This is a genomic window from Streptomyces sp. NPDC047108 (genome assembly GCF_040643575.1).
Classification (GTDB): Bacteria; Actinomycetota; Actinomycetes; order Streptomycetales; family Streptomycetaceae; genus Streptomyces.
On record NZ_JBEYUP010000001.1, the window covers coordinates 910,354 to 968,024 of the forward strand.

Annotated in this window: 43 protein-coding genes and 1 riboswitch (2 of these 44 only partly in view); of the genes, 23 read left to right on the forward strand and 20 right to left on the reverse strand. The window is 71.1% G+C overall.

Annotated features, from left to right (window positions below; translation table 11 throughout):
* On the forward strand, positions 1–809 hold the 3' portion of the coding sequence (locus tag ABZ822_RS04040; RefSeq protein WP_360847036.1) for a cation:dicarboxylase symporter family transporter. Its footprint begins 574 nt before the window's first position; 809 of the gene's 1,383 nt are visible here — the last part of the coding sequence; its start codon lies beyond the left edge, outside the window; its stop codon occupies positions 807–809.
* A 133-nt stretch (positions 810–942) separates the two neighbouring features.
* The gene (locus tag ABZ822_RS04045) at positions 943–3,285 is read left to right on the forward strand and encodes an ATP-dependent DNA helicase (RefSeq protein ID WP_360846463.1); all 2,343 of its coding nucleotides are present in this window, start codon (positions 943–945) and stop codon (positions 3,283–3,285) included.
* 80 nt (positions 3,286–3,365) lie between these two features.
* On the opposite strand, the gene glgB is transcribed toward ABZ822_RS04045, so the two are convergent.
* From glgB to ABZ822_RS04070, 5 genes are all read right to left on the reverse strand, one after another.
* The gene (gene glgB / locus ABZ822_RS04050) at positions 3,366–5,762 is read right to left on the reverse strand and encodes a 1,4-alpha-glucan branching enzyme (RefSeq protein ID WP_360847039.1); all 2,397 of its coding nucleotides are present in this window, start codon (positions 5,760–5,762) and stop codon (positions 3,366–3,368) included.
* 249 nt (positions 5,763–6,011) lie between these two features.
* Positions 6,012–7,556, reverse strand: a complete 1,545-nt coding sequence (locus ABZ822_RS04055) for a phosphotransferase (protein ID WP_360847042.1) — start codon at positions 7,554–7,556, stop codon at positions 6,012–6,014.
* Positions 7,557–7,883: 327 nt separating this feature from the next.
* Positions 7,884–9,677, reverse strand: coding sequence for a maltose alpha-D-glucosyltransferase (gene treS / locus ABZ822_RS04060; protein WP_360846465.1), 1,794 nt, complete (start codon positions 9,675–9,677; stop codon positions 7,884–7,886).
* Positions 9,674–11,662 carry an alpha-1,4-glucan--maltose-1-phosphate maltosyltransferase gene (locus ABZ822_RS04065; RefSeq protein WP_360846467.1) on the reverse strand — a complete coding sequence of 663 codons (1,989 nt, stop codon included), beginning with the start codon at positions 11,660–11,662 and terminating at the stop codon, positions 9,674–9,676. The genes treS and ABZ822_RS04065 overlap by 4 nt, the downstream gene beginning before the upstream one ends.
* A 311-nt stretch (positions 11,663–11,973) precedes the next feature.
* Positions 11,974–13,185 (reverse strand): S8 family peptidase, encoded by a 1,212-nt coding sequence (locus ABZ822_RS04070; RefSeq protein ID WP_360846469.1) that lies wholly within the window; start codon positions 13,183–13,185, stop codon positions 11,974–11,976.
* Positions 13,186–13,369: 184 nt separating this feature from the next.
* On the opposite strand from ABZ822_RS04070, the gene glgP reads away from it, so the two are divergent.
* Positions 13,370–15,997 (forward strand): alpha-glucan family phosphorylase, encoded by a 2,628-nt coding sequence (gene glgP / locus ABZ822_RS04075; RefSeq protein ID WP_360846471.1) that lies wholly within the window; start codon positions 13,370–13,372, stop codon positions 15,995–15,997.
* Positions 15,998–16,175: 178 nt separating this feature from the next.
* Here glgP and ABZ822_RS04080 read toward each other — a convergent pair whose 3' ends face one another.
* The 5 genes from ABZ822_RS04080 to glgX form a co-directional block, all read right to left on the reverse strand.
* Positions 16,176–17,738: a M4 family metallopeptidase gene (locus tag ABZ822_RS04080; protein WP_360847044.1), complete on the reverse strand. Its 1,563-nt coding sequence runs from the start codon at positions 17,736–17,738 to the stop codon at positions 16,176–16,178.
* 291 nt (positions 17,739–18,029) lie between these two features.
* Positions 18,030–20,312: a M4 family metallopeptidase gene (locus ABZ822_RS04085; protein ID WP_360846473.1), complete on the reverse strand. Its 2,283-nt coding sequence runs from the start codon at positions 20,310–20,312 to the stop codon at positions 18,030–18,032.
* A 330-nt stretch (positions 20,313–20,642) separates the two neighbouring features.
* Positions 20,643–22,544: an ABC transporter ATP-binding protein gene (locus tag ABZ822_RS04090; protein WP_360846475.1), complete on the reverse strand. Its 1,902-nt coding sequence runs from the start codon at positions 22,542–22,544 to the stop codon at positions 20,643–20,645.
* Positions 22,541–24,754, reverse strand: coding sequence for an ABC transporter ATP-binding protein (locus tag ABZ822_RS04095; RefSeq protein ID WP_360846477.1), 2,214 nt, complete (start codon positions 24,752–24,754; stop codon positions 22,541–22,543). The genes ABZ822_RS04090 and ABZ822_RS04095 overlap by 4 nt, the downstream gene beginning before the upstream one ends.
* A 113-nt stretch (positions 24,755–24,867) precedes the next feature.
* Positions 24,868–27,195: a glycogen debranching protein GlgX gene (gene glgX, locus ABZ822_RS04100; protein ID WP_360846479.1), complete on the reverse strand. Its 2,328-nt coding sequence runs from the start codon at positions 27,193–27,195 to the stop codon at positions 24,868–24,870.
* Between the two features lie 168 nt (positions 27,196–27,363).
* Here glgX and ABZ822_RS04105 point away from each other — a divergent pair, with 168 nt between their 5' ends.
* From ABZ822_RS04105 to ABZ822_RS04125, 5 genes are all read left to right on the forward strand, one after another.
* The gene (locus tag ABZ822_RS04105) at positions 27,364–28,554 is read left to right on the forward strand and encodes an Ig-like domain-containing protein (RefSeq protein WP_360846481.1); all 1,191 of its coding nucleotides are present in this window, start codon (positions 27,364–27,366) and stop codon (positions 28,552–28,554) included.
* 245 nt (positions 28,555–28,799) lie between these two features.
* A complete protein-coding gene (locus ABZ822_RS04110) occupies positions 28,800–30,038 on the forward strand; it encodes an Ig-like domain-containing protein (RefSeq protein ID WP_360846483.1) in 1,239 nt (412 codons plus the stop codon).
* Positions 30,039–30,200: 162 nt separating this feature from the next.
* Positions 30,201–30,968, forward strand: a complete 768-nt coding sequence (locus ABZ822_RS04115) for an enoyl-CoA hydratase-related protein (RefSeq protein ID WP_360846485.1) — start codon at positions 30,201–30,203, stop codon at positions 30,966–30,968.
* A gap of 266 nt (positions 30,969–31,234) precedes the next feature.
* Positions 31,235–31,738 (forward strand): ATP-binding protein, encoded by a 504-nt coding sequence (locus ABZ822_RS04120; RefSeq protein WP_360846487.1) that lies wholly within the window; start codon positions 31,235–31,237, stop codon positions 31,736–31,738.
* Between the two features lie 94 nt (positions 31,739–31,832).
* Positions 31,833–33,023, forward strand: coding sequence for a YncE family protein (locus tag ABZ822_RS04125; protein ID WP_360846489.1), 1,191 nt, complete (start codon positions 31,833–31,835; stop codon positions 33,021–33,023).
* A gap of 244 nt (positions 33,024–33,267) precedes the next feature.
* Here ABZ822_RS04125 and ABZ822_RS04130 read toward each other — a convergent pair whose 3' ends face one another.
* The gene (locus tag ABZ822_RS04130) at positions 33,268–33,909 is read right to left on the reverse strand and encodes a GNAT family N-acetyltransferase (RefSeq protein WP_360846491.1); all 642 of its coding nucleotides are present in this window, start codon (positions 33,907–33,909) and stop codon (positions 33,268–33,270) included.
* A 105-nt stretch (positions 33,910–34,014) separates the two neighbouring features.
* On the opposite strand from ABZ822_RS04130, the gene ABZ822_RS04135 reads away from it, so the two are divergent.
* The gene (locus ABZ822_RS04135; RefSeq protein ID WP_360846493.1) at positions 34,015–34,227 is read left to right on the forward strand and encodes an EF-hand domain-containing protein; all 213 of its coding nucleotides are present in this window, start codon (positions 34,015–34,017) and stop codon (positions 34,225–34,227) included.
* Between the two features lie 30 nt (positions 34,228–34,257).
* On the opposite strand, the gene ABZ822_RS04140 is transcribed toward ABZ822_RS04135, so the two are convergent.
* Complete coding sequence (locus ABZ822_RS04140; RefSeq protein WP_360846495.1) at positions 34,258–34,566, reverse strand: hypothetical protein; 309 nt, start codon at positions 34,564–34,566, stop codon at positions 34,258–34,260.
* Positions 34,567–34,798: 232 nt separating this feature from the next.
* Here ABZ822_RS04140 and ABZ822_RS04145 point away from each other — a divergent pair, with 232 nt between their 5' ends.
* A complete protein-coding gene (locus ABZ822_RS04145) occupies positions 34,799–35,977 on the forward strand; it encodes a hypothetical protein (RefSeq protein ID WP_360846497.1) in 1,179 nt (392 codons plus the stop codon).
* Positions 35,978–36,029: 52 nt separating this feature from the next.
* Here the strand turns inward: ABZ822_RS04145 and ABZ822_RS04150 are convergent, their stop codons facing one another.
* Together ABZ822_RS04150 and ABZ822_RS04155 are read right to left on the reverse strand one after the other, a co-directional pair.
* Entirely contained in the window at positions 36,030–36,527 is a 498-nt protein-coding gene (locus ABZ822_RS04150; protein WP_360846499.1) for an SRPBCC family protein, read from the reverse strand.
* Positions 36,528–36,732: 205 nt separating this feature from the next.
* The gene (locus ABZ822_RS04155) at positions 36,733–37,515 is read right to left on the reverse strand and encodes a class I SAM-dependent methyltransferase (protein WP_360846501.1); all 783 of its coding nucleotides are present in this window, start codon (positions 37,513–37,515) and stop codon (positions 36,733–36,735) included.
* Between the two features lie 208 nt (positions 37,516–37,723).
* Here ABZ822_RS04155 and ABZ822_RS04160 point away from each other — a divergent pair, with 208 nt between their 5' ends.
* From ABZ822_RS04160 to ABZ822_RS04175, 4 genes are all read left to right on the forward strand, one after another.
* On the forward strand, positions 37,724–38,092 hold the full coding sequence (locus ABZ822_RS04160) for a YciI family protein (RefSeq protein ID WP_360846503.1): 369 nt from the start codon (positions 37,724–37,726) through the stop codon (positions 38,090–38,092).
* A gap of 83 nt (positions 38,093–38,175) precedes the next feature.
* Positions 38,176–39,462, forward strand: a complete 1,287-nt coding sequence (locus ABZ822_RS04165; protein ID WP_360846505.1) for an RNA polymerase sigma factor — start codon at positions 38,176–38,178, stop codon at positions 39,460–39,462.
* 159 nt (positions 39,463–39,621) lie between these two features.
* On the forward strand, positions 39,622–40,047 hold the full coding sequence (locus tag ABZ822_RS04170; protein WP_360846506.1) for a hypothetical protein: 426 nt from the start codon (positions 39,622–39,624) through the stop codon (positions 40,045–40,047).
* A 353-nt stretch (positions 40,048–40,400) separates the two neighbouring features.
* Entirely contained in the window at positions 40,401–41,177 is a 777-nt protein-coding gene (locus ABZ822_RS04175; protein WP_360846508.1) for a GNAT family N-acetyltransferase, read from the forward strand.
* Positions 41,178–41,331: 154 nt separating this feature from the next.
* Here ABZ822_RS04175 and ABZ822_RS04180 read toward each other — a convergent pair whose 3' ends face one another.
* The 4 genes from ABZ822_RS04180 to gcvT form a co-directional block, all read right to left on the reverse strand.
* Positions 41,332–42,729 (reverse strand): L-serine ammonia-lyase, encoded by a 1,398-nt coding sequence (locus ABZ822_RS04180; RefSeq protein ID WP_360846510.1) that lies wholly within the window; start codon positions 42,727–42,729, stop codon positions 41,332–41,334.
* 148 nt (positions 42,730–42,877) lie between these two features.
* Positions 42,878–44,143 carry a serine hydroxymethyltransferase gene (glyA, locus tag ABZ822_RS04185; protein WP_360847047.1) on the reverse strand — a complete coding sequence of 422 codons (1,266 nt, stop codon included), beginning with the start codon at positions 44,141–44,143 and terminating at the stop codon, positions 42,878–42,880.
* A 33-nt stretch (positions 44,144–44,176) separates the two neighbouring features.
* The gene (gcvH, locus tag ABZ822_RS04190; protein WP_360846512.1) at positions 44,177–44,557 is read right to left on the reverse strand and encodes a glycine cleavage system protein GcvH; all 381 of its coding nucleotides are present in this window, start codon (positions 44,555–44,557) and stop codon (positions 44,177–44,179) included.
* A gap of 103 nt (positions 44,558–44,660) precedes the next feature.
* Positions 44,661–45,782, reverse strand: coding sequence for a glycine cleavage system aminomethyltransferase GcvT (gene gcvT / locus ABZ822_RS04195; protein ID WP_360846514.1), 1,122 nt, complete (start codon positions 45,780–45,782; stop codon positions 44,661–44,663).
* Between the two features lie 165 nt (positions 45,783–45,947).
* Positions 45,948–46,054, reverse strand: a riboswitch (glycine riboswitch).
* Positions 46,055–46,382: 328 nt separating this feature from the next.
* Here gcvT and ABZ822_RS04200 point away from each other — a divergent pair.
* Positions 46,383–46,988, forward strand: a complete 606-nt coding sequence (locus tag ABZ822_RS04200; RefSeq protein WP_360847050.1) for an AAA family ATPase — start codon at positions 46,383–46,385, stop codon at positions 46,986–46,988.
* Positions 46,989–47,067: 79 nt separating this feature from the next.
* Here ABZ822_RS04200 and ABZ822_RS04205 read toward each other — a convergent pair whose 3' ends face one another.
* Positions 47,068–47,847 carry a hypothetical protein gene (locus tag ABZ822_RS04205; protein ID WP_360846516.1) on the reverse strand — a complete coding sequence of 260 codons (780 nt, stop codon included), beginning with the start codon at positions 47,845–47,847 and terminating at the stop codon, positions 47,068–47,070.
* Positions 47,848–48,175: 328 nt separating this feature from the next.
* Between ABZ822_RS04205 and ABZ822_RS04210 the strand changes: the two genes are divergently transcribed.
* The 7 genes from ABZ822_RS04210 (at position 48,176) to ABZ822_RS04240 (ending at position 56,497) form a co-directional block, all read left to right on the forward strand.
* The gene (locus tag ABZ822_RS04210) at positions 48,176–48,922 is read left to right on the forward strand and encodes an enhanced serine sensitivity protein SseB (RefSeq protein ID WP_360847053.1); all 747 of its coding nucleotides are present in this window, start codon (positions 48,176–48,178) and stop codon (positions 48,920–48,922) included.
* Positions 48,923–49,053: 131 nt separating this feature from the next.
* Positions 49,054–49,866: an enhanced serine sensitivity protein SseB C-terminal domain-containing protein gene (locus tag ABZ822_RS04215; RefSeq protein ID WP_360847056.1), complete on the forward strand. Its 813-nt coding sequence runs from the start codon at positions 49,054–49,056 to the stop codon at positions 49,864–49,866.
* A 400-nt stretch (positions 49,867–50,266) separates the two neighbouring features.
* Entirely contained in the window at positions 50,267–51,265 is a 999-nt protein-coding gene (locus ABZ822_RS04220; RefSeq protein WP_360846518.1) for an ABC transporter permease, read from the forward strand.
* 114 nt (positions 51,266–51,379) lie between these two features.
* On the forward strand, positions 51,380–53,107 hold the full coding sequence (locus ABZ822_RS04225; RefSeq protein WP_360846520.1) for an ABC transporter substrate-binding protein: 1,728 nt from the start codon (positions 51,380–51,382) through the stop codon (positions 53,105–53,107).
* Positions 53,108–53,226: 119 nt separating this feature from the next.
* Positions 53,227–54,225 carry an ABC transporter permease gene (locus ABZ822_RS04230; RefSeq protein ID WP_360846522.1) on the forward strand — a complete coding sequence of 333 codons (999 nt, stop codon included), beginning with the start codon at positions 53,227–53,229 and terminating at the stop codon, positions 54,223–54,225.
* Positions 54,222–55,355 carry an ABC transporter ATP-binding protein gene (locus ABZ822_RS04235; RefSeq protein ID WP_360846524.1) on the forward strand — a complete coding sequence of 378 codons (1,134 nt, stop codon included), beginning with the start codon at positions 54,222–54,224 and terminating at the stop codon, positions 55,353–55,355. Before ABZ822_RS04230 ends, ABZ822_RS04235 begins: the two co-directional genes overlap by 4 nt.
* Before the next feature lie 14 nt (positions 55,356–55,369).
* Positions 55,370–56,497: a dipeptide ABC transporter ATP-binding protein gene (locus ABZ822_RS04240; protein ID WP_360846526.1), complete on the forward strand. Its 1,128-nt coding sequence runs from the start codon at positions 55,370–55,372 to the stop codon at positions 56,495–56,497.
* A gap of 74 nt (positions 56,498–56,571) precedes the next feature.
* Here ABZ822_RS04240 and ABZ822_RS04245 read toward each other — a convergent pair whose 3' ends face one another.
* Positions 56,572–57,198: a trimeric intracellular cation channel family protein gene (locus ABZ822_RS04245; protein WP_360846528.1), complete on the reverse strand. Its 627-nt coding sequence runs from the start codon at positions 57,196–57,198 to the stop codon at positions 56,572–56,574.
* A 109-nt stretch (positions 57,199–57,307) separates the two neighbouring features.
* On the opposite strand from ABZ822_RS04245, the gene ABZ822_RS04250 reads away from it, so the two are divergent.
* A protein-coding gene (locus ABZ822_RS04250; protein WP_360846530.1) for a thioesterase family protein crosses the window boundary here: on the forward strand, positions 57,308–57,671 show its beginning. Its footprint extends 494 nt past the window's final position; the window shows 364 of its 858 coding nt (coding positions 1–364); it begins with the start codon at positions 57,308–57,310; its stop codon lies off the right edge, out of view.

The following is a 57,671-nucleotide window of genomic DNA, read 5'->3' on the forward strand; positions in this document are numbered from 1 at the left end:
TGGCGATGATCATGTGGGCCGCCCCGGTGGGCGCGTTCGGCGCCATCGCGGCCGTGGTCGGCGAGACCGGTCTCGACGCCCTCAAGTCGCTGGCCGTCATCATGATCGGGTTCTACGTCACCTGTCTGCTGTTCGTCTTCGTGGTGCTGGGCCTGCTGCTGCGTGTGGTCGCCGGGATCAACATCCTGACGCTGCTGAAGTACCTGGCCCGAGAGTTCCTGCTGATCCTGTCCACCTCCTCGTCCGAGTCGGCACTGCCCCGGCTCATCGCGAAGATGGAGCACCTGGGTGTCAGCAAGCCGGTGGTCGGCATCACGGTGCCCACCGGCTACTCCTTCAACCTCGACGGCACCGCGATCTACCTCACCATGGCCTCGCTCTTCGTCGCCGAGGCGATGGGGGACCCGCTGTCGCTCGGGCAGCAGATCTCGCTGCTGGTCTTCATGATCATCGCCTCCAAGGGTGCCGCGGGTGTCACCGGCGCGGGCCTGGCCACGCTCGCCGGAGGTCTGCAGTCGCACCGTCCCGAACTCCTCGACGGCGTCGGCCTGATCGTGGGCATCGACCGCTTCATGAGTGAGGCCCGGGCGCTGACGAACTTCGCGGGCAACGCGGTGGCCACCGTCCTCGTCGGCACCTGGACCAAGGAGATCGACAAGGACCGGGTGAACGAGGTGCTCGCGGGGCGGGTCCCGTTCGACGAGCGCACGCTCGTCGACGACGGGCACTCCGGCGGCGGCGACCGGGACGTACCGGCCGGCGTGCCGGGACAGCCCGAGGGCGGCGTCAAGGAGAAGGCCCCGGTGTAAAGCGGCCGCATCCGCCCAAAAGAAATCCCCCGGCGAATTGACAGCCGGGGGATTTCTTTGCGTATATTGAATCTTTCGCGACTTCATGAAGCGGGTCGCGTAAAAATGCTGAGCACAGCATATCCGGGTGGGAGTGGAATTGTCAAACGCAGAATCACCGGACGAGGAATTGCAGGACGAGCAGAAATTCATCGACCACATCTACGAACGGGTCGACGCCCTGCGCAAAGAGGCCGAGGCGTCGGTCGCCGAGGCGATGACGCCCGTGGGCAACGGGCAGCAGGCGCTCGTCGAACGGGACGTCGTGGTCGCCGAACGGTCCGGGCTGCTCGCCGCCCTGAATGCGGTCGACGGTTCTCTCTGCTTCGGGCGTATCGATCTCACCGCGGCTCCCGACGTACCGGCATCCGGCGTCGGCACCGGGTCCGGTGAGCGGGAAAGCGGCGCCGCTCAGGAAAACGAAGGTGCCGCGGAAGGCGCCTCGTACCACATCGGCCGGATCGGGATCCGCGAGGACGACACCGATCGCACCCCGATCCTGATCGACTGGCGCGCCCCGGTCGCGCGCCCCTTCTACCTCGCCACCGGCCATACGCCGATGGGCCTGCGCCGGCGCAGACACATCACCACCCAGGGCCGTACCGTCACCGCCCTGCACGACGAGATCCTCGACCTCACCGACACCACCCGCACCGGGTACGAGGACCCCTCCGGCGACACCGTCCTCCTCGCCGCGCTGAACTCCGCACGCACCGGCCGCATGAGCGACATCGTGCAGACCATCCAGGCCGAGCAGGACCGCATCATCCGCGCCCCGCACCGCGGCGTCCTCGTCGTCGAGGGCGGCCCCGGCACCGGCAAGACCGCGGTGGCACTGCACCGCGCCGCCTTCCTCCTCTACGAACACCGGGAACTGCTCGCCCGGCGGGCCGTCCTGATCGTCGGGCCGAACCCCGCCTTCCTCGGCTACATCGGCGAGGTGCTGCCCTCCCTCGGCGAGACCGGGGTCCTGCTGTCAACGCTCGGCGAGCTGTACCCCGGCGTCCACGCCACGGGCACGGACACCCCGCACGCCGCCGCCGTCAAGGGCCGCGCGGAGATGGCCGACGTCCTCGCGGCCGTCCTCGCCGACCGCCAGGCGCTGCCCGACCCCGTCGTCGCCGTCATCCAGGACCGCGAGGCGCTGCTGCTGGACGCCGACCTCGTCCGGGTCTGCCGCGACCGCGCCCGCGCCACGAAGCTTCCGCACAACCTGGCCCGCGAGCACTTCGAGGGCTTCCTGCTGAACGAGTTGACCGACATGCTCGCCGAGCGCATCGGCACCGACCCCTACGACGGCGCCAACCTCCTCGACCCCAGCGACATCGCGCAGTTGCGGGAGGAGCTGGACGCCAACCCGGACTTCCACGCCGCCGTCGACCAGCTCTGGCCGCTCCTCACCCCGCAGAGCCTGGTCGCCGACTTCCTCGCGGACCCCACCCACCTGCCCGCCGAGGACGCCGACGCCATCCGCCGTCGCCGCGGCCGCTGGACCCCGGCCGACGTCCCGCTCCTGGACGAGGCCGCCGAACTCCTCGGCCAGGACGACCGGGCCGCCCGCGCCGCGGCCGAGCAGGAGCGCAGGGAGCAGATCGCCTACGCCCAGGGCGTGCTGGACGTCGCGTACGCCTCCCGGACGTACGAGTTCGAGGACCGGGAGGACGAGGACTCCGAGGTCCTCGGCGCGCACGACCTCATCGACGCCGAGCGCATGGCCGAGCGCCAGGAGGAGGCCGACCACCGCAGCGCGGCCGAGCGGGCCGCGGCCGACCGGACCTGGGCGTTCGGCCACATCATCGTCGACGAGGCGCAGGAACTCTCCCCGATGGCGTGGCGGTTGCTGATGAGGCGCTGCCCCACCCGCTCGATGACACTCGTCGGCGACCCGGCGCAGACCGCGGAGGAGGCGGGCGCCGGATCGTGGAGCCGGATCCTCGGGCCGTACGTGGACGACCGCTGGGAGCACACCCGGCTGGCGGTCAACTACCGCACACCGTCGGAGGTCATGGACGTCGCGGCGGCCGTGCTGCGCGCCGAGCACCCGGACTTCGCGCCGCCCAGCTCGGTGCGCTCCACCGGTACGCGCCCCTGGTCGCGCGCGACCGAGCCCGCGGGCCTCGGCCGTACCGTCGCCGAGCAGGTCGCGGAAGCCGCGGGTGACGAGGGACGGACCGCCGTGATCGCCCCGCAGGAGCTGCACGCCGAACTGGCCGCGCATCTGCCGGAGGTGACGGCCGGGGACGAGCCCGACCTGACCCGGCCCGTGGTGCTCCTCGCTCCCCGGCAGGCGAAGGGGCTGGAGTTCGACACGGTGATCGTGGTCGAACCGTCCCGCTTCACGACCAGTGATCTGTACGTCGCCCTGACCCGCGCCACGCAGGTCCTGGGCATCGTGCACGCGGAGGAGCTGCCGAAGGCGCTGGAAGCGGCGGTCTGATCCGACCGCCCCGGAAGCGGTCGAGGGGTGGTTCGCGGACGGCACCGTCCGCGAACCCCTCGACCGCTGTGCGCGGGCCGTCAGGCCGGCCGCAGCCAGACCGTCGCCAGCGGCGGCAGCACGGGTGTGATGCTGTTGCGGCGCCCCTGCCACGGCACCGGCTCGGACTTGAGCAGATCGGGGTTGGTGACGTCCCCGCCGCCGTAGCGCGCCGCGTCGGTGTTGAGGATCTCCAGCCAGCCCTGGTGCGGTCCCGGAACGCCGAGGCGGTAGTCGTGCCGGACCACCGGGGAGAAGTTGCTGACGCACAGCACCGGGTTGCCGAACGCGTCGTGCCGGGTGAAGGCGAAGACGTTGTCGTCCGCGGCCCCGCCCTCGACCCAGCTGAAGCCCGAGGGTTCGGTGTCGCGCTCCCACAGGGCGGGCTGGTCCCGGTAGGTCCGGTTCAGGTCCCGCACCAGATCGCGGACGCCGCGGTGGTCGCCGGCCGAGTGGTAGGTGTCGTCCAGCAGCCACCACTCCGGCCCGTGCGCCTCCGACCACTCCGCGCCCTGCGCGAACTCCTGCCCCATGAAGAGGAGTTGCTTGCCCGGGTGCGCCCACATGAAGCCCAGGTACGCCCGGTGGTCGGCGCGCCTCTGCCACCAGTCGCCGGGCATCTTCGTCACCAGCGCCTGCTTGCCGTGCACCACCTCGTCGTGCGAGATGGGCAGGACGTAGTTCTCGCTGTACGCGTACACCATCGAGAACGTCATCTCGTCGTGGTGGTGCTTGCGGTGGACCGGCTCCTTCGCCATGTAGCCGAGGGAGTCGTGCATCCACCCCATGTTCCACTTCAGGCCGAAGCCCAGGCCGCCGACTCCGCCGGGCCCGGCGTGGTGGGTGGCGCGGGTGACGCCGTCCCAGGCCGTGGACTCCTCGGCGATGGTGACGACGCCGGGGCAGCGGCGGTAGACGGTCGCGTTCATCTCCTGGAGGAACCGGACGGCGTCGAGGTTCTCCCGGCCGCCGTGCTCGTTGGGGGACCACTGTCCGCCCTCGCGCGAGTAGTCGAGGTAGAGCATCGAGGCGACGGCGTCGACCCGCAGGCCGTCGATGTGGAACTCCTGGCACCAGTACACGGCGTTGGCGACCAGGAAGTTGCGCACCTCGCGGCGGCCGTAGTCGAACTCGAGCGTGCCCCAGTCGGGATGCTCGGCCCGCAGGGGGTCGGCCGGTTCGTACAGCGGCGTCCCGTCGAACCGGGCCAGCGCCCAGTCGTCCTTCGGGAAGTGCGCGGGCACCCAGTCGACGATGACGCCGATCCCGGCCCGGTGCAGCGCGTCCACCAGGAACTTGAAGTCGTCGGGCGTGCCGAGGCGGGCGGTCGGGGCGTAGTACGAGGTGACCTGGTAGCCCCACGACCCGCCGAAGGGGTGCTCGGCCACCGGCATCAGCTCGACATGGGTGAACCCCAAGTCGTTGAGATAGGCGGGAAGTTGCTCGGCGAGCTGCCGGTACGTCAGCCCGGGCCGCCAGGACGCCAGGTGCACCTCGTAGACCGAGAACGGCGCCTCGTGCACACGGCGGTCGGCGCGGTGGGCCATCCACTCCTCGTCGCCCCACTCATGACGGGACGTGGCGACGACCGAGGCGGTCTCGGGCGGGCACTGGGTGCGCCGGGCCATCGGGTCGGCGCGCAGGGAGTGGGAGCCGTCGACGGCGGCGACGTCGAACTTGTAGAGCGTGCCCTCGCCGACACCCGGCAGGAACAGCTCCCAGATGCCGCACGCCCCCAGCGAGCGCATCGGGAAGCCCGTGCCGTCCCAGAAGTTGAAGTCCCCGGCGACGCGTACGCCGCGGGCGTTCGGCGCCCACACCGTGAACCGGGTTCCCTCGACGCCCTGATGGGTCATCGGATGCGCGCCGAGCGCCCGCCACAGCTCCTCGTGCCGGCCCTCGGCGATGAGGTACAGGTCGAGATCGCCGACGGACGGCAGGAAGTGGTACGGGTCGTCGACCGTGAGCGTGACCTCGTCGTACACCACCTCGAGCCGGTAGTCCGGGATCTCGCTGAGCGGCAGCACCCCCGCGAAGACCCCGCTCTCCTCGTCCATCAACTCCGCGCGCAGCCCGCCGGCGACGACGGTGACGGAGCGGGCGAACGGGCGCAGCGCGCGGAAGACGACGCCACCCGGGGAGGGGTGCGCGCCGAGCAGCGCATGCGGATCGTGATGCTCGCCCGCGAGCAGCCGCGCCCGCTCCCCGGGATCCAGCGGCGGCGCCGGCCGGACCCCCGGGCGGGCGGAGCCGGGGCGTACGGTGCCCCGCCCCCGCGCCCGGCCGGCGGCGGGTCCCGCGGACGCAGGTGACGTGGCGTCAGGGGCCGCGGGACGCACGGGCGCCGGGTCAGCCGCCTCTCCGGACGTCGACGGTTCACCGGGCGGCGCCGGCGTCACCCCCGCCGGGGCCGATCGGGTTTCCCTCACCGGGGGCACGGGAGTTGCGTCGGACGAGCGGTTCTCGGGCGAGGGACGGCGGGTCACGGGGTGAGTCCTCCTCGGACGGGCGGGCGTCGGGTGTCCGCCGTACGGTGGCGGGCCGGCGTCCCGGGGAACGGGATCCGGAGCGGGCTGCACCGGCCCCGGGCCACCCGCCCCGCCAGGGAACGGGCAACCCGGAGCCGGCGGGTCATGCGGAGATCGCCCGGAGGCGCCGGTACGGCAGGGTGCGCGGGCGCCAACGGGTCATGCGGACGGCGGTCGGGGCGAGGCGTCCGGCGCGGTCCGTGCGCCGGTGTCGGACCGGCCGGGCTCGGTGCTTCCGGCGCCCGGTGCCGCGGACCCTCCCCCCGGCCCCGGTCTGCCCTCGGAGGCCGGACGCGCCTTCGGGGCACGGCCCTTGGAGGGAGCCGGCGCACCCGACGCGTGCTGGGGGCGGGCCAGCCGCTCGATGGCGGCCATCGGCACCGGCAGCCAGTCCGGCCGGTGCCGGGCCTCGTACAGCACTTCGTAGACCGCCTTGTCCGTCTCGTAGGCGCGCATCAGCTCCGGTTCCCGGCGCGGGTCGGTGCCGGCCGCCTCCGCGTAACCGTCGCAGTACGCCACCCGGTTGCGCTTCGCCCACTCCAGCGCCCAGGCGGACGAGTCGGGCCCGGGGCGGCAGGCGCGGGCCGCGTAGTCGAAGGACCGCAGCATCCCCGCGATGTCGCGGGCCACGGGCTGGACGCGGCGGCGCTCGGCGATGGGCCGGGCGGGTTCGCCCTCGAAGTCGATCAGGGCCCAGCGGCCGTCGCGCGCGCCGCGCAGCGTCTGGCCCAGATGCAGATCACCGTGTATCCGCTGGGCCGGCCAGGTGCGGCCGCTCCTGCCCAGTTCGGCCAGGTCGTCGAAGGCGGCGCGGAGCGGGTCGCGGTACGGGCGCAGTGCGGGGACGGAGGCGGCCGCCGCCTCCAGACGCGCCGTCATGCCCGCGGCCAGCAGCTCGATCTGCCGCCGGCGCAGGACCGTGGTGGGCAGCACGTCCGCCAGCGCGGTGTGCACCTCCGCGGTGGCCCGGCCGAGCGCGCGCGCCGAGCCGGTGAAGTCGGCGCCGACGGCCAGGGAGTTCAGGGCGAGCTGCCAGCCGTCGGCGGAACCGCGCAGATACGGCTGGAGGATGCCGAGCGTCATCGGTTCGCCCGACGGGCTCTCGAACCACGCGGTGGGGTGCGGCACCCGTTCGCATCCCGCGCGGGCGAGCGCCAGCGGGAGTTCGAGGTCCGGGTTGGTGCCCGCGGCGACCCTGCGGAAGACCTTCAGGATGTACGCATCGCCGTACACCACCGAGGAGTTGGACTGCTCGGCGGTGACAGGCCGCGGGATCAGCCCGGACGGGATGGCCGTGGAGGGAGCACGGGTGAAGCGCAGCGCGCCGAGCGGCCCCGGCACCCGCAGCCGCTCCAGCAGCAGCCCGGCGAGCCGCGGGTCGTAGAGCGCCTCGTAGACCGTACGGCCGTGCAGCGGGCCGCCCGTGGGCCGCCCGATCAGGGTGTGGGCGAGCTGCGGCGGCAGCACCGACCGGATGCCGAGCAGCAGCTGGTAGCAGTCCCCGCCACCGGTCTGCGTCGGCGACGGCGCCGGCTGCTGCGCGGTGACGAGGAGGTGGAGCAGGCCCGGCGACGCACCGCCCGCCCCGCAGGGCAGCAACTCGGTGGCCGAGACCAGGGTGAAGCCGGTGATCGGCGTGCCCTTGCCCGCGAACCACCGCTGACGGGGCAGCCATTCACGCAGCAGCGGTACGAGGGAGGGCATCAGTCCCCGGTCGGATCCCGTACCGGTGCAGGGAGCACGGGACACAGGGGCAGGGGTGGCCGCGCGGGTCGGGTTGGCGCGGGTCGAGCCTTCCGACATGGCGTCGCGTCCTTTCCCCGGGCACACCACAGATGGGCAGAGTGTCCCGGATTGCGGCAAAGCTGTCCGGCGGTGCGGGACGTGTCGGGAGAGGATCGTCCGTACAGGTAGAGCGATTGGACTACTCGCTGTACGCCGCTGCTTCCGCAGCGTGGTGCATGAAGAAGAGAGTGCCCATGGCGGGACGGCGGAAACCGCGGGGGCGCCATCCCGCCATGGCGCGGGACATCAGCGCCCGGTGCCCACGGGCCGCGCGGGATCGGGGGCGGTGAGGACCTCGTCGACGGCCGCCGCCACGGCCGCGCTCGCCGTCCCCGCGGGGGTCGTTCCGGGCGGGCGCAGCCGGAACCAGTAGAAGCCGTGGCCCGCGAGCGTGAGCAGATACGGCAGCTCGCCGATGGCCGGGAAGCGCACACCGCCGATCAGCTCCACCGGGTGGCACCCGTTGAACGTCTGCAGGTCCAGCTCGGTGGGCTGGGCGAACCGCGAGAAGTTGTTCACGCAGAGGACGAGGTCGTCCTTGTACTCGCGCAGGAAGGCGAGCACCGCCGGGTTGCTGGAGGGCAGTTCGGTGTACGAGCCGAGCCCGAACGCCGGGTTCTGCTTGCGGATCTCGATCATCCGGCGCGTCCAGTGCAGCAGCGACGACGGCGACGACATGGACGCCTCGACGTTGGTGACCTGGTAGCCGTAGACCGGGTCCATGATGGTCGGCAGATAGAGCCGCCCCGGATCGCAGGAGGAGAAGCCCGCGTTGCGGTCGGGCGTCCACTGCATCGGGGTGCGCACCGCGTCCCGGTCGCCGAGCCAGATGTTGTCGCCCATGCCGATCTCGTCGCCGTAGTAGAGGATCGGCGAGCCGGGGAGGGAGAGCAGCAGGGCGGTGAACAGCTCGATCTGGTTGCGGTCGTTGTCGAGCAGGGGCGCGAGCCGCCGGCGGATCCCGATGTTGGCGCGCATCCGCGGGTCCTTGGCGTACTCCGCGTACATGTAGTCGCGCTCTTCGTCCGTGACCATCTCGAGCGTCAGCTCGTCGTGGTTGCGAAGGAAGATGCCCCACTGGCAGCCGGACGGGATGGCGGGGGTCTTGGTCAGGATCTCCGAGACCGGGTAGCGCGACTCGCGCCGCACCGCCATGAAGATGCGCGGCATGACGGGGAAGTGGAACGCCATGTGGCACTCGTCGCCGCCCTTGGCGTAGTCCCCGAAGTAGTCGACGACGTCCTCGGGCCACTGGTTGGCCTCGGCGAGCAGCACGGTGTCGGGGTAGTTGGCGTCGATCTCGGCCCGTACGCGCTTGAGCAGGTCGTGCGAGCGCGGCAGGTTCTCGCAGTTGGTGCCCTCCTCGGCGAACAGGTAGGGCACGGCGTCCAGCCGGAAGCCGTCGATGCCGAGGTCGAGCCAGAAGCGCAGCGCGGAGATGATCTCCTCCTGCACGGCCGGGTTCTCGAAGTTGAGGTCCGGCTGGTGGGAGAAGAAGCGGTGCCAGTAGTACTGCTTGCGTACCGGGTCGAAGGTCCAGTTGGACGCCTCGGTGTCGACGAAGATGATGCGCGCGTCCTGGTACTGCTTGTCGTCGTCGGCCCAGACGTAGTAGTCCCCGTACGGGCCGTCGGGGTCGGTGCGCGACTGCTGGAACCACTCGTGCTGGTCGCTGGTGTGGTTCATGACGAAGTCGATGATCACGCGCATCCCGCGCTGGTGCGCGGCGTCGACGAACTCCACGAAGTCCGCGAGGTCGCCGAACTCGGGGAGGACGGCGGTGTAGTCCGAGACGTCGTAGCCGCCGTCGCGCAGGGGGGACTTGAAGAACGGCGGCAGCCAGAGGCAGTCGACCCCCAGCCACTGGAGGTAGTCCATCTTGGCGGTCAGGCCCTTGAGGTCTCCGACGCCGTCGCCGTTGCTGTCCTGGAAGGACCGTACGAGCACTTCGTAGAACACCGCGCGCTTGAACCAGTCGGGATCGCGGTCCTTGGTCGGGGTGTCTTCGAAGGTGTCCTGGACGGGCTCGTTGACGATCATGTGGTGGGTGACCCTCCGATCGGTGAGGACGGTCGCAGGGTGCACACGTGCGCCGGCGCGGTGCCCGGCGTGAGGCGCACGTAGTTGTCCCTGCCCCAGTGATAGGTCTCGCCGGTGAGCTCGTCGCGCACCGGGACGGACTCGTGCCGGTCCAGGCCGAGTTCCGGCATGTCCAACGAGACCGTCGCCTCCTGGGTGTGGTGGGGGTCGAGGTTGACCACGGTGAGGACGCAATCGCTCCCGGAACGCTTGGAGTAGACGATCACCGCGTCGTTGTCGGCCCGGTGGAAGTGCAGGCTCCGCAGTTGCTGCAGGGCCGGATGGCGCCGCCGGATCCGGTTGAGCGTGGTGATGAGCGGCGCGATGGTGCGGTTCTCGCGTTCGGCCGCCTCCCAGTCACGCGGGCGCAGCTCGTACTTCTCGGAGCTGAGGTACTCCTCGCTTCCGCTGCGCGCCGGGGTGTTCTCGCACAGCTCGTAGCCGGCGTAGACGCCCCAGGTGGGGGAGAGGGTGGCGGCGAGGACGGCGCGGACCTCGAAGGCGGGGCGGCCGCCGTCCTGGAGGTAGGCGTGCAGGATGTCGGGGGTGTTCACGAAGAAGTTCGGCCGCATGTACGAGGCGGCTTCCCCCGACAGCTCGGTGAGGTAGTCGGTCAGCTCCTGCTTGCCGTTGCGCCAGGTGAAGTAGGTGTACGACTGCTGGAAGCCGATCGCGGCGAGCGTGTGCATCATCGCGGGCCGTGTGAACGCCTCGGCCAGGAAGATGACGTCGGGATCGGTCCGGCCCACGTCTCCGATGACCTTCTCCCAGAAGGCGACGGGCTTGGTGTGCGGGTTGTCGACGCGGAAGATCCGCACCCCGTGGTCCATCCAGAAGCGCAGCACCCGCAGCGTCTCCCGCACGAGGCCGCGCAGATCGGCGTCGAACGCGATCGGGTAGATGTCCTGGTACTTCTTGGGCGGGTTCTCGGCGTACGCGATGGTGCCGTCGGCGCGGTGGTGGAACCACTCGGGGTGCTTCTCCACCCACGGGTGGTCCGGCGAGCACTGCAGCGCGAAGTCGAGCGCGATCTCCATCCGGAGGTCGCGGGCCTTCTCCACGAAGCGGTCGAAGTCCTCGATCGTGCCGAGGGCTGGGTGGATCGCGTCGTGTCCGCCGTCGGGGGAGCCGATCGCCCAGGGCGAGCCCACGTCGTAGGGGCCGGCGGACAGGGAGTTGTCCGGGCCCTTGCGGTGGGCGGTGCCGATCGGGTGGATCGGCGGGAGGTAGAGGACGTCGAAGCCCATCGCGGCGATGGCGGGCAGCCGTTCGCCGGCGGTGCGGAACGTGCCGCTGACCGGCGGGCGGCCGTCCTTGACGAGCGCCCCCTCCGAGCGGGGGAAGAACTCGTACCACGACCCGTAGAGCGCGCGGCGGCGTTCGACCTGGAGGGGGAGGGGGCGGGAGGAGCTGACGAGCTCGCGCAGCGGGTGGCGCGCGAGCGTCGCGGTGACCTCCGGGGTGAGGGCCGCGGCCAGCCGGGCGGCGGGGGGCCGGAGTTCGTCGCGCAGCGCGTCGGCCGCCTGCAGGACGCACTCGCGGCCCTCGCTCTTGGGGACTCCGGCGGCGGCCTGTTCGTGCAGTTCCGCGCCCTCAGCCAGGACCAGCTCGGTGTCGATCCCCGCCGGGATCTTGATCCCGGCGTGGTGCCGCCAGGTGGCGACCGGGTCGCCCCACGCCTCGACCGTGTAGGTCCAGCGGCCCTCGGCGTCGGGCGTGACCTCGGCACCCCAGCGGTCGGTGCCGGGCGCCAGTTCGCGCATCGGGGTCCACGGCCCGGCGCGCCCGCCCGGATCGCGCAGCACCACATTGGCCGCGACCGCGTCGTGGCCCTCGCGGAACACGGTGGCGGAGACGAGGAAGCTCTCACCGACCACCGCCTTCGCCGGGCGCCGCCCGCAGTCGACGAGCGGGTGGATGTCGAGTACGGGAATGCGTCCGATCACGGGATCACCTGGAAGCGTCGCTGTTTCAGCCTGTTTACTGGCTTTTGTACTTTCTATCGGCTTCGTGGAAGTGGGACGGGCTGCGGGCATGGACGCTCCTGTCCGCGTTCACTCAGGTGGGCGACTGTGTCCTGCGCGGTGTGTGCGGTGCGTGCTCGTTCCGTTACCGGATGAGCCTGCCCCGGGGGAGTGCGCCCCCAACCCGCCCGAGTGGTGGCTACTGCCGCGTAAGGACAAAAACGCGCAACGGCCCCGCGGCGGATGCCGCGGGGCCGTTCGGTCACCGGCACCGGTGGGCCGGTGCCGGTGGGTCAGTTCTTCACTTGCAGGAGGCGGTTCGGCGAGCCGAGTCCCGCACCGCCGACCTTGCCCGGCGCGGCCCGGTCCACCAGCGCCTTGGCCACGCCCGCCGGGCTCGCGGACGGGTGGTCGCCCAGATACACCGCCGCGGCACCCGCGGCGTGGGGTGCGGCCATGGATGTGCCGGAGATCTTCTCCGAGCCGGAGTTCGAGGTGTTCCAGGCCGACGTGATGTCGACCCCCGGCGCGAACAGGTCCACCGTTCCTCCCCAGTTGGAGAAGGAGGCCTTCCTGTCCGTCCGGTCCGTCGCACCGACGGTGATCGCCTCGCTCACCCGGGCCGGGGAGAACAGGTCGGCAGGGAGGTTGTCGTTGCCCGCGGCGACGGTGAACGTCACCCCGGCGGCGATCGCGTTGCGGACGGCCGCGTCGAGCTGGGAGTTGAACAGCCCGCCCAGACTCATGTTGGCCACGGCGGGTTTGCGCGCATGCGACGCGACCCAGTCGATGCCCGCGATCACCTGGGCGGTTGATCCCGAACCGTCGCTGTCGAGCACCCGTACGCCGACCACGCGGGCCTTCTTCGCGACGCCGTACGAGCCGCCGGCGATCGTCCCGGCCACATGCGTGCCGTGACCGTTCCCGTCGTTCGCGACCGCGTCGTCGTCCACGAAGTCCCAGCCGCTGGAGGCGCGGCCGCCGAAGTCCTGGTGCGCGGTCCGTATGCCGGTGTCGATGACGTACGCCGTCACGCCGGATCCGCCGCCGCCCGGCCACGTGTAGGACGCGTCGAGCGGGAGGTTGGCCTGATCGATGCGGTCGAGGCCCCAGGACGGCGGATTCTCCTGCGTCCCGGCGAGCGAGACCTCGGTGTCCTGGACGACGGAGGCGACGCCGGGGTCGGCCGCCAGGCGTCTGGCCTGCGCGGCGGGGAGCCGCACCGCGTAGCCGTTGAGGGCCGCGCCGTACGTATGACGTATCGACGCGCCGTACTTGCGGGCGAGGTCCTTGCCGGCGTCCGAGCCGGCCGCCATGCCTCCCGACCCCGACTTGAGCGTGACGATGTAGCTGCTGCTGATGGCGCCGGGCGAACCGGCGCCGACTATCCGGCCCTCGGAGGGGGCGGCCCGCGCGGGCAGTGTGGCGGCGGAGAGGACGGCCACGGTCGTCACCGCGATCACGGCCGCGGACAGACGTACCTGCTGACGTCGGGTCAATTCCATGGGATCCCCTTCCTCGGAACCTCGCTCAACCCGTTGTTCACAGTTTCGTCATGCGTCTCTCTCGACAAACCGACTTGTACGCGTCTCAACAAACTCCCCACGTGGATGCACCGATCGGGCGCATGGAAGCACGACGGGGGTTGTGCGGTGGTTGCTCCCGGTTCTGCCCGGCTACCGTCGGAGCGTGAAGGCCATTCGTCGATTCAGCGTGCGTCCCGTCCTTCCGGAACCCCTACGACCGCTTCATGAACTGGCGCGCAATCTGCGCTGGTCCTGGCACCCCGAGACCCGTGAGCTGTTCCAGGCCGTCGACCCGGAGGGCTGGGAGTCCGCCGGGGAGGACCCCGTACGGCTGCTCGGCTCCGTGTCCGCCTCGCGTCTCGCCGTCCTTGCCGGGGACCGCAGGTTCCTGCGGCGCCTGGCGACCGTCGCCGACGACCTCGACGACTACCTCGGAAATCCCCGCTGGTACCAGGCCGCGGACCCCGACCTGCCCACCTCCGTCGCCTACTTCTCGCCCGAGTTCGGCATCACCGCGGCCCTCCCGCAGTACTCCGGCGGCCTCGGCATCCTCGCGGGCGACCACCTCAAGGCCGCGAGCGACCTCGGCGTCCCGCTGATCGGCGTCGGTCTGCTCTACCGGCACGGCTACTTCCGGCAGTCCCTCTCGCGGGACGGCTGGCAGCAGGAGCAGTACCCCGTCCTCGACCCCAACGAGCTGCCGCTGTCCCTGCTCCGCGAACCCGACGGCCGGCCCGCCGAGATCACGCTCGCCCTGCCCGGCGGCCGCTCCCTCGGCGCGTACGTCTGGGAGGCCCGGGTCGGGCGCGTACCGCTGCTGCTCCTCGACTCGGACGTGGAGGAGAACGACCCGCGCGCCCGCGACGTCACCGACCGGCTCTACGGCGGCGGCAGCGAACACCGGCTCCAGCAGGAGATACTGCTCGGCATCGGCGGCGTCCGCGCGGTCCGCGCCTACTGCCGGATCACCGGCCACCGTGCACCCGAGGTCTTCCACACCAACGAGGGCCACGCCGGGTTCCTCGGCCTGGAGCGGATCCGTGAGCTCGGCGTGGACGGGCTGGACTTCGACGCGGCACTCGAAGCCGTCCGCGCGGGCACGGTGTTCACCACCCACACCCCCGTCCCCGCGGGCATCGACCGCTTCGAGAAGGATCTCGTCGCGCGCCACTTCGGCGAGGGCGGCGAACTGCCCGGTGTCGACCCCGCCCGCATCCTCGAACTCGGTCTGGAGACCTACGAGGGCGGCGAGCCCGGGCTGTTCAACATGGCCGCGATGGGACTGCGCCTCGCCCAGCGCGCCAACGGCGTGAGCACCTTGCACGGCAGGGTCAGCCGGGAGATGTTCGCCGCGCTCTGGCCGGGGTTCGATCCCGAGGAGGTGCCCATCACCTCCGTGACCAACGGCGTGCACGCCCCCACCTGGGTCGCGCCCGAGGTCCTGCGGCTCGGAGCCCGCCAGGTCGGAGCGGTCCGGGCCGAGGACGTGCTCGCCGACGGCGGCGCCCCGCGCTGGGACGCCGTGGCCGCCGTCCCGTCCGAGCAGATCTGGGAGTTGCGCAGGTCGCTGCGCGAGCGCCTGGTCGAGGAGGTGCGGACCCGGCTGTACGCGTCGTGGCGGCAGCGCGGTGCCGGTACCGCCGAACTCGGCTGGATCGACGGCGTCCTCGACCCCGACGTGCTCACCATCGGCTTCGCCCGCCGCGTCCCCTCGTACAAGCGGCTCACCCTCATGCTCCGCGACCGCGACCGGCTGGCCCGGCTGCTGCTCGACCCCGAGCGGCCGGTGCAGATCGTCGTCGCGGGCAAGGCGCATCCGGCGGACGACGGCGGCAAGCGGCTCGTCCAGGAGCTGGTGCGGTTCACCGACGACCCGGAGGTGCGGCACCGCATCGTCTTCCTCCCCGACTACGGCATGGGGATGGCGCAGAAGCTCTACCCCGGGTGCGACGTGTGGCTCAACAATCCGCTGCGCCCGCTGGAGGCGTGCGGCACATCGGGCATGAAGGCGGCCCTCAACGGAGGACTCAACCTCTCCGTACTGGACGGCTGGTGGGACGAATGGTGCGAGCCGGACTTCGGCTGGGCCATTCCCACCGCCGACGGCGCGGCCACCAGCGAGGAGCGCCGTGACGATCTGGAGGCCGCCGCCCTCTACAAGCTGCTGGAGGAACGGATCGCCCCCCGCTTCTACGACCGCGGGCCCGGCGGACTGCCCGACCGCTGGGTCGAGATGGTCCGGCAGACCCTGGTCCGACTCGGGCCCAAGGTCCTGGCGGGGCGCATGGTCAGGGAGTACGTGGAGCGGCTCTACGCCCCGGCCGCCCGCGCCCACCGCGCCCTCGACGCTCCGGCGGCGCACGAACTGGCCGAGTGGAAGCGTCGGGTGCGCGCCGCATGGCCGGGCGTGCGCGTCGACCATGTGGAGACGGGAACCGCCGCGGTGGTCGGCGGCAGCGCCGAGCTGGGAGCCACGCTCTCGCTACGGGTCCGGGTCGCCCTGGCCTCCCTGAGCCCCGACGACGTCGAGGTGCAGCTCGTCGCGGGGCGGGTGGACGCGGAGGACCGGATCACGGACGGGACGGTGGTCCCGCTCAAACCGGCCGGGGGCGCGGACGCGGAGGGCCGCCTGCTGTACGAGGGGCCGCTGGCGCTCGACCGTACGGGACCCTTCGGCTACACCGTACGGATCCTGCCGGCGCACCGGCTGCTGTCGGGCGGCGCCGAGACGGGGCTGATCGCCGTGCCCTCACCGGGTGCGGGCGAGGAGGCGGGTGTGCTGATGCGCTGACCCACGGACCGCGCCCATGAGCGGTGTTCGTGCCCGGACAGCACGCCGGCCTTCTCCCCGCGATCGGGAGAAGGCCGGCGTGGTCACACAGCACACAGCACACAGCCGTTCCAGGTGAGGGTGATGCCCGGGAGCGAGGAAGGGCGCCCCCGGGCATCGCCCGGCTGGGATACGGCGCTTACTTCACGTTGACGCCGGTCCAGGCAGCCTCGACACCCTTGGTCTCGGCGCTGTCCTTGCCGTAAAGGTCGTTCGCGGCCTTCACGGTGGCCTCACGAGCACCCTTGTAGTCGGTGTTCGTGGTCATGTAGGTGGTCAGGGCCTTGAACCAGATCTGCTCGGCCTTGTCACGGCCGATGCCCTTGACCTCCTTGCCGTCGGCGGTCGGCGAGTCGTACTTCACACCGTTGATCTCCTTCTTTCCGCTGCCCTCGGACAGCAGGTAGAAGAAGTGGTTGCCGACACCGGACGAGTAGTGGACATCCTCGTTGCCGATGCCCTCTTCCCAGTTGTCCTTGGACGCGCCGTCCTTGCTCGGCTTGTCCATGTAGCGCAGCGGGGTGCCGTCGCCGTTGATGTCGATCTCTTCGCCGACCATGTAGTCGCCCACGTCCTCCTTGTTCTCCGCGCCGAACTCCACGGCCGCGGCGAAGATGTCGGAGGTGGCCTCGTTGAGGCCGCCGGACTCGTCGCTGTACTCGAGGCCGGCCGTGTTGGAGGTGACGCCGTGCGTCATCTCGTGCGCGGCCACGTCGATCGACGTCAGCGGGTTCTTGTCGCCCTCACCGTCGCCGTAGGTCATGCAGAAGCAGGCGTCGTCCCAGAAGGCGTTGACGAACGCCTTGCCGTAGTGGACACGGCTGCTGGCGCCCTTGCCGTCACCCTTGATGCCGTCCCGCTTGTGGACCTTCTTGTAGTAGTCCCAGGTCAGCTGAGCGCCGTAGTGGGCGTCGACGGCGGCGGACTGCGGGTCGTCCGGCTTGCCGTTGCCCCACTTGTCGTCGTCGTCGGTGAAGAGCTTGCCCTCGCCCTCCTCCTTGCCGCCCATGTCGCTGGTGGTGTGGCCACCTCGCTCGCCGTCCTTGAGGGCGAAGCCCGAGCCTTCCTTGGTGGTGCTCAGCTCGACCTTGCCGGTGTGCTGGCCCTCACCGGAACCGGTGTGGATGGCCTGGAACTCGTGCAGCTTCTTGCCGGTGTTGGCGTCGCTGATGACGTGCAGCTTGCTCGGCGTGCCGTCCTTCTGGACACCGCCGGTGACGGTCTCCCAGGCGAGGACGGGCTTGCCGTCGGCGGCCCAGATCACCTTGCGGGGCTCGGCGCCACCCTTCGCCTTGGCGCCCTCCTCCGACTTGGCGAAGGAGACCGCGCTCTTCTCGGCGGCGGCCGGGCTGACCTTGGCCTTGGTGGAGGCCACGGTGATCTCAGCCTTGGTGGCCTTGGTCACACCCTTGTCGGCGCCGCCCTTGGCCTTGTGGACGATCAGGTCGCCACCGAGGACGGGCATGCCGTCGTAGGTGCGCTCGTAGCGGGTGTGGACCGTGCCGTCCTCGTCCTTGACGACGTCGCGGACCACGAGCTTCTCCTTGGCGCCCAGCGCCAGGGACTTGGCGGTGGCGCCGGCGTCGGCCTCGGCGGCCTTCAGCATCTCGACGCGCTGCGAGCCGGAGAGCAGCGTGGGGGCCGCACTCTTGTCGCCCGCGGGAGCCGCGCCGGCGCCACCGGCGACACCGGCCGCGAGCATCGCGCCGGAGGCGACGACGGCGGCGGCGATGGCCAGCTTCGAACGACGGGCTATGTGGGGGGTTGCTGAACTCACACGAACTCCTATGTGGTGGGGGGTTAGGAGGTGCTTGTTGGAGCTTGACTCGGAAGCCTGCCACTCCTTGCACGAACATGTCAGGATGCGTGCACGATGTTGGCCGATTTTCGTTCGATGCGCAATGCTCAATGTTCGGATTACGAACGAGAGGCGCCCCGGACCAAGAGGCCCGGGGCGCCGCCGCGTTCAGCTGGAGCCGGCTTCGACGCGAGGTCAGAAGGTCAGCTTCCAGCCGTTGATGCGGCCCGTGTCGATGCTGTAGACGTCCTGGACACGGAGCTTCCAGGTGCCGCCCGCAGCCTCGGACGAGGCGTTGACCGTGTACGTGGCCTTGACGTTGTCGGCCGAGTCGAAGGCGCTCGAGTTCTTCAGCCGGTAGGCGGTCCCGTCCGGAGCGACCAGGTCGATCACCAGGTCACCTCGGTAGGTGTGGATGATGTCCACGTCCACCTTGAGGCTGCTCGGAGCGTTTCCGCTTCGGCTGACATTGATCGGTGACGTGACCGCCGCACCTGCGTCCGGGATGGCCACGTCATCGGTGTTCTCGAAGACGCTTCCGCCGCCCGTCGGGTTCACTGTCCATGTGAAAGAAGTTGTGGCGGTTTTGTTCGCAGAGTCCTTGACCGTCACCGTCACGTTGCTGGAACCGGCCGTTGTGGGCGTGCCGGAGATCAGTCCGGTCGAGGAGTTGATCGAGAGCCCGGCGGGCAGACCGGTCGCCGAGTAGCTCAGCGCACCGGCGTTGGTGCTGGTCGCCGTGATCTGCAGGCTGGCGGGCTGCCCGACCGTGCTGGTCTGGTTGCCCGGAGCGGTGACGGTGACACCGTCGTTGATGCGCGTACCCACGTTCACCGCGGCCCAGGCATTGGCCACCGCGTTGTACGAGGCGCTGCCCTGGCCGAAGAGGTCGGCCGCGGCCTGGAGCGTGGCCGTACGGGCGCCCGCGTAGTTGGTGTTGGAGCTCATGCGCTCGGTCAGCGCCTTGAACCACACCTTCTCGGCGTTGGCCCGGCCGATGCCGGAGACCGGCTGGTTGTCGTAGGTCGGTGAGTTGTAGGTCACACCGTTGATGACCTTCTCACCGCTGCCCTCGGACAGCAGGTAGAAGAAGTGGTTGGCCACACCGGACGAGTAGTGGACGTCCACGTTCCCGATACCGGAGTACCAGTTGTCCTTGGACGCGCCGTCCTTGCTCGGTTTGTCCATGTAGCGCAGCGGGGTGCCGTCGCCGTTGATGTCGATCTTCTCGCCGACGAGGTAGTCGCCCGCGTCCTTGGAGTTGTTGGCGTAGAACTCCGTGGTGGCGGCGAAGATGTCCGACGTCGCCTCGTTCAGGCCGCCGGACTCGCCGGCGTAGACGAGCTTGGCGGTCGCGGCCGTCACACCGTGCGTCATCTCGTGGGCGGCGACGTCGATGGAGGTGAGCGGCTTGGCGTTGCCCGAGCCGTCGCCGTACGTCATGCAGAAGCAGGAGTCCTGCCAGAACGCGTTGACGTAGTTGTTGCCGTAGTGGACGCGGGAGTACGCGCCCACGCCGTCGCCGCGGATACCGCTGCGGCCGTGCACGTTCTTGTAGTAGTCCCACGTCAGCGCGGCGCCGTAGTGGGCGTCGACACCGGCGGTGGCGGCATCGCTGTTGCTGCCGTTGCCCCACACGTCGTCGGCGTCCGTGAAGAGCGTGCCCGTGCCGGAGCTGCCGTGGTTGAGGTTGTACGTCTTGTGGCTGCCGCGCGCGGTGTCGGTCATCGAGTAGCTGCCGCCCGACTGCGCGGTGCCGATGGTGACGTCACCGCTGTACTGGCTCTTGCCGGTGCCCTCCATCACGCCCTGGTATTCGTGGAGGGTCTTGCCGGTCCGCGCGTCACTGATGACGTGCAGCTCGTTCGGCGTGCCGTCGTGCTGCAGACCGCCGACCACGGTCTCCCAGGCGAGGACGGGCTTGCCGTCGGCCACCCAGACCACCTTGCGCGGCGCCCGGTCGGCCTCGGTGCGCTTCGAGCCGTCGGCCTTCGCGGCGCCCAGGGCCTTGGCCTCGGCGGAGCCCGCGCTGACCCGCGGCTTCAGCGACGAGACGGCGACCCGGGACTTCACGGCCTTGGTCACGCCTTGGACCGCACCGGACTTCGTCTCGTGGACGATCAAGTCGCCACCGAGAACGGGCAGTCCGGCGTAGGTGCGCTCATAACGGGTGTGGACGGTGCCGTCGGCGTTCTTGAGGACGTCGCGGACGACGAGCTTCTCCTTGGCGCCGAGCCCCAGGGACTTGGCGGTGTCGGCCTTGGTGGCGTTGGCCTCGCGGATGAGCTCGGCGCGCTGGGCGGGCGAGAGCTTGGCGGGCAGCGCGCCCGGGTCGGGCTTCGCTGCGATCGTGCCGCCGGGTGCCTTCGTCTCGGGCCCGGCGCTCGCGGTGCCGGCCTGGATGCCGACGGCGAGCATGGCGGTGACGGCGACCACGGCGCTCGTGGCGACGGCACGCTTGCGGGGGGTGCGTCTCACGCGGACTCCTTCTGCTGTGGCCGCGCCGGATCGGGCGTCGGCCCAGGGGGACCGGACGGCATGGGTTGTGCCGCCGGGGCAGAACAAGCAGTGCGCAGAACAGGTGGAACCTGGCAGAACAGGCAGTACCTGTGGGGGGAGACGTACGGCCGTGCAGGCTCGGCCGGCGCAGTCGTGGCACCTGTGGGGGGTGCTGTGACGCCGGTCGAGGGAAGAGTCCCACCCGACCCACCCCGATGTCAGGAGCGCGTCAACAAGTTGGCCGGAAAACGTCCGTCTGGTAGTGATCGGTGCCCGCTATACGAACGCGCTCCGGCGTGCCCCGGCGCGTCACACGAGACTGTCCCGCCATGCCTGATGGAGCGAGGCGAAGGCGCCCCGGCCCGCGATGAGTTCGGCGGGTGAACCGTCCTCGGTGACCCGGCCGCCGGCCATCACCAGCACCCGGTCGGCGATCTCCACGGTCGACAGCCGGTGGGCGATGACCACCGCCGTACGGTCGCGCAGCACGGTGTGCATAGCCCGCTGCACACCCCGCTCACCAGGGATGTCGAGCGAGGAGGTGGCCTCGTCCAGGATCAGCACGCCCGGGTCGGCGAGCAGCGCGCGGGCGAAGGCCACCAACTGGCGCTGGCCCGCCGAGATCCTGCCACCGCGCTTGCGCACATCCGTGTCGTAGCCGTCCGGAAGCGCGGCGATGAAGTCATGGGCGCCGATCGCCTTCGCCGCGTGCTCGATCTCCTCGCGGCTCGCGTCGGGGCGGCCGAGCGCGATGTTGTCGGCCACCGTGCCGGAGAAGAGAAACGCCTCCTGCGTCACCATCACGACACCGCGGCGCAGTTCCGGACCGGCCAGGTCCTTCAGATCCACCCCGTCGAGCAGGATGCGGCCCGCCGTGGGGTCGTAGAAACGGGCCAGCAGCTTCGCCAGAGTCGACTTGCCCGCACCGGTCGAGCCCACCACGGCGGTCGTCTGCCCGGCGGGGAGCGTCAGATCGAAGCGCGGCAGCACCTCGCCGCCCGTGCGGTACGCGAAGCTCACGCCCTCGAAGACCACATCACGCCCGGGCCGGCCGGATTCCCGCGCGGGCAGCGGCTTCGGCTCGGACGGTTCGGGCACGGACGGGGTCTGGGCGAGCAGCCCCGCGATCTTCTCCAGGGACGCTGCCGCGGACTGGTAGGAGTTGAGGAACATCCCCAGCCGGTCGATCGGGTCGTAGAGCCGCCGCAGATACAGCGCGGACGCGGCGAGCACACCGAGGGCAAGGCCGCCGCCCGCAACCCGGTACGCGCCCCACATCACGATCGCGGCGAGGACGACGTTCGCGACGAGGCGCGAGGAGACCACATAGCGGGCCATCTCCAGGATCGCGTCGCCGTTCACCCGCTCGTGGCGGTGGTTGAGCCCGTGGAACTCCGCGTCGTTGGCGCGCTCCCGGCGGAACGCCTGCACCGGTCGGATGCCGTTCATCGTCTCCGCGAACTTCACGATCACCGCGGCGATGGCCGTGGACCGCTTGCGGTAGATGACCATCGACCGCCGCTGGAACGAGCGGATGAGGAGATACAGCGGCCAGAAGGAGAGCACAGCGGCGCCGCCCAGCCCCCAGTCGAGATACAGCAGCAGGGCGGAGATGTAGACGACCGACAGACAGACGCCGAGCAGTTCCTCCAGTCCCTCGGTGAGCAGTTCGCGCAGCGACTCGACGTCCGTGGTGGCGCGGGAGATCAGGCGCCCCGAGGTGTAACGCTCGTGGAAGTCCACGCTCAGGGCCTGGGCATGGCGGAAGATCCTGCCTCTCAGGTCCAGCAGTACGTCCTGGCTGATCCGGGCCGAGGCCCGGATGAAGGCGTACTGGAGCACGCCGGAAGCGAGCGCGCACAGGAGGTACGCGGCGCCGACCGCGGCCAGCGGGCCGTGGTCGTCCGCACGGAGCGCCGGCACCGCGCGGTCGATGGCCAGCGCGATCAGCAGCGGACCCGCCTGCATCGCGGCCTGCTGCAGCAGCAGGAGCACGGACGCCACCCAGACCCCGGTCCGGTGCGGCCGGAGCAGGGACAGCAGCAGTGTGCCGGACGCCCCCTTGGGCGCGGGAAGGACGTCCTGGTCGAACGCGTCACCGGAGGGCGGCGCTTCGGCGGCGGGCCGGTCCTCGGGGGACGGGGGAGCGCCGGCGTCGAGCCCTCCGCCACCGCCGTCGGGTGCGGGCTGTCCGGACACGGCGGTCGTCATCGGGAGGCTCCCCCGTCGGTGGTGGTCGGATCCGGTGTGCCGGCGGCTGCGAGGCCGGGCGGGCGGTGCGCGTCCGGTGGGTCCTGCGATGCCGTGACGAGACCGGATCCGGGCTCCTGCCCGTCCCCTTCCCCGGTCTCGCCCGACATCAGCGAGCGGTACTCCGCACTGGCGCGCAGGAGTTCGTGGTGGGTGCCGACCGCGGCGATCCGCCCTTCCGAGAGCAGCGCCACGCGGTCGGCGAGCATGACCGTGGACGGCCGGTGGGCGACGACGAGCGCGGTGGTGGTCGCCAGCACCTGGCGCAGCGCGGCCTCCACCAGCGCCTCGGTGTGCACGTCCAGCGCGGACAGCGGGTCGTCGAGGACGAGGAAGCGCGGGCTGCCGACCACCGCGCGGGCCAGCGCCAGCCGTTGCCGCTGCCCGCCGGACAGGCTCAGACCCTGCTCGCCCACCTGCGTGTCCGCGCCCTGCGGGAGCGCATGGACGAACTCCGCCTGGCTCACCTCCAGGGCCCGCAGCAACGCGTCCTGGCCGACGCCGTCCGCGCCCATCAGGACGTTCTCGCCGGCGGTCGCCGAGAAGAGCGTCGGCTCCTCGAAGGCGACGGCGACGAGTTCGCGCAGCCGGGCGCGCGGCATGGTGGCGACGTCGGCGCCGTCGAGGGTGATCCGGCCGCCGGTCGCATTGTGGAGGCGGGGGACGAGCGCGGTGAGCGTGGTCTTGCCCGAGCCGGTGGCACCGACCAGAGCCATGGTCTCGCCGGTGCGGATGTGCAGGTCCACCCCGCGCAGTGTCGCGGAGGACTCGGCGGGCGCGTCGGGATAGCGGAACTCGACCTGGACGAACCGGAGTCCGTCGGCGTCCGCACCGTCCGTTCCCGCCGCTCCCGGCGCGGTGACGGAGATCCGGTCAGGCTCCGGTCCGGGCGTGTCCGTACGCTCCGGCCCCGGTACGCGGGTGTGCGTACGCCCCGGCTTCGCCCCGCCCGCCTCCGTACGCCCCGGCTTCGCCCCGCCCGCCTCCGTACGCCCTGGCTTCGCCCCGCCCGCCTCCGTACGCTCCGCCTCCGCGTGGCCCGCGTCCGTGCGCTCCGGCTCCGCGCAGCCGGTACAGGCCGCCGCCTCCGGGGCGTCCGTCTGCGGCGGCGCGTCCATGACCTCGAAGTACCGCTCCGTGGCGGTCGCGGACTCCTGGCTCATCGCGAGCAGGAAGCCGATCGACTCCACCGGCCAGCGCAGCGCCAGCGCCGTCGACAGGAACGCCACCAGCGTCCCGGCCGAGAGCCCGCCGTCGGCGACCTGCACCGTGCCGAGGACCAGCGCCGCGGCGACGGCGATCTCCGGGATCGTGAGGATGAACGCCCAGATCGCCGCCAGCAGCCGGGCCTTGTGCAGCTCCGTACCGCGCACCCGCTCCGACAGGACCCGGTACGCCCGGGCCTGGCTGCGGTGGCGGCCGAAGCCCTTGATGATGCGGATGCCGAGAACGGACTCCTCCACCACCGTCGTGAGGTCGCCGAGCTGGTCCTGCGCCCGGCGCGCGGCCACCGAGTAGCGCGCCTCGAACCACGAGCACAGGACCAGCAGCGGTACGACGGGAGCGAGCAGCACCATCCCGAGGGTCCACTCCTGGACGAGCAGGACGGCGAACCCGACCAGGATCGTGGTCGAGTTGACGAGGAGGAACGTCAGCGGGAAGGCCAGGAACATCCGCAGGAGCTGCAGGTCCGTGGTGGCCCGGGAGAGGAGCTGGCCCGACGCCCACCGGTCGTGGAAGGAGACCGGGAGCCGCTGCAGATGGTGGTAGAGGTCGGCGCGCATCGCCGCCTCGACCCCGGCGAGCGGACGCGCCACGAGCCATCGCCGCAACCCGAACAGCGACGCCTCCGCGATCCCGAGGAACAGCAGGAACGCGCCCCCGAGCCAGACGCCGCCCGGGTCGCGCCCGGCCACGGGCCCGTCCACCAGCCATTTGAGCACGAGGGGGATGACGAGGCCGAGGCACGAGGCGACGATCGCCACGCACGCCGCGGTGAACAGCCGCACCCGCACCGGCCGCACGTACGGCCACAGGCGCAGCAGCGAGCGCACGGTGGAGCGCTCCGCGGCGGCCCCGGGCCGCTCGGCACGTGCCGGAGCGGCCGACGGGTCGGCGGGATCGTGCGCTTCATCAGGGACGGGCGGCTGGGACTCTCGGCTCTCAGGCATCAGGAGCGAGACTACGGTTCGCCACTGACAGCCCTCATCCGGATTTTTCGCGCACGACCCGGGACGGCCTCCCGCCGCGGCCCCGCCCCCAGGGTCCCTCGCGCCGGCCCCGCTCACACCGGGCCCGGCGCCTCCCCGGTGACCTTCAGCAGCAGCATCGACCGTTCCGGCAGCGGCAGTTCGCTGCCTGCCGCGTGGCGCGTGCCCGGCGGTGCGGACTGATCCTCCCGGCCCGTGTCCACCAGCAGCTCGTACTCGCTCGCCCACGGCGGCCCCGGGAGCGTGAAGGACCCGGCCTCGGGGTCGGCGTGCAGCAGGACGAGGAAGCTGTCGTCCACCACCGGTGCCCCGCTCTCGTCGCGCTGCGGGATGTCGCGGCCGGAGAGGTACATCCCCACGGTGGCCGTCGGCGCGTACCAGTCAGCCTCCGTCATCTCCTCGCCCCGCGCCGTGAACCACGCAAGATCCCGCAGCCCGTCCGGCCGCTGCGGCCGCCCGGAGAAGAAGGCGCCGCGGCGCAGCACCGGATGCCGGTGGCGCAAGGCGGTCAGCCGGGAGACGAGATCGGTCAGCGGGCGCCAGGCGGGGTCGTCCCGCAGCGACCAGTCGACCCAGCCGGTCTCGTTGTCCTGGCAGTACGCGTTGTTGTTGCCGCCCTGGGTCCGGCCCATCTCGTCGCCCGCGACCAGCATCGGCACCCCGGTCGACAGCAGCAGCGTGCTGAGCAGGTTGCGGAGCTGGCGCCGTCGCAGCGCGAGCACGGACGGTTCGTCCGTCGCGCCCTCGGCGCCGCAGTTCCAGGAGCGGTTGTCGTCGGTGCCGTCGCGGTTGCTCTCGCCGTTGCCCTCGTTGTGCTTGTGGTCGTAGCTGACGAGGTCGCGCAGGGTGAAGCCGTCGTGCGCGGTGACGAAGTTGACCGAGGCGTACGGGCGCCGGCCGCCCCAGGCGTAGAGGTCGCTGGAGCCGGACAGCCGGTAGCCCAGGTCCCGTATGTCCGGCAGCGCACCGCGCCAGAAGTCCCGTACGGCGTCCCGGTAGCGGTCGTTCCACTCCGTCCACAGCGGAGGGAAGGCGCCGACCTGGTAGCCGCCCGCGCCGACGTCCCACGGCTCGGCGATCAGCTTCACCCGGCGGAGCACCGGGTCCTGGGCGATGACCGCAAGAAAAGGGGAGAGCATGTCGACGTCGTGGAGGGAGCGGGCCAGCGCCGCCGCCAGGTCGAAGCGGAATCCGTCGACACCCATCTCCGTCACCCAGTAGCGCAGCGAATCGGTGATCAGCCGGAGGACGGCGGGCTGGACGACATGGAGGGTGTTGCCGCAGCCGGTGTAGTCGGCGTAGCGGCGCGGGTCGCCCTGGAGCCGGTAGTAGCCGCGGTTGTCGATGCCGCGCAGGGACAGCATGGGGCCGAGTTCGCCCGCCTCCGCCGTGTGGTTGTAGACCACGTCGAGGATCACCTCGATCCCCGCGTCGTGCAGGGCCCGCACCATCCGCCGGAACTCGCCGACCTGCTCACCGCGCGTGCCCGACGCGGCGTACGCGGCGTGCGGGGCGAAGTAGCCGACGGAGTTGTAGCCCCAGTAGTTCTTCAGGCCGCGGCGCAGCAGATGGTCCTCGTGCGCGAACTGGTGCACAGGCAGCAGCTCGACGGCCGTGACCCCGAGCCGGGTGAGGTGCTCGATCGCGGCGGGGTGCGCCAGGCCCGCGTACGTGCCGCGCAGCTCGGGCGGGATGCCGGGGTGGCGCATGGTGAAGCCGCGGACGTGCAGTTCGTAGATGACGGAGTCGGCCCACGGCGTCTTGGGCCGCCGGTCGTCCGCCCACTCGTCGCCGGGCACGTCGTCGTGCACGACCACGCCCTTGGGCACGTACGGTGCCGAGTCGCGGTCGTCGCGCACGGTGTCGGCGACGTGCTGCTCCGGCCAGTCCCGCACATGCCCGTACACCTCGGCGGGGAGGGTGAACTCCCCGTCGACGGCCCGGGCGTACGGGTCGAGCAGCAGCTTGGCCGGGTTCCAGCGCGCGCCCGCCCAGGGGTCCCAGCGGCCGTGGACGCGGAAGCCGTACCGCGTACCGGGGAGCGCGCCGGGCACGAAGCCGTGCCAGATCTCGTGCGTCAGCTCGCCCAGCGACCAGCGGGTCTCCGTGCCGTCCTCGTCGAAGAGACAGACGTCCACGGCCTCGGCCCCGCCCGCCCACAGCGCGAAGTTGGTGCCGGGCACGCCGTCGGAGCCGACCCGGAAGCGGGCCCCGAGCGGCTGAGGGCTGCCTGGCCGCGCGGGCCGCACGGGGCCGGTGGAGCGGGGGCCGGTCCCGTCCGGCGCGGGCCCGGGAACCGCTCCGGTCCCGGGGCCGGGCCCCGGTGGCGCGACGCGGTGCCCGTTCGGCTCCGCGGTGGTGGCCCGCTCCCGCAGGTGCTCCTGCTCGGGTGCGCTCGACACGTGGCAGCCTCCTGCGGCTCGCGGCAGATCGAGCGGTGGCCCGCGGCGTCCCTTCCGCGGGCCCCGACCTCTGGTTGTTCCCATTCCTGCCCGTTCGAGACCCGGCCCTCACGTTTCCCTCACCGGGGGAAGATCGTTGGGATCCGCGTGAAGTGGGAAGCGAGGCGCGTGTGGCGCGCACGGGCGAGGTACGCGGTCGCCCTGACGGTGGCGGCTCTGGCGGGATGCGGCAGCGTGCCGGAGATCGGGCTGCCGGGCCCGCCGCTGCCACCCGAACAGGCCATCCAGGTCGCCCCGGTGCACGGCGCCCGCGGCGTGCGGTCGTCGGAACCGCTCGTGGTGTCCGTGGCCGACGGCCGCCTGGAGCGGGTCCGGGTCGTACGGGCCGGGGACGTGCGGCGGCAACCGCTCGCCGGACGGCTGAGCGCGGACGGGCTGCGGTGGCGGCCGGTCGACGACGCCGTCCTCGAAGTGGCCAGCAAGTACCGGGTGGACGCGGTGGCCGTCGACCGTCACGGCCGCCGTATCGCGCGCCACACCTCGTTCACCACCGTCGTGCCCGAGCACCGCTTCATCGGCTTCTTCCGCCCCGAGCACGGCGCGGTCGTCGGCGCGGGCATGATCGTGTCCTTCGACTTCGACCGGCCCATCGCCGACCGCGCCGCCGTCGAGCGCGCCATCAAGGTCACCTCGCGGCCCCGGGTGAAGGTCGTCGGCCACTGGTTCGGTGACCGGAGGCTGGACTTCCGGCCGCGTACGTACTGGGAGCCCGGCAGTGAGGTCGCCGTCCGGATCCGGCTGCGCGGCGTCAAGGCGGCCCCGGGGGCCTACGGGATCCAGCACAAGACGACCCGCTTCACCGTCGCGCGGCGGCAGGTGAGCATCGTCGACGCCGCCGCGTACACGATGACCGTGTACCGCGACCACCGGGTGCTGGCCACGCTGCCGGTCACCGCCGGCGCACCCGGCACCCCCACCTACAACGGCAGGATGGTGGTGATGGCGCGGCACGCGATGACCCGGATGGACGGCTCGACGGTGGGATTCGGCGGCGAGTACGACATCCCGGACGTGCCGCACGCACTGCGGCTGACCACCTCCGGCACCTTTCTGCACGGCAACTACTGGGCGCCGCGGGCGACGTTCGGGGCGGTCAACACCAGCCACGGGTGCATCGGGCTGCACGACGTCCAGGGCGGCGCCGCGTCCACGCCGGCCCGCTGGTTCTTCGACAACTCCCTCGTGGGGGACGTCGTGCAGGTGGTGAACAGCACGGACCGCACGGTCGCCCCGCACAACGGCCTCGGCGGCTGGAATCTCTCCTGGGCGCAGTGGCGGGAGGGTTCCGCCCTGAGCTGACCCGCGACGGACGGGCCGCGTCCGCTTCTCCTCCGCTCCCGCTCCGTCCCGGTCTCCTCATGCCGCCGCACCCGGCACTACTCAGGGACCGCCAATACCCCGCACTTGGGACTGATCCGTGACATTCGCGGGGATCTCTCTGTGAAGGCTGTGTGGTTATCTAACGACGTGCGCGCTGGTCGTTGCGCGCCGGGGGATATACGGCTCGGGCCGTGCCAGCAGCCCGCGCGAGGGGAGAACCAACAGTGAACGTGCAGCCGATATCGGGGGCGCCGTCGGGACGGCGGAGTCGGCGCAGGGCCGGCACCTTGCTCGCCGCGATGACCGGAGCCATGCTGCTCGCGGTCACCGCGTGCGGCGGCGGTGACGGGTCCGATGCGGGGGACGACGGGGGAGGGGTCGACACCAAGGCCTCGGAGGCCGTCGTCAAGATCGCCCCGAAGGACGGCGCCGACGACGTGATGACCAACGGCGCCCTCAAGGTCACGGCGGACAAGGGCAGGTTGACCTCCGTCAAGGTCAAGGACTCCAAGGGCAACAAGATCCCCGGGAAGATCGCCGGGGACGGGTCCCGCTGGGAGCCGACCGGTCACCTGGGTTCGGGCACCGAGTACACGGTGGACGCGGTCGCGAAGGACTCCGAGGGCCGGGAGTCCGCCAAGCACGCGAGCTTCACCACCTTCGTCCCCGAGAACACGTTCATCGGCTACTTCACTCCGGAGAACGGCGAGACCGTCGGCGCGGGCATGCCTGTCTCCATCCGCTTCAGCCGGGGCATCACCGAGCCCGAGGCCGTCGAGCGGGCCGTCAAGGTCACGGCCGAGCCGTCGGTGCCGATCGAGGGCCACTGGTTCGGCAACGACCGGCTGGACTTCCGCCCCGAGAAGTACTGGGCCAAGGGCACCAAGGTGAAGCTGCAGCTGAACCTCGACGGTGTCGAGGGCCGGCCCGGTGTCTACGGCAAGCAGGCGAAGACCGTGGAGTTCACCGTCGGCCGCAGCCAGGTCAGCACCGTCGACGCCAAGGCCAAGAAGATGACGGTCGAGCGCGACGGCAAGGTGATCAAGACGATCCCGATCACGGCGGGCGCCCCGGCGAACCCCACCTACAACGGCGAGATGGTGATCAGCGAGAAGCACAAGGTGACCCGGATGAACGGTGACACCGTGGGCTTCGGCGGCGAGTACGACATCAAGGACGTGCCGCACGCGATGCGGCTGAGCACCTCCGGCACCTTCATCCACGGCAACTACTGGGCCGGCGGGCCCACGTTCGGCAGCGCCAACGTCAGCCACGGCTGTGTCGGTCTGCAGGACGTGCGGGGAGCCGGTGACAAGTCCACCCCGGCCGCCTGGTTCTACGACAACTCGATGATCGGCGACGTGGTCGTCGTGAAGAACTCCAAGGACAAGCAGATCCAGCCCGACAACGGCCTCAACGGCTGGAACATGGACTGGGACGAGTGGAAGGCCCCGCAGCAGTAGAGCGGTGGATCAGTGACGCGAGCCGCACCCGGCCGGCCCCGGCGCGGCTCGCGCCACGTCGAGCACGGGGCCCGGGCGGCCGCCGAGCGGCAGCGCGGAGACCGTGGCGGACGGGGCCGGGGGGTGGTGGCCCCCTGGCCCGTGAAAGCTAACCTTCCCCCCATGACTGCGCATCTTGAGGTCTCCGAAGGAGTCGGCACCATCCGGCTCGACCGTCCGCCGATGAACGCCCTCGACATCGCCACCCAGGACCGCCTGCGCGAACTCGCCGAGGAGGCGACGCGCCGCGACGACGTACGCGCCGTGATCCTCTGGGGCGGCGAGAAGGTGTTCGCGGCCGGCGCGGACATCAAGGAGATGCAGGACATGGACCACGCCGCCATGGTGGCCAGGTCCCGCGGCCTGCAGGACTCCTTCACCGCCATCGCCCGCATCCCCAAGCCGGTCGTCGCGGCCGTCACCGGCTATGCCCTCGGCGGCGGTTGCGAACTGGCGCTGTGTGCCGACATCCGTATCGCGGCCGACAACGCCAAGCTGGGCCAGCCCGAGATCCTGCTCGGCCTGATCCCGGGTGCCGGCGGCACGCAGCGCCTCCCGCGCCTGGTCGGCCCGTCGAAGGCGAAGGACCTGATCTTCACCGGACGCCAGGTGAAGGCCGACGAGGCGCTCGCCATCGGCCTGGTGGACAAGGTCGTCCCCGCGGCCGAGGTGTACGAGGCGGCGCACGCCTGGGCCTCCCGCCTCGCGCAGGGCCCCGCCATCGCGCTCCGGGCCGCCAAGGAGTCCGTCGACACGGGCCTGGAGGCGGACATCGACACCGGGCTGGCGATCGAACGGAACTGGTTCGCGGGGCTGTTCGCCACCGAGGACCGCGAGACGGGCATGCGCAGCTTCGTCGAGGACGGCCCGGGCAAGGCCAAGTTCCGCTGATCCTGGTCGAGTTGGGGACCGGGCGGCGCTGTCGCCCGGCCCCCCGTGCGGGCGAATCCCGGAAAAAAATCCAGCGGGCGGCATCGGGTCTGTGTCAACGCTCGGCGACCATGCGCATGCGGAACGTCATCGCAGGTCAGGCTGGCAGATTGGGCTGCGGGCTGCCGTCGGCATATGACGGTGGCTGGTGCGGAATGCGATATTCCGCCAAATGCAATTGCACGGTTCCCGCTACGAGCGGTCCGACGGGCCGTCATGATGGGGGCATGGCGGGCCTGGAGGAGATGGAGCAGCCGCGGCCGCGCAGCGGCGCTGCCGCCGCGCGATGGGTGCCCTGCGTCGAGGACGAGCAGGCACTCGAGGCGGTCGACCTGTTCGGCAATCCGGCGGTCGAGGAGGTGCGATTGCCCTCGCGGCCGGAGTCCGCGGCAACGGCCCGCCGGCTGGCGCAGACGGTCGTCCTCCGCCAGTGGGGCCTCTCCGCCCAGATGGCCGAGCACACGATCCTCCTCGTCTCCGAACTCGTCGGCAACGCCGTACGGCACACCGGAGCCCGCACCTTCGGCCTGCGGATGCTGCGCCGCCGCGGATGGATCCGCATCGAGGTCCGGGACCCCTCGCGCGGCCTTCCCTGCCTGATGCCGGTGCACGAACTCGACACCAGCGGGCGCGGCCTGTTCCTCGTGGACAAGCTCTCCGACCGCTGGGGCGTGGACCTCTTACCCAGGGGCAAGACGACCTGGTTCGAAATGCGCGTCACCGACCGCTGACCGCCGGATCCCCCTCCGCCCCTCCGAAGACACGTCGGACCGTCAAACGGGTCAATAGCGGGATTGATCCCCCCTCGGGCCTTTCAATGGCCGCGTGAGATCCACCGCCGCCCGCGCCGCCGCCCCCTTCGCCGCCGCCGCTCTCCTCGCCGTCGTCCCCGGATGCGCGTCCTCCACCGAGGACCGCGGTCGTGCCGTCCAGAGCCACGGCGCGCCCTCGAAGCCGCCGGGCAGTTCCCCGAGCACCGCCCCCGTGGGTCTCCCCGGTATGCCGCCGGTGCTCGACAGCGAGGACATCTACGCCGCCGACCGCCCGAACCGGCTGTCCCCGGTCGTGAAGGACTTCCCCTCCCGGGTGTACGTCCCCAACACCACGTCCAACACGGTCACCGTCATCGACCCGAAGAAGTACGAGGTCCTGAAGACCATCAAGGTGGGCATCCAGCCCCAGCACGTGGTCCCGTCCTGGGACCTCAAGACGCTCTGGGTCAACAACAACCGCGGCCACACGCTCACGCCCATCGACCCCCGCACGGGCAAGGCGGGCAAGCCGGTCGACGTGCACGACCCGTACAACCTCTACTTCACGCCCAACGGCAAGTACGCGGTCGTCATGGCATCCCTGGACCGCGAGCTGGTCTTCCGCGACCCGCACACCATGGAGGTGAAGAAGACCGTCCCCGTCTCCTGCTACGGGGTCAACCACGCCGACTTCTCGCCCGACGGCCGGTACTTCATCGTCTCCTGCGAGTTCTCCGCCGAACTCCTCAAGGTCGACACCGAGAAGATGAAGGTCGTCGGCCAGCAGAAGCTCCCCTTCCGGGGCGCCATGCCGCAGGACGTGAAGATCTCGCCGGACGGCCGGACCTGGTACGTCGCCGACATGATGGCTCACGGCGTCTGGGTACTGAACGGCGACAGGTTCACCAAGCCGAAGCTGATGCGCACCGGCCGCGGAGCCCACGGCCTCTACGTCAGCCGCGACTCGAAATCCATGTACATCTCCAACCGCGGCGAGGGCACGATCTCCGTCTTCGACTTCCCGAGCAACAAACTGAAGAAGAAGTGGCGGCTGCCCGACGGCGGCAGTCCCGACATGGGCGGCGTCTCGGCGGACGGCAAGGTGCTGTGGCTCTCCGGCCGTTACGACGACGAGGTGTACGCGATCGACACCCGGACGGGCAAGCAGCGGGCCCGCATCGAGGTGGGAGGCGGCCCGCACGGGCTGGCCGTCTACCCGCAGCCGGGCCGCTACTCGCTCGGCCACACCGGCGTCTTCCGCTGATCCCTGGGCCGCTGCCTCGGGGCGCCGTCCCGCCGTCGGGCCGCGGGTGGGGAAAACTCGGTGGAGCCGCCCGGCGCCCGTCCTTACAGTCGTAGCGCCGCCCCGGGTCCGCCGGTGTACGGGGGTCACCGGCGGACCCGGGGTTTCCCGGTTCCCAGGACCTCGCCCGTTCCGTGTTCGCCGGTGCTCGCGGGCGTGAAGGCACCGCGATCGGCGACTGACCGTGCTCCGGGGAGCCGGGCCGTCAGGCGGCGACCAGCAGCGCCTCGGCCCCGACCGGGCGGTACCCGGCCGCCTGGAACGCCCGCACACTCGCGGCGTTGCCCGGAGCCTGCTGCGCCCACAACGCCGCGCCCTCCGGGACGAGATGGCGCGCCGCCAGGGCCAGCGCCCGGCCGGTCCCCTTGCCGCGGGCGGCCGGGTCCACCTCGATCGCGGCCTCCCAGCGCCCGGCGACGCCCCGTCCCAGCACGACGACGCCGGCCTCGCCCGCCCAGATCCGTACGTCGTCACGGAACGCGCGCGCCCGGGTGACGCGGGGGTGGTCCGGGTCCTCGATCGGCGTCAGGGGGACGGGCGGTTCGCCGGGGAGCGGCTCGGCGACGGTCAGCAGATCGATGTTGTTGACGATCCGGCCCGTTCGGTCGGTGAGCGCGGTCAGGAAAGGAGGGCAGAGCGCCGCGGACAGCGGGTCGCCAGGCACCTCGCGCAGCCGCCCCCGTACCCACTCCGGCTCCTCGTCCGTGAAGATCACCGCGTGGGCGGTGAAGGAGAGCACCCCGGCGTCGCGGGGGTTGGGCTGCGGGAGCACGGTGGCCGAGCCGTCGGCCGGCGGGAAGACCCCGCGTGCCGCGTCCGCGAGCAGGGCTGCGAGCGCATCACTCATGACAGGACGATAGCCGCACGTCTGTACGGAGGGGTGAGCCGGTACTGTGTCCCCGTTTGGCAGGCACCTGTCGTGACCGGCAGGAAAGATCGAAGGGGTGGACCAGTGGCCGACATCGAGGCTGCGCGGCGGGCGTTCGAGCGGTACGACCTGAACCAGGACGGACTGATCTCGGCGAGCGAGTACAAGAGCGTCATGGCCCAGCTCGGCGACCCGTACGTGACGGAGACCGTCGCACAGGCCGTGATCAACAGCGCCGACTCCGACGGCGACGGCCTGCTCTCCTTCGACGAGTTCTGGGCCACCCAGCAGGCCTGAACACCGCCCGCCGCCGTCCGGCGAGCGGTGTCAGCGGAGTCCGTGCCGCTGGGTGGCGGCTCGGCGTCTGCGGTCGTTGCACAGCAGGCACTTGCCGTAGCCCGGCGGCAGCGGGTCCTCCGGATCGCCGTGCAGCGGATCGACGGCGCCGCGCGGATGCTCGGGGCATCCCGTGGCGCCGACCGCGGAGGAGAGCGTGCCGGCGGCGGCCAGGGCGCGCCTCAGCGCGTCGACGAGCGCGTCTGCCTGTCCGCTCGACGGGTCCGACTCGAGGCCGAACGCGATGTCCGACGCGGTGGCCAGCGCGTTGCGCAGTTCCAGTAGATCGGCGTGGCTCATGCCCGGAGCGTAGGCGGCGGCACCGACATCCCCGTCCGTACGGGGCGGGGCACGCCACCGGTGGCGCCGAGACGGGAACGGTCGGTGCCGGACCGTCCCGCGACCCGTATCAGCAGGTCACCCGGGCGTCGTCAGAACTGAGCAAGACAACGCCAAGTCGGCGCCGCAGTGTTGTCGGTCCCGCGCTGCAGCATGACTCGCGACAGGACCCGTCGGAACCGAGGAGCGGGTCATGACCGTGAGGGCGGAACTCGTGCGCACAGTGCTGGACGGCGAAGTGGACGTCTCCTACAGCCAGATCTACGTCCTGAGCGAGGAGGCGCCCGACTTCGGCGGCATGGACGACACCTTCGGCGGACAGAGCAACGGACTCTGCGGCGCAGCCTGGCCCGGCGCGCTGTGGCTGTTCACCGGCCTCAAGTACGGCTTGGTCGGATTCCGGGTGGAAGTGCACGACGAGCGCCCGGAACCGGACGACGCCTGGGAGGAGATCGTCGAGGCGTCGTTCCGCCCCCAGGGGCGCGCCTCGCTGGAGGAGTGGGGCGGCGGGGACTCCTGGGACCTCGGCCTGGCCGACGCGGACTACCGCGTCCGGTACTCGGCTTGCGGGATGGACCGGGCGAGCGACGAGGACACCCGGGACGACGGCGAGCCCGTGATCGACCGGTATCTGCTGCAGTTCTGGCCCTGCCCCCCGGAGCCGGACCAGGTGGTCAAGTGCACCGCCGAGAGCGCCGCCTACTGGCACTCGGAGGTCGGCGAGCTGCCGCCCCCGACCCTGCCCGACCCGGTGGAGGCGGCCCGGTGGAAGGCCGAGGCGGAGGCCTGGGAGGCGGAACGGATACCGACCGTGACCGTCCCCGAGGCCGACCACTGGGGAGGGACCCTGCCCAGCCCGGCACTGCGGGAACTGGTCGGCGGCGCCCGCGAGATGGCCATGGCGGAGCGGGAGCTCGCCGAGGCGCTTGCCGCCGAGAGCCCGCAGCGCCGGCGGAAGATCGCTGCCTGGGTGGCGCGCCGCGCGTACGAGGAGATCGGGCTCGCCGAACTGGACTGGGTGGCACCTGCGTTGACCGCGGTGGAGCAAGGCGAGCCGCTCCCCTCGCCGTTCCATGTGGTGGGACTGGCCTGGCATCGGCTCCGGTCCGAACCAGGAGTGCCGGACAGTGTCCGGGCGATGGCGCGGGCGGGAATCGACGAGGACTCGCCGATGAGCAAGGCCGTGTCGACGCTCTTCGCCGCGGCTCAGCCCGACCCGTTGTGGGCGGCGTTGGCGACCCTCTACACGGGCATCGAAGCGTTCGGCGCGGAGCGCCGATTCATGGTGGACGAGGTCAAGGCGCAACTGGGCCTCGACTTCAGCAGCGATCGCGGACCTCGCACCACGGCCGAGGACGCTCCTGGGTCCTAGGGGCACCGCGCATCCCGGCGGGGCCGGAGTGCCCGGCTCCGCCGGGGATGCCTCAGGAGGTGCCCGGCTCCTGTCCTGCGCCGGGTGCGGGGCGCTCCACATGGGCGGCGACGTCCGCGAGATCCTGCTCGATCGCCTTCGTCACCGCCTTGGTGCCGAGCCCGCCGAAGACCTTCATCAGCATCCCCGCGAAGCCTCCCGGCGGCGTGGCTGAGAAGGTCATCCGCACGGTCGTCCCGCCCCCGGCGTCAGGCTCGGGGGCCAGGTCGAACTCCGAGACGTAGTGCGCGCCGTGGGACTCGGACTCGACGACGCAGCGCGAGAGCTCCTCGCACGCCGTCACGTACATCTCCTCGGTCGCCGTCCGCCCCAGCATCCGCCGCGTTTCCCGCCACCGCGTCCCCTCGGTGAACGGTCCGGGCGTGAGCACCTCGACGCTCTGCACGCCGCTCAGCACGCGCGGCGCCGACTCCAGGTCCGTGAGCGCGTGCCACACCTGGTCGACCGGGGCCTCGATCCGCCGCTCGACGACTACCTGCGACTCAGTCATGATCTCTCCCGGTGACGGACCGTGATCACGTGTCCGGCCAGTCCTCCCCTCACCCTGGCACCGACCGCAAGGCCCCGCTAGTCGGCGGGGAACGGCGGGATCCCGCCACCCCTCGGGGCGGCCCGGTAGCCGCCGTACGGGTGACGGGTGACGGGTGACGGGTGACGGGCGACGGGCGGCGGCGGACGATCCGTCCGGTCGGTCCCTACGGGTGCGTGACCCGGATCTTCGACTGGCCGTGCGGCTTCCGCTCCCAGTCCTCCATCAGCCGCGCCGCCAGGCCGTGCCGCTCGGCCATGGCGACCAGGGTCTCGGTCCGGTAGTAGAAGTCCTCGCGGAGGACGTGGTGCTCCGCGCCCTCGGTGCGGTCGAAGGTGAAGTCGAAGAATCCGTCCGGAGCCAGGACCCGGCCGACGTGGGCCAGACACTGGTCGATGACGTCCGGCGGCGAGTGCGAGAAGACGCTGTGCGCGTGCACCACCGAGAACCAGCCACTGGGCAGGAAGTCCAGGGTGAGGTCGGTGGCCAGCGTGAGATGCGGCAGCTTGTCCTGCAGATTCCGCCGGACCAGGGTCCGCTGCGCCTCGAGAAGGATGTCCGGCGAGATGTCGATGCCGTAGTAGTTCCCGGGTTCGAGGTGGTCGATGAAGCGCCACCCGGCGCGCAGGTTCCCGCAGCCGATCTCCAGCATGCGGTCCTGCGGCTTCAGCCCGTGCTCGGTGAGGTAGTCGAACTGCATCTGCCCGAGCGCCATCCAGCGCTCCCGCGTCGCGCTGCCCACCGCTCCCTCGGGGCTGCGCGCCGTGTCCGAGGCCATGACGGCGCGGTAGTACGCGATGTGGTCGCGGTGCCGTGCCCGGAGCCAGGCGTCGCGCGCGGCCCGGCGCACATGCGCGGGTATGCGCCGCGGATGGCGCACCGCGTAGCTCACCTTGTGGGCGAGGCGGGAGCGGTTCCGGCTCTGCCTCGGCGCGGATATCTCGGGCATGCGGCCTCCGTGGGTCGGAGTGGCTGGCCCCCTGGGGAGCGTAACCGAGTGGCGAAAAATCTGCCCTCGCCGTGTCGATCCGCGGGCCGCCCGATCGATGTGTTGGTAGTGGAAGGGTCCGGGCGCCGTGAACCGGTACCGGTCCGGCCCTGGGCCCCGAAGCCGCACGGCGGACACAGCGACGAGGAGAGGACGAGGAGAGACAGCCATGCGCTTCATGACGATGATCAGGATCGACGAGAACGCCGGGCCCGAGGGCGGCCCGTCACCCGAGCTGATGGAGGAGATGGGCACGCTCCTCGAGGAGATGACCAAGGCCGGAGTGCTGCTCGACACCGCCGGCCTGCGGCCCACCGCCGAGGGGAGCCGGGTGCACTGGTCCCACGGCAAGGAGAGCGTGACCGACGGGCCGTTCACCGAGACCAAAGAGGTGATCGGCGGCTATGCCCTCCTTCAGGTGAGGTCGAAGGAGGAGGCCGTCGAGTGGTCCCGGCGCTTCGCGCGCATCCACGGGGAGGACTGGGAGCTGACCCTGGAGGTCCGGCAGGTCGAGGAGCCGCCGGGGGAGGGGGCCTGACGGGTCCGCGGTAGGACGGCTCGTACACCGCCCGTACGGGGGTGAGCCTGCGGCCGGGGCCGACCCGGCCGTAGGCTCGGGGCGTGGCCGAGACCGGTACGGACGATGCCCGGCGGGCGATCGACGCCGTCTGGAGGATCGAGTCGGCGCGGCTCATCGCCGGGCTCACCCGCATCGTGCGCGACGTCGGCATCGCCGAGGAGCTGGCGCAGGACGCGCTGGTCGCGGCGCTCGAACAGTGGCCGGGGGCCGGTGTCCCGCGCAATCCGGGCGCCTGGCTCATGGCCACCGCCAAACACCGCGCCATCGACCTGCTGCGCCGCAACGAACGGTTCGCGCGGAAGATCCAACTCCTCGGCCACGAGCTGGAGATCGAGCAGCGGCTGTCCGAACCCACCGCCGACGCGGCCCTCGGAGACGAGATCGAGGACGACCTGCTGCGCCTGGTCTTCACCGCCTGCCACCCCGTCCTGTCCCGCGACGCGCGCGTCGCCCTCACGCTGCGCCTGCTGGGCGGGCTGACGACCGAGGAGATCGCGCGGGCGTTCCTCGTCGCGGAGCCGACGGTCGCCCAGCGCATCGTGCGCGCCAAGCGCACGCTCTCCCGCCGCCACGTCCCGTTCGAGGTCCCCGAGGGTCCCGGACTCGGCGAACGCCTGGCCTCGGTGCTGGAGGTCGTCTACCTCGTCTTCAACGAGGGGTACGCGGCCACCGCCGGCGACGACTGGATGCGCCCCGCCCTGTGCGAGGAAGCGCTGCGCCTCGGCCGCGTCCTCGCCGGTCTGATGCCGGACGAGCCCGAAGTGCACGGTCTGGTCGCGCTGATGGAGATCCAGGCGTCGCGCTCGGCGGCCAGGACAGGTCCGTCGGGCGAGCCCGTCCTCCTGCTCGACCAGGACCGTTCGCGCTGGGACCACCTGCTGGTCCGCCGCGGCTTCGCCGCCCTCGCCCGCGCGAACGAACTCGGCGGCGCGCCCGGCCCGTACACCCTCCAGGCGGCCATCGCAGCCTGCCACGCGCGTGCCCTGACCGCCGACGCGACGGACTGGGCGCGGATCGCCGTGCTCTACGAGGCGCTGGCCGACCGCACACCGTCCCCCGTGGTGGAGCTCAACCGGGCGGTCGCGGTCGCCATGGCGCACGGTCCGGCACAGGGGCTCGAGCTCGTGGACGCCCTGGCCGCGGACGGCTCCCTACGGGGCTACCACCTGCTGTCGAGCGTCCGCGGCGACCTGCTCGCCCGCCTCGGCCGCACGGAGGAGGCGAGGGCGGAGCTGGAGCGCGCGGCGGCGCTCACCCGTAACGCCCCCGAGCGGACTCTGCTGCTGGAGCGGGCGGCAGCGCTGGGTGAGGCCTACCGGCCAGGGTGATTCCGATCAACTTCCCTTCGCTGTAAGGGTGCTGATACGGAATCAGGCAGCGTGGCGGCCGGGGTGGAACAGGCCGGCCAGGTCGCGGAAGGCGTCCGCCGGATCGCGGTCCCCCAGCGTCCGCTCCAGATTGCCGCTCAGCCACAGAATGGCGAACCCGTGCGCGATCGACCACGCGCCCAGCCCCGTGCGCTCGGCCTCGCCCGCGTCCAGGTCTCCCGGGAGGCCCGCGCGTGCCTCGACCCCACCGAGGCGCTGGTCTCCTTCGCCGCGGTGGGAGCCGCACCCGAGGAGGCGTTCGCGAGCCGCGGCTGGAGCGAGGAGGAGTGGGCGGCGGCGCGGGAGCGGCTGGTCACGCGCGGCTGGCTGGACGTGCAGGGCGGTGCGACGGAACGCGGGCGCGCGGGCCGCGAGGAGGTCGAGCGCCGACCGGACGAACTGGCCGCCGCGCCCTGGCGGACGCTCGCGCCGCAGGACGCCGGCACGCTCGCGCGGCTGACGATGCCGGTGGTGCAGGCGGTCGTCGCCTCCGGCATGCTGCCCGCGCAGAACACGCTGGGGATCGGCGCCGCGGGTACGCGGTGAGCGGGGAGCCTGCTCGTGGACCGGCACGGTGCCGCCGCGCCGGTGCCTGCTGCGGCGAACGGCCGCCGGGCCGGGGCACATCCGCTCGCCGCGAGCGCGTTGCCGTGCCGTGGACCGCCTGCTCCGGGTGAGCCTGCGGTCGCAGGCACCGGCACGGTGCCGCCGTGTCCTGATGCGCATCGGCCGGTGCGGCCGTGTCCTGGTGCGCGGTCGTGCGTCGGCACGCGCGGGGTGCGGGTCCGCGGTCCGGCGTCCTGACCTCCCCGGCACCATCGCGAAGGCCGCCCGCCTTGCCGGCGGCACGGCACGGAATTCGGTTGCCGCACCGCTCCGCCCGGCGCTGCAATGACGCCATGGACCGCGATGCCGTACTCACCCGCTTCGACCGCCAGATGCGCCAGGACGTGCGCCCCGACGGGCCGGACGCCCGCGTCGAGCGCTCGGGCGCGGTCGTCCGTCGGGTGGGCGCCGAGGACGACTGGAGCGCCGTCCTCTGGTCGTCTCTGGACGAGGCGACCGCGGACGCCGAGATCGCGGAGCAGGTGCGCTACTTTTCCTCGCTGGGCCGCGAGTTCGAGTGGAAGCTGTACGGATACGACGGGCCGCACGACCTCGGCGCCCGCCTGCGTGCGGCGGGTTTCGTGCCCGAGCCCGAGGAGACGCTGATGGTCGCCGAGACCGCCGGTCTGCGGACCGACGCCGAACCGCCGCCGGGCATCCGGCTGTGCCCGGTGACGGACGCGGCGGGCGTGGACCTCGTCGTCCAGGTGCACGAGACGGTGTTCGGCAAGAGCCACGCCTTCCTCCGCAAGCAGCTCCTGGACCAACTCGCCCACGATCCGGACGCGGTGAGCGTCGTCGTCGCCATGGCGGGCGAGCTGCCGGTCTGCTCGGCGCGGATGGAGCTGTACGCGGGCACGGACTTCGCGGGCCTCTGGGGCGGCGGCACACTGCCCGCCTGGCGGGGCCGCGGCATCTACCGTGCCCTGGTCGCCCACCGCGCCCGTATCGCCGCCGCGCGCGGATTCCGCTACCTCCAGGTCGACGCCTCGGACGACAGCCGCCCCATCCTTCGGCGCATCGGCTTCGTCCCGCTGACGACCACGACGCCGTACGTGCACGGGGCCTGAGTGCCCCGATGACGTGACGGCGTGATGGCGGCCCGAATTCCGGTGGCCAGCCACTGATCGGGTCTCTTGCCTGGCCTTGGGCGGACGGAAACGGGGGCCGCGCCCCGTCGGCGCGGCCCCCGTCGTTCGCGAAAGGGACTGAAGGATCGTTCCCTCAGCACTCGATGACGTTCACCGCGAGTCCGCCCCGCGCCGTCTCCTTGTACTTGACCTTCATGTCCGCGCCCGTCTGCTTCATCGTCTTGATGACCTTGTCGAGCGAGACATGGTGACGGCCGTCGCCGCGCAGCGCCATGCGGGCCGCCGTGACCGCCTTGACCGCCGCCATGCCGTTGCGCTCGATGCACGGGATCTGGACCAGGCCGCCGACCGGATCGCAGGTCAGGCCGAGGTTGTGCTCCATGCCGATCTCCGCGGCGTTCTCGACCTGTTCGGCCGAGCCGCCCAGGACCTCCGCCAGGCCGCCGGCCGCCATCGAGCAGGCCGAGCCGACCTCGCCCTGGCAGCCGACTTCCGCGCCGGAGATCGAGGCGTTCTCCTTGAAGAGCATGCCGATCGCGCCCGCGGCGAGGAGGAAGCGGATCACGCCGTCCTCCTCGTCCTTCGCCGTGCCGCCGCCCGGCACGAAGTTGACGTAGTAGTGCAGCACCGCCGGGATGATGCCGGCCGCGCCGTTCGTCGGGGCGGTCACCACACGGCCGCCGGCCGCGTTCTCCTCGTTGACCGCCATCGCGTAGAGCGTCACCCACTCCATGGCCCGCGCCGCCGGGTCGCCCTCGGCGCGGAGCTGGCGAGCCGAATTGGCCGCGCGGCGGCGGACCTTGAGGCCGCCGGGGAGGATGCCCTCCTGCGAGAGGCCGCGCGCCACGCAGGACTGCATGACGGACCAGATCTCCAGCAGACCCTCGCGGATCTCCTCCTCCGTGCGCCAGGCCTTCTCGTTCTCCAGCATCAGCGCGGAGATGGACAGCCCGGTCTCCTGGGCGAGGCGCAGCAGCTCGTCACCCGTGCGGAACGGGTACTTGAGCACGGTGTCGTCGAGCTTGATGCGGTCCTCGCCGACCGCGTCCTCGTCGACGACGAAGCCGCCGCCCACCGAGTAGTACGTCTTCTCCAGCAGCGGCAGGCCCTCGGAGTCGTACGCGAAGAGAGTCATGCCGTTGGCGTGGTACGGCAGGGAGCGGCGGCGGTGCAGGACGAGCTGCGTCCGCTCGTCGAAGTCGATCTCGTGGGCCGAGCCGATCTCGTCACCGAGCAGGCGGAGCCGCTTGGTGGTGCGGATGCGCTCCACCTCGTCGTCGGCGCTCGCCACGTCGACCGTGCGCGGGGAGTGGCCTTCGAGACCGAGCAGGACGGCCTTCGGCGTCCCGTGGCCGTGGCCGGTCGCGCCGAGGGAGCCGAAGAGCTCGGCGCGTACGGAGGCGGTCTGGGTCAGCAGGCCGTCCTTCTTCAGGCGGCCCACGAACATGCGGGCCGCGCGCATCGGACCCACCGTGTGGGAACTGGATGGCCCAATTCCGATGGAGAACAGGTCGAATACGGAGATGGCCACGGGCGGGCTCCCTTGCGTGCTCGTGGGGCGTGCTGGTGGTGGCGGGGGCGCCGGGACCGGCGCCCCCGCTGTCTGCCGGTCCGCCCGCCGCGGCGGGCGGACCGGTCGTGCTTCCGTGCTGTGCTGTTGTCGGCCGCTGCGCGGCCGGTTACTTGCCGAGGTCCGGGTACAGCGGGTGCTTCTCAGCCAGCGCGGTCACCCGCGCCTTCAGCGCCTCGGCGTCGTACGACGGCTTCAGCGCCTCGGCGATGATGTCCGCGACCTCGGTGAAGTCCTCGGTCCCGAAACCGCGCGTGGCCAGCGCCGGGGTGCCGATCCGCAGGCCCGAGGTCACCATCGGCGGCCGCGGGTCGTTCGGGATGGCGTTGCGGTTGACGGTGATGCCGACCTCGTGGAGCCGGTCTTCCGCCTGCTGCCCGTCCAGCTCGGAATTACGCAGATCCACCAGGACGAGGTGGACATCCGTGCCACCGGAGAGGACCGAGACGCCCACCTCCGCCGCGTCCGGGCGGGACAGCCGCTCGGCGAGGAGCTTCGCGCCCTCCAGGGTGCGCTGCTGGCGCTCCTTGAACTCCTCGCTCGCGGCGACCTTGAAGGACACCGCCTTCGCCGCGATCACATGCTCCAGCGGGCCACCCTGCTGACCGGGGAAGACCGCCGAGTTGATCTTCTTGGCCAGCTCGGCCGTGGAGAGGATCACACCGCCGCGCGGGCCGCCCAGCGTCTTGTGGGTGGTCGTGGTGACGATGTGGGCGTGCGGTACGGGGTTGGGGTGCAGCCCCGCGGCGACCAGGCCCGCGAAGTGCGCCATGTCCACCATGAGGTACGCGCCGACCTCGTCCGCGATCCGCCGGAAGGCGGCGAAGTCGAGCTGCCGCGGGTACGCCGACCAGCCCGCGATGATCAGCTTCGGCCGGTGCTCCTTGGCGAGGCGCTCGACCTGGTCCATGTCGACCTGCCCGGTCTGCTCGTCGACGTGGTAGGCGGCCACGTTGTAGAGCTTGCCGGAGAAGTTGATCTTCATGCCGTGGGTGAGGTGCCCGCCGTGGGCGAGGTTCAGGCCGAGGATCGTGTCACCGGGGGAGAGCAGGGCGAACATCGCGGCCGCGTTGGCCTGGGCGCCCGAGTGGGGCTGGACGTTCGCGTGCTCGGCGCCGAACAGCGCCTTGATCCGCTCGATCGCGAGCCGCTCGACGACGTCGACGTGCTCACAGCCGCCGTAGTAGCGGCGGCCGGGGTAGCCCTCGGCGTACTTGTTGGTGAGGACCGAGCCCTGGGCCTCGAGGACGGCGACCGGAGCGAAGTTCTCCGAGGCGATCATCTCGAGGGTGGACTGCTGACGGTGGAGCTCCGCGTCGACAGCGGCGGCGACGTCCGGGTCGAGCTCGTGCAGGGACTGGTTGAGAAGCGACATCGTGATCCCCATCAGGATGGTGCGGGCGTGGGTTCAGTTGCCGGTGAAGGCGGTGTATTCGTCGGCGGAGAGCAGGTCGGCGGGCTCGTCGCCCACCTTCACCTTGAACAGCCAGCCGCCCTCGAAGGGGGCGGAGTTCACCAGCGCCGGGTCGTCCACGACGTCCTGGTTGACCGCCGTGATCTCGCCGGAGACCGGGGCGTACAGGTCGCTGACGGACTTGGTCGACTCCAGCTCGCCGCAGGACTCGCCCGCGGAGACGGTGTCGCCGACCTCCGGGAGCTGGACGAAGACGACGTCACCGAGGGCGTCGGCGGCGTGCGAGGTGATGCCCACGGTGGACACCCCGTCCTCGTCGGCCGCGGTGAGCCACTCGTGCTCCTTGCTGTAACGCAGCTCTTGGGGGTTGCTCATGATGTGAATTCTCCTGGATCGGGGTGCGTGCTCGGTTCGCGGTCTTGACAGGTGGGACGGGTGTGACGCATCCGGCGCCCCCACGGACGGGGCGTGACGGGGGTCAGCGCTGCCGCTTGTAGAAGGGGAGCGCCACGACCTCGTACGCCTCGTGGCTGCCGCGGATGTCCACCGCGACGCCCGCCGTGCCCGGCTCGGCGTGAGCGGCGTCCACGTACGCGATGGCGACCGGCTTGCCGAGGGTGGGGGAGGGGGCGCCCGAGGTGACCTCGCCGATCACCGTGCCGTCGCCGGCCGCCACCACGGTGTAGCCCGCGCGCGGGACCCGGCGGCCCTCGGCGATCAGCCCCACGAGCTTGCGCGGCGGGCTGGCCTCCGCGCGCTTCGCCGCCTCCTCCAGCGCCGCGCGCCCGACGAAGTCGCCCTCCTTCTCGAACTTCACGACCCGGCCGAGACCCGCGTCGAACGGCGTGGTCGCGGTGGTCAGCTCGTGCCCGTACAGCGGCATGCCCGCCTCCAGGCGCAGGGTGTCCCGGCAGGAGAGGCCGCACGGCACCAGGCCGGCGGGCGAGCCCGCCTCGGTCAGGGCCTGCCAGACGGTCTCGGCGTCCCCGGGCGCGACGAACAGCTCGAAGCCGTCCTCGCCGGTGTAGCCGGTGCGGGCGATGAGGGCCTGCACGCCGGCGACGGTGCCGGGCAGGCCCGCGTAGTACTTGAGCCCGTCGAGATCGGCGTCGGTCAGGGACTTCAGGATGCCGGAGGACTCCGGGCCCTGGACGGCGATGAGGGCGTAGGCCTCGCGGTCGTCGCGCACCTCGGTGTCGAAGCCCGCGGCCCGCTCGGTGAGGGCGTCCAGGACGACCTGGGCATTGGAGGCGTTGGCGACGACCATGAACCTCTCGTCGGCGAGGCGGTAGACGATCAGGTCGTCCAGGATGCCGCCCTCGGCGTTGCAGATCATGGTGTAGCGCGCGCGGCCCACGGCCAGCTTGCCGATGTTGCCGACCAGCGCGTGGTCGAGCGCGTCGGCGGCCTGCGGACCGGTCAGGGTGATCTCGCCCATGTGGGAGAGGTCGAAGAGGCCCGCGCGGCTGCGGACGGCGAGGTGCTCGTCGCGCTCACTGCCGTAGCGCAGCGGCATGTCCCAGCCGGCGAAGTCGGTCATCGTGGCGCCGAGCGCGCGGTGCAGCGCGTCGAGGGCGGTACGGCGTGGGGATTCGGTCATGTTTCAGGCTCCCGGGCAGGGGTGGCGAGGCTGATGTCATAGGGAACACAGCCTCCCCATCTGTCATCGGAACCTGAGAGGTTCGCCACGACCCTCATCACGCATCAGGGCTACGGCTTGCACCTTGGGTGGGGCCGCCGGGGGCGGCCCGCTTTTCAGATGTGCCTAATCCGCGCGGTACGGGGCCTGAGAGATTCAAGGGAGGACTTGCTCCTTCGGCGCCCCGGCGCCCGGCACGACTGCCGGTCCGGGGACTCTCCCGCGCGGGATCGAACGGCCGGTATGGAGTTGGCGCGGACATCATTGCACGACTGTCCGATGTTCGGGCGGCCCGGTGGCGAGGTATCGAGCTTGTACCGCATTACCGTTTCTTGACACTCTGCTCCGGTGGGGCGCAGTGACCGACCAACGGGGAGGACGATCACGGTGCACAGGGACAGTGCGTACGCGACTTCGGCCAAGGCGGCGCCGGGAGACACCCCGGGCGGGGGGACCGGTGAGACGCGCACCCGGGTCGTGCCCGGAGCGACGCGCCCCGGCCGCGGGGAGGCGGCCGCTCCCCGCACCGTGCCCGAGGTGGTCCGGCCCGGGCGGGGGAAGGTGACCGATCTGCGCGACGCCGGGGACGGGAGCGCGCCGGCGACTGTGCCCGCAGGGGAGCTCCGCTATCCGGCCGGTGACGTGCTCGTCGTCTCCGGGCTGCCGGGCAGCGGCAAGAGCACTCTGATCAAACGGGCCGTCGCGGGCCCGGACCAGCGGGGCCGGCGCGTGCGGCGGGTGGATTCCCAGGACGTACGCGACCGCTGGCAGCGGGCGGTGCCCGCCGCCGTCCCGTACGCGCTGTACCGCCCGTTGGTACGGATCGCGCACTACGCCGGTCTGCACAGCGCTCTCCGCTCGGGCGACAGCGTCGTCGTCCACGACTGCGGCACGCTCGCGTGGGTGCGCCGCTGGCTGGCGTACGACGCACGCCGCCGGGGCAGGTCGCTCCACATGGCGCTGCTGGACGTTCCGCCGGAGATCGCCCTGGAGGGGCAGACGGCACGGGGGCGCGGTGTCTCGCAGTACGCCTTCGCCCGCCACCGCCGCGCCGTGGGGAGCCTGGTCGCGGACGCGGAGGGCGGGCGGCTTCCGGACGGATGCGCCTCGGCCGTGCTGCTCGACCGAAGATCCGCGCGTGCCCTGCGGCGCATCGGATTCGAGTAGCCGGGACGCCGGTTCGGCACCGTCCGGACAGCCGGGTCCGCCCTCCGCGACGTAGCGGTGGACCGTCCCGTCGTCCGCGTCAGCTCGCGGGCCAGGCGGCCGGGCGCTCGGAGGAGTCCGCGGCGGACGAGGGTTGCGAGGCGCCCGGGACCTCGGGCGACGCCGGCACGTCGGACGCGCCGGGGGAGGTCGGGATCTGCGGGGTGCCCGGGAGCTGGGGCAGCCTCGGCAGGCCGTCGAGGTTCGCCGCGGGCAGTCCGCCGCCGACCATCACGCTGGTCACGACGTTGACCGTTCCGGTGAGGAGATTCTGCACGGCGGGGGAGATGGCGCTCGGGTCGCCGGCCGAGAGGGCCTGCAGCAGGCTGTCGAGACGGCTCTGCAGATCGGCCACGGCCTTGGCCTTGAGGTCCTGTCCGGGGTCGCCGGCGCGGCGCGACTTCGCGGCGGGGCCGGGCAGGTCGTAGGCGGGCAGGACGACGGGGTCCTCCGGGCCGGGGGCGGGCTGGGTGGAGGGCTGGACGGGAGTCTGCGTCACCGAGGCCAGCGCCTGCTTGATCTCCTCCGCGCGGCTGGTGGCCTCGGCGATCGGCAGCCTGCCCTCGGGGGCCTGGAGCACCGCCTGCACGAGGTCGTTGACGGGACGGGTGATGCTGCCCATGTCGCCGAGCAGCTTCGCCTGTCCGAGCAGGTTGTCGGCGCCGGGCAGAGGGGCGTCGGATGCCTTCCGCTCGGTCGCCGTACGGGACTGGGCCCCTGTGTCGGTATCGGTGACGGCGACGGCGGCACCGGTTCCGATCACGAGGACGCCGCACACGGCGGACGCGACGAGGACGCCGCTCTTCCGGGACATATGCATGGGGAGTGCTCCCTTCGGGTGTCAATCGGCCTTGACCCCACCTTTTGAAGGCCCGGCACGGTGTGCAACTCGTGGTTACGCAGAGCGACACCGCCGCCCTGACCCCTGCGCGCGCCGGTCGCCACGGTGACCTGGGCTTATCCCGCGCTTTCGAGCAGCCCCCGGGAAGAAGCGCAAGTGCAGCCGTTAGGGTGCGTGGGCGGTTCGTACGAGACAAACGAGACAGTGGATGGGCCCGGTGACCATGTCGGAGCAGCACGGCTACTCCTCCTTCCCCTCCGGCGGTCTGCCGGCCGACGGCACGCACCCTGGCGAGCCCGGACCCGTCATGGGCTTTCCGTCCAACGCGCTGGAGGAGACGCTCGCCGCCTCCGTGGGCGTGGACGGTGCGGGCGCGCGCATCGTCGAGGTGCTGGGCCGCAGCCATGTCTGGGTGCCGCTGCCGGAGGGCGGCAGCCGCGAGAGCCGGGACCTCGACCTGCCCACCGTCGAGATCGGGGGCGCCGCCTACGTCCCGGTGTTCAGCTCGGAGCAGCAGTTCCTCCAGGTCGCCGGCGCCCATATGTCCTTCACCGTCGCCCCCGCCCGCGAGTTCGCCCGCGGCCTTCCGCCGCAGCTCGGCATCGCGGTCAACCCCGGCGGCGCGGTGGGTGTCCCGCTCCCGCCCGCCGCCGTGGCGGAGCTCTGCCGGACCGGCCGCACCCCGCTGGACACGCCGGTGACCGAGTACGGTGCCGGACCGAGCGGCGGCCGGGTGCGGCTGTTCGAGCCGGACTGGCAGGACGAGCCGGTCGACTTCCTCGGCGCGGCCGCCGGGGAGTTCGCCGTCACCGGGCTCGTGCGGACCGCCCGCCGGGCGCTGGCCAGCATCGAGGGAGCCGCACCCGCCCTCTTCGTCGGCGTCGAACTCCTGCGCTGCGAACCGCAGGACCGGGAGGCGGTGCTGCACGCCCTGGGCAGGGCGCTGGGCGCGGTGCCGGTGCCCTGGCCGGTCCAACTCGTGCTGCTGGACGTCGCCCAGGATCCGGTCGTCGACTGGATGCGGGAGCGGGTACGCCCGTTCCACACCGCGTAGACCTCCGTAAGCTGGTTGGATGAGCGGGTGCACGCGACGGGCCCTGAGCGGGGTCGCGCTGTGCCGAGGAGAAAGGGCAGAAGTCGGTGAGTGCGGGAGGCGGCACGGCTGCGGCGGGGGCCGTGGAGCAGATGCTGCGGCAGGTGACGCCCGGGCGGTACGACGCCTACGAGGCGCTGCTGCGTGCCCTCGCCGACGGCCAGGTGTGGATGCTGCTCTGGCAGGGTTCGCCGGGCTCGCCGGAGGCCCAGTACGGGAACATGGAGGTGGACGGGCAGGGATACGCGCCCTGCGTCACGTCCTCCCACGAACTGGCCGTCAGCGGCTGGAACCGCGCCCATGAGGTCGTCTCCGGCTACGACGTCGCCGCCTCGCTCTACCCCGACCACTGGGGCCTGTGGCTCAATCCGCACGCTCCGGGCGGCGGTGTCGGCATTCCCTGGGCCGATCTGCGCCGGATCGCGGTCGGGCTCGACCAGCTTCCCGCCGGACCGCTGCGGCTGTCGGAACCGACCATTGAGATCGCCCAGTTCTATGCGCTTCTGACCCAGAATGCCCACCGCACCCCCGCGGTGCGTTCGCTGCGCCGCGCCTGGGTCCAGCCCGCTCTCGGGGCGCCGTATCTCGCCATCGGCCTCGATCTGTACGACGCGAGCCCGGAGGCCGTGGAGTCGGCGCGGGCGATGATGCAGCAGTCGGTCGGCGCGGTCCCCGAGGGCCTGCCGGTGTCGACGGTGGCGATGTCCGACGCGTACGACCCGGTGGCGATGTGGCTCCGGACCTTCGCCCGCCCGTTCTTCGACCGCGATGTCTACGGCGGAGCGCAGGGTCCCGCCGCTCCCGCGTCGCCGGCCCCCGGCTACGGCTATCCGCCTCCGGGACCTGCACACGGGAACCCGGCGCCCCAGGGATGGCATCCGGGTCCCGCTCCGCACGCTTACTGAACCGCCACTCAGTTTCCGAGGGTGTAGCGAAGCGCTGCCCAGTCCTCGACATCCCCGTCCGTCATCCGGACGATCACGTGCGCGGACCTGGAGCGTGAACGGCACATGGATATTCGCCATTGCCAAATGATGGGAGTGCGGGCGGTTTTGCCCGCCCGTTTCGCGCGCTTTTCGCGTCGCCATTCGATCCGCTGAGAAGTCTCTCCCGTCCGAAATCCGGAAGCTTCCAGCACACATCACAGTTGCGCATCCTTTCCGAGGGAGGGCTGGCACCTGATCGCAAACGCGATGAAGACTCACGTTCGCCGGGCCATCGGCCCTTTGTGCGATGTGAAGATCGAGGCCGCTACAGCGGCAAGCGCTGGCCGGTCACCGCCGGTCGAGAGGGGTCCCCACCACGATGACGGCACCTATGCACGACACGGTCCCGGTCAAGGGCGACGAGGCCGGTGTGGTCGCTGACGTCACCAAGAAGGCCGTCGAGGGCCGTTCGCTGGGTCGTATCGCCTGGAACCGGCTGAAGCGGGACAAACTGGCCCTCGCCGGTGGTGCGATGGTGCTCCTCCTGATCCTGGTCGCGGTCTTCGCTCCGCTCATCACCAGCATCTTCGGCCATGATCCGAATGAGCATCACGAGGACCTGATCGACCCGCTGTTCGGCGTTCCGTCGGGCTCGTGGGGCGGCATCAGCTCCGAGCACCTGCTGGGCATCGAGCCGGTCAACGGCCGTGACGTCTTCAGCCGCATCGTCTTCGGCGCCCGCATCTCGCTGCTCGTCGGCTTCCTCTCGGCCATGGTGGCGGTCGCGTTCGGCACCGTGCTCGGCATTCTGGCGGGCTACTTCGGCGGCTGGGTCGACGCCGTGATCAGCCGTGTGATGGACATGCTGCTGGCCTTCCCCCAGCTCCTGTTCATCATCTCGCTCATCTCGGTCATGCCCAACCATCTCCTCGGCCTGGAGGGCACCGGCGTCCGCCTGCTGGTGATGATCCTGGTCATCGGATTCTTCGGCTGGCCCTACATCGGCCGCATCGTCCGCGGCCAGACCCTGTCCCTGCGCGAGCGCGAGTACGTGGAGGCGGCCCGCAGCCTCGGCGCCGGGCAGCGCTACATCCTCTTCAAGGAACTGCTCCCGAACCTCATCGCGCCCATCACCGTCTACACGACGCTGATGATCCCGACCAACATCCTGACCGAAGCCGCACTCGGCTTCCTCGGGGTGGGCGTCAAGCCGCCGACCGCGTCCTGGGGAAACATGCTCTCCACCGCGGTGCGCTACTACGACTCCGACCCGATGTTCATGGTGATCCCGGGCGTGGCCATCTTCGTCACCGTCCTTTCGTTCAACCTCTTCGGCGACGGCGTGCGCGACGCGCTCGACCCCAAGGGAACCCGCTGACTCCCCCCACTCAAGCCCCACCCCTGGGCCCTGCGCAGCCGTGCGGGCCGTGAGACACACGGAGGATCCGAGATCGTGACAACCCAACGCACATCGAGGCGCAGACTGGCCGGCATGTCGGCCGTCGTGGTCGCGGTACTGGTCTCCACCGCGGCCTGTGGCGGTGGCGGCAGCGACAGCGACAGCAAGGGCGCCGGTTTCAACGCGGGCATCGAGAAGGTCGCCAGCGCGTCGGACAAGAAGGGCGGCACGCTGAAGTTCATCGGCGTGCAGGACGCCGACTCCTGGGACACCACCCGCGGCTACTACGGCTTCGCATGGAACTTCATGCGCTACTACAGCCGTCAGCTGGTCACCTCCGACACGGCTCCTGGCGAGAAGGGCCTGGAGCTGAAGCCGGACCTCGCCACGAGCAAGGCGAAGATCACCGACGGCGGCAAGACCTACACGTACAAGCTCAAGGACGACGTCACCTGGGAGGACGGCAAGCCGATCACCGCCCAGGACGTCAAGTACGGCATCGAGCGCCAGTGGGCGCAGGACGTGCTGTCCGGCGGGCCGGTCTACCTCAAGGACATCCTGGACCCGGACGGCAAGTACAAGGGCCCGTACAAGGACAAGTCCAAGGACAAGCTGGGCCTGAAGGCGATCGAGACGCCGGACGAGAAGACCGTCGTCTTCAAGCTCCCGAAGGCCAACAGTGACTTCGAGGAGATCCTGGCGCTGCCGTTCGCCTCGCCCGTCCGGCAGGACAAGGACACCAAGTCGAAGTACGGTCTCAAGCCGTTCTCGTCCGGCCCGTACAAGTTCGAGTCGTACACGCCGAACAAGAACATCACCCTGGTCCGCAACACCGAGTGGAAGCAGTCCTCGGACGACATCCGCAAGGCGCTGCCGGACAAGGTCACGGTCACGCTGCTCACCAACGCCGACGAGATGGACAACCGTCTGATCTCCGGCGACTACGACCTCGACCTCAACCAGACGGGTATGTCGCCCGCCGGACGCACCAAGGCGCTCAAGCAGCACAAGGAGAGCCTGGACAACCCGGTCATGGGTTACATCCGCTACGCGTCGTTCCCGCAGACGGTCAAGCCGTTCGACAACATCCACTGCCGCAAGGCCGTGATCTACGGTGCCGACCACAAGTCGCTGCAGAACGCCCGAGGTGGCCCGCTGGCCGGTGGTGACATCGGCACCAACATGCTCCCGCCGGTCGTGCCCGGTTCCGACCCGAGCTACGACCCGTACGGCACGGCGAAGAACGGCGGCAAGGCCGACATCGCCAAGGCCAAGGAGGAGCTGAAGGCCTGCGGTAAGCCCAACGGCTTCAAGACCACCATCGCCGTCCGTAACAACAAGGAAGTCGAGGTGGCCACCGCCGAGTCGCTCCAGGCGTCGCTGAAGAAGATCGGCGTCGACGTCGAGATCGACCAGTTCGACGGCGCCCAGACCAGCGGCATCATCGGTAACCCCGAGGTCGTGAAGAAGAAGAACTACGGCATCATCATCATGGGCTGGGGTCCGGACTTCCCGACCGTCCAGGGCTACGGCATGCCGCTGTGGGACAGCAGCTACATCCTGCCGAACGGCAACAACAACTTCGCCATGATCAAGGACAAGTCGATCGACGAGAAGTTCGACTCGTTCGTCGCGGAGCTGGACGAGACCAAGCGGGAGCAGCTCGCCTCCGACATCAACAAGAAGGTCATGGAGGGCGGCTACTACCTGCCGTTCGTCTTCGAGAAGATCATCAACTGGCGCTCCCCCCGACTGACCAACGTCTACTCGACCTTCGCGTTCAGCGGTCAGTACGACTTCACGTCGCTGGGCGTCAAGTAAACCTATCGCCGGCGCACCCGCCGCTAGGCACGAAGGGCAGGTGAAGGCCGCGACGGCGGCCCGGTGAACTCCCGGACGATCTCCGGGAGTTCACCGGGCCCGCCAGGGGCCCGAGAGCAGTGCTCACTTACATCATCAGGCGGCTGTTCGCCGCCGCAGTGATGCTGATCGTCATCATGCTGGCGGTCTTCAGCATCTTCTTCCTGATTCCGAAGTGGACGGGCGTCGACCCGGCCACCATGTACGTCGGCAAGCAGTCCGACGCGGCGGCCCTGGAGGGCATCCGGGAGAAACTGGGTCTGGGCGACCCGATCCTGGTCCAGCTCTTCGAGTTCTTCAAAGGCATCCTCGTCGGCCGCGACTACACCGGTGGCGGCGACACCATTCACTGCTCGGCCCCCTGCTTCGGCTACTCCTTCAAGACCGAGCAGGCCATCTGGCCGATCCTCGCCGACCGTCTGCCGGTGACCCTGCAGCTCGCCGTCGGCGCGGCCCTCATCTGGCTGCTGATCGGCCTGACCGCGGGCGTCCTCTCGGCGCTCAAGCGCGGTTCCGTCTGGGACCGGGGCGCCATGATCGTCGCCCTCGGCGGCGTCTCGCTGCCCATCTACTTCACCGGCCTGGTCTCGCTGGCGGTGTTCTCCTACGGCCTGGGCTGGGTCAGCAACGAGTACACACCACTCGAGGAGAACTTCGGCGACTGGTTCAGCGGCATGATCCTGCCCTGGGTGACGCTCGCGTTCCTCTTCGGCGCGATGTACGCCCGCCTCACCCGGGCCACCATGCTGGAAGTCATGGGTGAGGACTACATCCGCACCGCCCGCGCCAAGGGCCTGGGGGAGGGGGCCGTCATCCGCAAGCACGCCATGCGCTCCACCATGACCCCCATCATCACGCTGCTCGGCGTCGACCTGGGTGCCCTGATCGGCGGCGCGATCCTGACCGAGACGACCTTCAGCCTGCCCGGCCTCGGCCAGGCCGTGCTCAAGGCGATCGGCGAACGCGACCTGCCGCTCATCCTCGGCGTCACGCTGATCACCGCGAGCGCGGTCGTCCTCGCCAACCTCGTTGTGGACGTGCTCTACGGCGTGATCGACCCCCGAGTGAGGCTCGCATGACCACTGCATCTGTCCCGGGGGACACTCCCGGAAACCAGGCGGCGAAGCCGGGTGCCGTGGGCGAGCCGGTGGCCGCGGGAGCGGCTCCGCCGCCCTCGGCCTTCCTCGAAGTCCGCGATCTCAAGGTGCACTTCCCGACCGAGGACGGCCTGGTGAAGGCCGTCGACGGGCTCTCCTTCTCGCTGGAGAAGGGCAAGACGCTCGGCATCGTCGGCGAGTCCGGATCCGGCAAGTCCGTCACCTCGCTCGGGATCATGGGCCTGCACCGGGTCGGCCAGTACGGACGCCGGAAGACGCAGATCTCCGGCGAGATCTGGCTCGACGGGCAGGAACTGCTGAGCGCGCCCGCCGACGAGGTGCGCAAGCTGCGCGGCCGCGAGATGTCCATGATCTTCCAGGACCCGCTGTCGGCCCTGCACCCGTACTTCACCATCGGGCAGCAGATCGTGGAGGCCTACCGGATCCACCACGACGTCGACAAGAAGACCGCCCGCAGGCGCGCGGTCGAGATGCTCGACCGCGTCGGCATCCCGCAGCCGGACCAGCGGGTGGACAGCTATCCGCACGAGTTCTCCGGCGGTATGCGCCAGCGCGCGATGATCGCCATGTCGCTCGTGAACAACCCCGAGCTGCTGATCGCCGACGAGCCGACCACGGCCCTCGACGTGACCGTCCAGGCGCAGATCCTCGACCTGATCCGGGACCTGCAGAAGGAGTTCGGCTCCGCGGTCATCATCATCACCCACGACCTGGGGGTCGTCGCCGAGCTGGCCGACCAGATCCTGGTCATGTACGGCGGCCGCTGCGTCGAGCGCGGCACGGCCGAGAAGGTCTTCTACGAGCCCCAGCACCCGTACACCTGGGGGCTGCTCGGCTCCATGCCGCGCATCGACCGCGACCAGACCGAACGCCTTATCCCGGTCAAGGGCTCCCCGCCCAGCCTGATCAACGTCCCGAGCGGCTGCGCGTTCAACCCCCGCTGCCCGTACGCGGACGTGCCCAAGGGCGGTGTCACCCGCACCGAGCGGCCCGAGCTGCGCGAGGTGAGCAGCGGACACTTCTCCGCCTGCCACATGGCGCCGGAGGACCGGGAGCGGATCTGGACCGAAGAGATTGCGCCGAAGCTGTGAGCGAGGACGAGCCGATGACGATCCCCGGACAGGCCGGCGCGGCCGACGCGGAAGCCGTGGCCAAGACGGCGACCTCCCCGGACCCCCAGCCCGGTGAGACGCTGCTCAAGGTGACGGGGCTGACGAAGCACTTCCCGATCACCAAGGGCATCCTCAAGCGCCAGGTGGGCGCGGTGAAGGCGGTCGACGGTATCGACTTCGACGTCCGGGCGGGGGAGACCCTCGGCGTCGTCGGCGAGTCCGGCTGCGGCAAGTCCACCATGGGCCGTCTGATCACGCGCCTGCTCGAACCGAGCAGCGGGAAGATCGAGTTCGAGGGCCAGGACATCACCCACCTGGGCACGGGCAGGATGCGGCCGCTGCGCCGTGACGTCCAGATGATCTTCCAGGACCCGTACTCGTCGCTGAATCCGCGGCACACCGTCGGCGCCATCGTCAGCGCGCCGTTCAAGCTGCAGGGCGTGCAGCCGGAGGGCGGGGTCAAGCGCGAGGTCCAGCGTCTGCTGGAGGTCGTCGGCCTCAACCCCGAGCACTACAACCGCTATCCGCACGAGTTCTCCGGCGGCCAGCGGCAGCGCATCGGCATCGCGCGGGCGCTGGCCCTCAAGCCGAAGCTGGTCGTGGCGGACGAGCCGGTGTCCGCGCTGGACGTGTCGATCCAGGCCCAGGTGGTCAACCTGCTGGACGACCTCCAGGAGGAGATGGGCCTGACGTACGTGATCATCGCCCACGACCTGTCGGTCATCCGGCACGTCTCGGACCGGATCGCGGTCATGTACCTCGGCAAGATCGTCGAACTGACCGACCGCCAGTCGCTGTACCAGACGCCGATGCACCCGTACACCCGCGCACTGCTCTCCGCGGTGCCGGTGCCGGACCCGCGGCGGCGTGCCAAGCGCGACCGGATCCTGCTCCAGGGTGACGTCCCGTCGCCGATCAAGCCGCCCTCCGGCTGCCGTTTCCACACCCGTTGCTGGAAGGCGACGGAGCTGTGCACGACGCAGGAGCCGCCGCTCGTCGCGCTGCGGACGGGGCATCAGGTGGCCTGCCACCACCCGGAGAACGCGCCGGACCAGGCGCCCGGGGACAAGGCCCTTCCGGGGGCCGCCGAGGTGGCCGACGTCGTCGTCAAGGACGGCTGAGGGCGGGCTCTCGTCGATCGGTGGGGCCCACGCGTCGGACGGCGCGTGGGCCTCGTCCGTCACGGCCTCGTCCGTCAGGCGCTCGTACCCGGAGTCCGGTTGCCGTGCGGACGGGGCAGGTGGACCCCGAAGTAGACGGCCGCCATGCGTAGCGCGAAGACCAGGGCGGCCGACAGCGCGGTGGCCGTCGTGGCGTCCACGCCGGCCGCGTCGAGCGCGAGGTACGCGCCGGCTCCGGCGGCCGCGGCCGTGGCGTACACGTCCTCGCGGAGGAGCAGCGGCGGGAACTCCCCGCACAGCACGTCGCGCACCACCTCGCCCGTCACGCCGGTGATGACCCCGAAGATGATCACGGCGAGCGGTGTGACACCTGAGTCGATGGCCGCCTGGGCGCCGATCACGGTCACGACCGAGAGGCCGAGCGCGTCGACGAAGAGCAGTGAGCGCTCGGGCAGCCGCCAGTAGCGCAGATAGACGATCGTGGCGGCCCCGACGGCGCCGATGACGGTCAGCAGGACCCAGTCGTGCGTCCAGTACAGCGGGTGCCGGTCGAGCATCAGATCCCGCAGCGTGCCACCGGAGATGGAGGCGGCGAAGGCCAGGGCCAGGCCGCCGAAGGGATCCATGTTCGCGCGGTGGGCGGCCAGCACCCCGCTCGCCGCGAAGGCGGAGACGCCCACCAGGTACAGCATGTGCAGCATGATCGTTCCCAGTCTCGGACCGGTGCCCCGGCTGCCGGAGCACCGGCGCATCATCTCAGCCGCAGGGCGGGGCTACCCGCCAGTAACAAAACGGTGTACGGTGCAGCGCATGGCACAGGGCACGACACAGGCAACGATCGGCGACAGCGAGTTCGACCGCGACACCGCCGTCACGCGGCGCGCACCCGGCATCTACGACGCCGAGCTGTCCGAGGGCTGGACGATCATCCAGGCGGTCAACGGCGGCTACCTGCTGGCGCTGCTCGGCCGCGCCCTGGGCGACAGCCTCCCGCACCCCGACCCCTTCACGATCACCGCGCACTACCTCACCGCCTCCCGGCCCGGTCCCGCCGAGATCCGTACCGAGACCGTGCGGACGGGCCGGACCATGTCCACCGGCCAGGCGTCCCTGATCCAGCGCGACGCGTCCGGCACGGAGGTCGAGCGCATCCGCGTCACCGCGCACTACGGGG

Coding starts and splice junctions, on each gene's coding strand:
- ABZ822_RS04055 (WP_360847042.1), bottom strand. CDS start 7,556: ATGCCCTCCCTCGTACCGCTGCTGCGTGAATGGCTGCCCCGTCAGCGG.
- treS (WP_360846465.1), bottom strand. CDS start 9,677: ATGATCGTCAACGAGCCCGTCCAGGACACCTTCGAAGACACCCCGACC.
- ABZ822_RS04070 (WP_360846469.1), bottom strand. CDS start 13,185: ATGGAATTGACCCGACGTCAGCAGGTACGTCTGTCCGCGGCCGTGATC.
- ABZ822_RS04080 (WP_360847044.1), bottom strand. CDS start 17,738: ATGCTCGCGGCCGGTGTCGCCGGTGGCGCCGGCGCGGCTCCCGCGGGC.
- ABZ822_RS04090 (WP_360846475.1), bottom strand. CDS start 22,544: ATGACGACCGCCGTGTCCGGACAGCCCGCACCCGACGGCGGTGGCGGA.
- ABZ822_RS04095 (WP_360846477.1), bottom strand. CDS start 24,754: ATGCCTGAGAGCCGAGAGTCCCAGCCGCCCGTCCCTGATGAAGCGCAC.
- ABZ822_RS04115 (WP_360846485.1), top strand. CDS start 30,201: ATGACTGCGCATCTTGAGGTCTCCGAAGGAGTCGGCACCATCCGGCTC.
- ABZ822_RS04120 (WP_360846487.1), top strand. CDS start 31,235: ATGGCGGGCCTGGAGGAGATGGAGCAGCCGCGGCCGCGCAGCGGCGCT.
- ABZ822_RS04130 (WP_360846491.1), bottom strand. CDS start 33,909: ATGAGTGATGCGCTCGCAGCCCTGCTCGCGGACGCGGCACGCGGGGTC.
- ABZ822_RS04140 (WP_360846495.1), bottom strand. CDS start 34,566: ATGAGCCACGCCGATCTACTGGAACTGCGCAACGCGCTGGCCACCGCG.
- ABZ822_RS04145 (WP_360846497.1), top strand. CDS start 34,799: ATGACCGTGAGGGCGGAACTCGTGCGCACAGTGCTGGACGGCGAAGTG.
- ABZ822_RS04150 (WP_360846499.1), bottom strand. CDS start 36,527: ATGACTGAGTCGCAGGTAGTCGTCGAGCGGCGGATCGAGGCCCCGGTC.
- ABZ822_RS04155 (WP_360846501.1), bottom strand. CDS start 37,515: ATGCCCGAGATATCCGCGCCGAGGCAGAGCCGGAACCGCTCCCGCCTC.
- ABZ822_RS04160 (WP_360846503.1), top strand. CDS start 37,724: ATGCGCTTCATGACGATGATCAGGATCGACGAGAACGCCGGGCCCGAG.
- ABZ822_RS04175 (WP_360846508.1), top strand. CDS start 40,401: ATGGACCGCGATGCCGTACTCACCCGCTTCGACCGCCAGATGCGCCAG.
- glyA (WP_360847047.1), bottom strand. CDS start 44,143: ATGTCGCTTCTCAACCAGTCCCTGCACGAGCTCGACCCGGACGTCGCC.
- gcvH (WP_360846512.1), bottom strand. CDS start 44,557: ATGAGCAACCCCCAAGAGCTGCGTTACAGCAAGGAGCACGAGTGGCTC.
- gcvT (WP_360846514.1), bottom strand. CDS start 45,782: ATGACCGAATCCCCACGCCGTACCGCCCTCGACGCGCTGCACCGCGCG.
- ABZ822_RS04205 (WP_360846516.1), bottom strand. CDS start 47,847: ATGCATATGTCCCGGAAGAGCGGCGTCCTCGTCGCGTCCGCCGTGTGC.
- ABZ822_RS04210 (WP_360847053.1), top strand. CDS start 48,176: ATGGGCTTTCCGTCCAACGCGCTGGAGGAGACGCTCGCCGCCTCCGTG.
- ABZ822_RS04215 (WP_360847056.1), top strand. CDS start 49,054: ATGCTGCGGCAGGTGACGCCCGGGCGGTACGACGCCTACGAGGCGCTG.
- ABZ822_RS04220 (WP_360846518.1), top strand. CDS start 50,267: ATGACGGCACCTATGCACGACACGGTCCCGGTCAAGGGCGACGAGGCC.
- ABZ822_RS04225 (WP_360846520.1), top strand. CDS start 51,380: ATGTCGGCCGTCGTGGTCGCGGTACTGGTCTCCACCGCGGCCTGTGGC.
- ABZ822_RS04235 (WP_360846524.1), top strand. CDS start 54,222: ATGACCACTGCATCTGTCCCGGGGGACACTCCCGGAAACCAGGCGGCG.
- ABZ822_RS04240 (WP_360846526.1), top strand. CDS start 55,370: ATGACGATCCCCGGACAGGCCGGCGCGGCCGACGCGGAAGCCGTGGCC.
- ABZ822_RS04245 (WP_360846528.1), bottom strand. CDS start 57,198: ATGCTGCACATGCTGTACCTGGTGGGCGTCTCCGCCTTCGCGGCGAGC.